The organism is Photobacterium sagamiensis (assembly GCF_050337085.1).
GTDB lineage: Bacteria > Pseudomonadota > Gammaproteobacteria > Enterobacterales > Vibrionaceae > Photobacterium > Photobacterium sagamiensis.
In genome coordinates this window covers 173,015-230,685 of record NZ_JAKJSP010000011.1, presented here as the reverse complement: position 1 = coordinate 230,685, position 57,671 = coordinate 173,015, and the positions used below count along the sequence as shown (strand labels likewise).

46 protein-coding genes, 3 tRNA genes and 2 pseudogenes (2 of these 51 running past the window's edge) are annotated in these 57,671 nt (G+C 41.6%); 32 read left to right on the top strand and 19 right to left on the bottom strand.

Features of this window, described 5'->3' with window-relative positions; translation table 11 throughout:
- The 9 genes from L4D76_RS02060 to L4D76_RS02020 all read left to right on the top strand — a co-directional run.
- A protein-coding gene (locus tag L4D76_RS02060) for a sugar kinase (protein ID WP_428439330.1) crosses the window boundary here: on the top strand, positions 1–240 show its 3' end. Its footprint begins 660 nt before the window's first position; 240 of the gene's 900 nt are visible here — the last part of the coding sequence; the start codon falls outside the window, past its left edge; its stop codon occupies positions 238–240.
- A 211-nt stretch (positions 241–451) separates the two neighbouring features.
- A tRNA-Cys gene (locus tag L4D76_RS02055) sits at positions 452–525 on the top strand.
- Positions 526–544: 19 nt separating this feature from the next.
- Positions 545–620: transfer RNA gene (locus L4D76_RS02050), tRNA-Gly, on the top strand.
- Between the two features lie 83 nt (positions 621–703).
- Positions 704–790, top strand: a tRNA-Leu gene (locus L4D76_RS02045).
- A gap of 267 nt (positions 791–1,057) precedes the next feature.
- Complete coding sequence (locus tag L4D76_RS02040; RefSeq protein ID WP_107282882.1) at positions 1,058–1,261, top strand: hypothetical protein; 204 nt, start codon at positions 1,058–1,060, stop codon at positions 1,259–1,261.
- Between the two features lie 3 nt (positions 1,262–1,264).
- Positions 1,265–1,639, top strand: a complete 375-nt coding sequence (locus L4D76_RS02035) for a hypothetical protein (RefSeq protein WP_428439261.1) — start codon at positions 1,265–1,267, stop codon at positions 1,637–1,639.
- 275 nt (positions 1,640–1,914) lie between these two features.
- Complete coding sequence (locus L4D76_RS02030) at positions 1,915–2,520, top strand: class I SAM-dependent methyltransferase (protein WP_428439260.1); 606 nt, start codon at positions 1,915–1,917, stop codon at positions 2,518–2,520.
- 215 nt (positions 2,521–2,735) lie between these two features.
- Positions 2,736–8,609, top strand: coding sequence for an amino acid adenylation domain-containing protein (locus tag L4D76_RS02025; protein WP_428439259.1), 5,874 nt, complete (start codon positions 2,736–2,738; stop codon positions 8,607–8,609).
- A 287-nt stretch (positions 8,610–8,896) separates the two neighbouring features.
- Positions 8,897–9,670, top strand: coding sequence for a tRNA(His) guanylyltransferase Thg1 family protein (locus L4D76_RS02020; protein WP_428439258.1), 774 nt, complete (start codon positions 8,897–8,899; stop codon positions 9,668–9,670).
- 158 nt (positions 9,671–9,828) lie between these two features.
- On the opposite strand, the gene L4D76_RS02015 is transcribed toward L4D76_RS02020, so the two are convergent.
- Positions 9,829–10,431 (bottom strand): hypothetical protein, encoded by a 603-nt coding sequence (locus L4D76_RS02015; protein WP_428439257.1) that lies wholly within the window; start codon positions 10,429–10,431, stop codon positions 9,829–9,831.
- 585 nt (positions 10,432–11,016) lie between these two features.
- Between L4D76_RS02015 and L4D76_RS02010 the strand changes: the two genes are divergently transcribed.
- Positions 11,017–11,649 carry a TetR/AcrR family transcriptional regulator gene (locus tag L4D76_RS02010; RefSeq protein WP_428439256.1) on the top strand — a complete coding sequence of 211 codons (633 nt, stop codon included), beginning with the start codon at positions 11,017–11,019 and terminating at the stop codon, positions 11,647–11,649.
- A 175-nt stretch (positions 11,650–11,824) separates the two neighbouring features.
- Here L4D76_RS02010 and argF read toward each other — a convergent pair whose 3' ends face one another.
- Positions 11,825–12,880: an ornithine carbamoyltransferase gene (gene argF, locus L4D76_RS02005; RefSeq protein WP_428439255.1), complete on the bottom strand. Its 1,056-nt coding sequence runs from the start codon at positions 12,878–12,880 to the stop codon at positions 11,825–11,827.
- A gap of 263 nt (positions 12,881–13,143) precedes the next feature.
- Between argF and aguA the strand changes: the two genes are divergently transcribed.
- Together aguA and L4D76_RS01995 are read left to right on the top strand one after the other, a co-directional pair.
- Positions 13,144–14,238: an agmatine deiminase gene (gene aguA, locus L4D76_RS02000; RefSeq protein ID WP_428439254.1), complete on the top strand. Its 1,095-nt coding sequence runs from the start codon at positions 13,144–13,146 to the stop codon at positions 14,236–14,238.
- 88 nt (positions 14,239–14,326) lie between these two features.
- On the top strand, positions 14,327–15,727 hold the full coding sequence (locus L4D76_RS01995; protein WP_428439253.1) for an APC family permease: 1,401 nt from the start codon (positions 14,327–14,329) through the stop codon (positions 15,725–15,727).
- 97 nt (positions 15,728–15,824) lie between these two features.
- Here the strand turns inward: L4D76_RS01995 and L4D76_RS01990 are convergent, their stop codons facing one another.
- From L4D76_RS01990 to xapA, 5 genes are all read right to left on the bottom strand, one after another.
- Entirely contained in the window at positions 15,825–16,067 is a 243-nt protein-coding gene (locus L4D76_RS01990) for an RNA recognition motif domain-containing protein (RefSeq protein WP_428439252.1), read from the bottom strand.
- Between the two features lie 210 nt (positions 16,068–16,277).
- Positions 16,278–17,183 (bottom strand): DMT family transporter, encoded by a 906-nt coding sequence (locus L4D76_RS01985; RefSeq protein WP_428439251.1) that lies wholly within the window; start codon positions 17,181–17,183, stop codon positions 16,278–16,280.
- Between the two features lie 120 nt (positions 17,184–17,303).
- Complete coding sequence (gene deoC / locus L4D76_RS01980; RefSeq protein ID WP_428439250.1) at positions 17,304–18,077, bottom strand: deoxyribose-phosphate aldolase; 774 nt, start codon at positions 18,075–18,077, stop codon at positions 17,304–17,306.
- 85 nt (positions 18,078–18,162) lie between these two features.
- Entirely contained in the window at positions 18,163–19,428 is a 1,266-nt protein-coding gene (locus tag L4D76_RS01975) for a NupC/NupG family nucleoside CNT transporter (RefSeq protein ID WP_428439329.1), read from the bottom strand.
- A gap of 22 nt (positions 19,429–19,450) precedes the next feature.
- The gene (gene xapA / locus L4D76_RS01970; RefSeq protein ID WP_428439249.1) at positions 19,451–20,275 is read right to left on the bottom strand and encodes a xanthosine phosphorylase; all 825 of its coding nucleotides are present in this window, start codon (positions 20,273–20,275) and stop codon (positions 19,451–19,453) included.
- A 284-nt stretch (positions 20,276–20,559) separates the two neighbouring features.
- On the opposite strand from xapA, the gene L4D76_RS01965 reads away from it, so the two are divergent.
- The gene (locus L4D76_RS01965) at positions 20,560–21,471 is read left to right on the top strand and encodes a LysR family transcriptional regulator (protein ID WP_428439248.1); all 912 of its coding nucleotides are present in this window, start codon (positions 20,560–20,562) and stop codon (positions 21,469–21,471) included.
- Between the two features lie 194 nt (positions 21,472–21,665).
- Complete coding sequence (locus L4D76_RS01960; RefSeq protein WP_428439247.1) at positions 21,666–22,328, top strand: DNA-methyltransferase; 663 nt, start codon at positions 21,666–21,668, stop codon at positions 22,326–22,328.
- Positions 22,329–22,707: 379 nt separating this feature from the next.
- On the opposite strand, the gene L4D76_RS01955 is transcribed toward L4D76_RS01960, so the two are convergent.
- On the bottom strand, positions 22,708–24,498 hold the full coding sequence (locus L4D76_RS01955; protein WP_428439246.1) for a Na/Pi cotransporter family protein: 1,791 nt from the start codon (positions 24,496–24,498) through the stop codon (positions 22,708–22,710).
- Positions 24,499–24,994: 496 nt separating this feature from the next.
- Between L4D76_RS01955 and L4D76_RS01950 the strand changes: the two genes are divergently transcribed.
- From L4D76_RS01950 to L4D76_RS01925, 6 genes are all read left to right on the top strand, one after another.
- Positions 24,995–26,464, top strand: coding sequence for a multiheme c-type cytochrome (locus L4D76_RS01950; RefSeq protein WP_428439245.1), 1,470 nt, complete (start codon positions 24,995–24,997; stop codon positions 26,462–26,464).
- Positions 26,465–26,513: 49 nt separating this feature from the next.
- A complete protein-coding gene (locus L4D76_RS01945; protein ID WP_428439244.1) occupies positions 26,514–27,074 on the top strand; it encodes a NapC/NirT family cytochrome c in 561 nt (186 codons plus the stop codon).
- Positions 27,075–27,246: 172 nt separating this feature from the next.
- On the top strand, positions 27,247–28,011 hold the full coding sequence (locus tag L4D76_RS01940; protein ID WP_428439243.1) for a 5-oxoprolinase subunit PxpA: 765 nt from the start codon (positions 27,247–27,249) through the stop codon (positions 28,009–28,011).
- Positions 28,008–28,706 carry a 5-oxoprolinase subunit PxpB gene (gene pxpB, locus L4D76_RS01935; RefSeq protein WP_428439242.1) on the top strand — a complete coding sequence of 233 codons (699 nt, stop codon included), beginning with the start codon at positions 28,008–28,010 and terminating at the stop codon, positions 28,704–28,706. Before L4D76_RS01940 ends, pxpB begins: the two co-directional genes overlap by 4 nt.
- A gap of 11 nt (positions 28,707–28,717) precedes the next feature.
- Entirely contained in the window at positions 28,718–29,647 is a 930-nt protein-coding gene (locus L4D76_RS01930; RefSeq protein WP_428439328.1) for a 5-oxoprolinase subunit C family protein, read from the top strand.
- A 19-nt stretch (positions 29,648–29,666) separates the two neighbouring features.
- Positions 29,667–29,918: a hypothetical protein gene (locus L4D76_RS01925; protein WP_428439241.1), complete on the top strand. Its 252-nt coding sequence runs from the start codon at positions 29,667–29,669 to the stop codon at positions 29,916–29,918.
- A 9-nt stretch (positions 29,919–29,927) separates the two neighbouring features.
- Here L4D76_RS01925 and L4D76_RS01920 read toward each other — a convergent pair whose 3' ends face one another.
- Entirely contained in the window at positions 29,928–30,695 is a 768-nt protein-coding gene (locus L4D76_RS01920) for a DUF3108 domain-containing protein (RefSeq protein WP_428439240.1), read from the bottom strand.
- 542 nt (positions 30,696–31,237) lie between these two features.
- Between L4D76_RS01920 and L4D76_RS01915 the strand changes: the two genes are divergently transcribed.
- Together L4D76_RS01915 and L4D76_RS01910 are read left to right on the top strand one after the other, a co-directional pair.
- Entirely contained in the window at positions 31,238–31,456 is a 219-nt protein-coding gene (locus tag L4D76_RS01915; RefSeq protein WP_428439239.1) for a hypothetical protein, read from the top strand.
- Positions 31,457–31,592: 136 nt separating this feature from the next.
- Positions 31,593–32,066 carry a DUF2947 domain-containing protein gene (locus tag L4D76_RS01910; RefSeq protein WP_428439238.1) on the top strand — a complete coding sequence of 158 codons (474 nt, stop codon included), beginning with the start codon at positions 31,593–31,595 and terminating at the stop codon, positions 32,064–32,066.
- Between the two features lie 122 nt (positions 32,067–32,188).
- Here the strand turns inward: L4D76_RS01910 and L4D76_RS01905 are convergent, their stop codons facing one another.
- Positions 32,189–33,025 carry a pirin family protein gene (locus tag L4D76_RS01905; protein ID WP_428439237.1) on the bottom strand — a complete coding sequence of 279 codons (837 nt, stop codon included), beginning with the start codon at positions 33,023–33,025 and terminating at the stop codon, positions 32,189–32,191.
- A 426-nt stretch (positions 33,026–33,451) separates the two neighbouring features.
- On the opposite strand from L4D76_RS01905, the gene L4D76_RS01900 reads away from it, so the two are divergent.
- Positions 33,452–34,858, top strand: a complete 1,407-nt coding sequence (locus L4D76_RS01900) for a bifunctional NUDIX hydrolase/phosphatase PAP2 family protein (protein WP_428439236.1) — start codon at positions 33,452–33,454, stop codon at positions 34,856–34,858.
- A gap of 58 nt (positions 34,859–34,916) precedes the next feature.
- Here L4D76_RS01900 and L4D76_RS01895 read toward each other — a convergent pair whose 3' ends face one another.
- The gene (locus L4D76_RS01895) at positions 34,917–36,626 is read right to left on the bottom strand and encodes an ABC transporter substrate binding protein (protein WP_428439235.1); all 1,710 of its coding nucleotides are present in this window, start codon (positions 36,624–36,626) and stop codon (positions 34,917–34,919) included.
- Positions 36,627–37,162: 536 nt separating this feature from the next.
- Between L4D76_RS01895 and L4D76_RS01890 the strand changes: the two genes are divergently transcribed.
- Entirely contained in the window at positions 37,163–38,395 is a 1,233-nt protein-coding gene (locus L4D76_RS01890) for an EAL and HDOD domain-containing protein (protein ID WP_428439234.1), read from the top strand.
- Positions 38,396–38,605: 210 nt separating this feature from the next.
- Here the strand turns inward: L4D76_RS01890 and L4D76_RS01885 are convergent, their stop codons facing one another.
- A complete protein-coding gene (locus tag L4D76_RS01885) occupies positions 38,606–39,094 on the bottom strand; it encodes a hypothetical protein (protein ID WP_428439233.1) in 489 nt (162 codons plus the stop codon).
- Positions 39,095–39,438: 344 nt separating this feature from the next.
- Positions 39,439–40,800 carry a glycerol-3-phosphate transporter gene (gene glpT / locus L4D76_RS01880; protein WP_428439232.1) on the bottom strand — a complete coding sequence of 454 codons (1,362 nt, stop codon included), beginning with the start codon at positions 40,798–40,800 and terminating at the stop codon, positions 39,439–39,441.
- A gap of 1,515 nt (positions 40,801–42,315) precedes the next feature.
- On the opposite strand from glpT, the pseudogene L4D76_RS01875 reads away from it, so the two are divergent.
- The 6 genes and pseudogenes from L4D76_RS01875 to L4D76_RS01850 all read left to right on the top strand — a co-directional run.
- Positions 42,316–42,507, top strand: a pseudogene (locus L4D76_RS01875) (ISL3 family transposase); the annotation flags it as partial.
- 320 nt (positions 42,508–42,827) lie between these two features.
- Positions 42,828–43,568 carry a replication initiation protein RepE gene (repE, locus tag L4D76_RS01870; RefSeq protein ID WP_428439231.1) on the top strand — a complete coding sequence of 247 codons (741 nt, stop codon included), beginning with the start codon at positions 42,828–42,830 and terminating at the stop codon, positions 43,566–43,568.
- Between the two features lie 250 nt (positions 43,569–43,818).
- Complete coding sequence (locus tag L4D76_RS01865) at positions 43,819–45,303, top strand: ABC transporter substrate-binding protein (RefSeq protein WP_428439230.1); 1,485 nt, start codon at positions 43,819–43,821, stop codon at positions 45,301–45,303.
- A gap of 154 nt (positions 45,304–45,457) precedes the next feature.
- Positions 45,458–46,411 (top strand): ABC transporter permease, encoded by a 954-nt coding sequence (locus L4D76_RS01860; RefSeq protein ID WP_428439229.1) that lies wholly within the window; start codon positions 45,458–45,460, stop codon positions 46,409–46,411.
- A gap of 2 nt (positions 46,412–46,413) precedes the next feature.
- A complete protein-coding gene (locus L4D76_RS01855) occupies positions 46,414–47,274 on the top strand; it encodes an ABC transporter permease (RefSeq protein WP_428439228.1) in 861 nt (286 codons plus the stop codon).
- Positions 47,275–47,284: 10 nt separating this feature from the next.
- Positions 47,285–48,961, top strand: coding sequence for an ABC transporter ATP-binding protein (locus tag L4D76_RS01850; RefSeq protein WP_428439227.1), 1,677 nt, complete (start codon positions 47,285–47,287; stop codon positions 48,959–48,961).
- Between the two features lie 667 nt (positions 48,962–49,628).
- On the opposite strand, the gene L4D76_RS01845 is transcribed toward L4D76_RS01850, so the two are convergent.
- Both L4D76_RS01845 and L4D76_RS01840 read right to left on the bottom strand, forming a co-directional pair.
- Positions 49,629–50,132: a hypothetical protein gene (locus L4D76_RS01845; protein ID WP_428439226.1), complete on the bottom strand. Its 504-nt coding sequence runs from the start codon at positions 50,130–50,132 to the stop codon at positions 49,629–49,631.
- Positions 50,133–50,378: 246 nt separating this feature from the next.
- A pseudogene (locus L4D76_RS01840) lies at positions 50,379–50,462 on the bottom strand (IS6 family transposase); the annotation flags it as partial.
- Positions 50,463–51,190: 728 nt separating this feature from the next.
- Here L4D76_RS01840 and L4D76_RS01835 point away from each other — a divergent pair.
- Positions 51,191–51,532: a thiamine-binding protein gene (locus tag L4D76_RS01835; RefSeq protein WP_428439225.1), complete on the top strand. Its 342-nt coding sequence runs from the start codon at positions 51,191–51,193 to the stop codon at positions 51,530–51,532.
- Positions 51,533–52,205: 673 nt separating this feature from the next.
- Here L4D76_RS01835 and L4D76_RS01830 read toward each other — a convergent pair.
- From L4D76_RS01830 to L4D76_RS01815, 4 genes are all read right to left on the bottom strand, one after another.
- On the bottom strand, positions 52,206–52,412 hold the full coding sequence (locus tag L4D76_RS01830) for a cold-shock protein (RefSeq protein WP_428439224.1): 207 nt from the start codon (positions 52,410–52,412) through the stop codon (positions 52,206–52,208).
- A 218-nt stretch (positions 52,413–52,630) separates the two neighbouring features.
- Positions 52,631–53,164, bottom strand: a complete 534-nt coding sequence (locus tag L4D76_RS01825) for a hypothetical protein (protein ID WP_428439223.1) — start codon at positions 53,162–53,164, stop codon at positions 52,631–52,633.
- 596 nt (positions 53,165–53,760) lie between these two features.
- Positions 53,761–54,210 carry an SMI1/KNR4 family protein gene (locus L4D76_RS01820; protein ID WP_428439222.1) on the bottom strand — a complete coding sequence of 150 codons (450 nt, stop codon included), beginning with the start codon at positions 54,208–54,210 and terminating at the stop codon, positions 53,761–53,763.
- An 84-nt stretch (positions 54,211–54,294) separates the two neighbouring features.
- Entirely contained in the window at positions 54,295–55,632 is a 1,338-nt protein-coding gene (locus L4D76_RS01815) for an ApeA N-terminal domain 1-containing protein (RefSeq protein ID WP_428439221.1), read from the bottom strand.
- Positions 55,633–56,375: 743 nt separating this feature from the next.
- Here L4D76_RS01815 and L4D76_RS01810 point away from each other — a divergent pair.
- On the top strand, positions 56,376–57,671 hold the 5' portion of the coding sequence (locus L4D76_RS01810) for an SNIPE associated domain-containing protein (RefSeq protein WP_428439220.1). The gene runs 117 nt beyond the window's last position; 1,296 of the gene's 1,413 nt are visible here — the first part of the coding sequence; the start codon lies at positions 56,376–56,378; the stop codon falls past the right edge of the window.

Below are 57,671 nucleotides of genomic sequence, written 5' to 3'. Positions count from 1 at the left end.
AAGGTTGTCACTGATTTGCAAAGTGAAGCCCCTGAAACCTATTATGTGGCAACAAATAAAGTCGACGCTGTGGTTGATACCTCTGCGGCTGGCGATTCTTTTGCAGCGGGTTACCTAGCCAGTCGTTTAAGTGGTGAATCCGCAACGTCATCAGCAGAATTAGGCCACCATCTGGCCTCGATTGTAATCCAATATACCGGGGCGATTATCCCGCCAGAAGCAATGAAAGACATTATGTAAGAGGGCATGAGTTACGCGTCTAACCACTGTTTGATTTATAGTCGCTTTATCCATCTCTTTGTCATTTTGTGTATAAAATCAGCAAACAAACATAATTACACTATTTTGATGTTGACTCATGCAGAGCAATCCGTAGAATGCACCCCATACCGCAACGGGGAGACTTGTTAAGCGGTTGCAATCGAAAGATTGCTTACTTCTACGAAGTAATGGCGCGTTGGCAGAGTGGCTATGCAGCGGATTGCAAATCCGTGTACCTCGGTTCGACTCCGGGACGCGCCTCCATTCTCTTTGAGAATAAAATGCGACACTAGCTCAGCTGGTAGAGCGCAACCTTGCCAAGGTTGAGGTCACGAGTTCGAACCTCGTGTGTCGCTCCAAATATTGCAATGTCGAGATTGTTTATATTAACAAACTTCGACATTGAAAGATGGTGTCTAACCATCGCAATCAAGAATTGCGTGCCCTGGTGGTGGAATTGGTAGACACAAGGGATTTAAAATCCCTCGGCGTTCGCGCTGTGCCGGTTCAAGTCCGGCCCGGGGCACCATCTAAATAAGAAAGGCTTACCGAAAGGTAAGCCTTTTTTACATCTAACGATATATATCTAAGCCTCCTTAATAACCTTGGGCAGTCTGAGTTTATACACGCTCAACGCTAGCCAATTCTATTTCCTCGAATCCATTCATATCCTGACAACATCATCGAACTCTGCCAAATGAAGGGCGACCATGATGTAATTGGCTGAAAAAGCCGCGCATTATGCCATTGCATACTATTCTTAATTCTTGAACCCCTTCCCTTCAAGGAGAACATCATGGCTGATATTGAGAAAGACACAACAAACTGGCCAGATCTCGCCGGTGCCCTCTATGACAAACTCACCGAACGTCATGCAGAATTAACGTATGATTTTGATAATGTAGAAATTAGTGTCCCAAGTGGTGCTGGTGAAAAAGCGCCGCATTCGACCTGGAAGTTCAATGGTACCATTAGTATTCGAGGCCGGAATCTGGATTAACTGATGCGGTTTGACGTTCAGGGTGAAATGGATATAGAGGTGAATGGCGAACCCATTCACCTTTCTGCATGTGCTAGCAGGTTTGAACTTATTTTGCCCACATTGAGTGCGTTAGCTACTCTCGCCCGGGCTTTTCCTCACCTCCCCATAGCATCAGGCAGACTGGCAACGATCCGCCAGGCCATGTCATTTTGTGATCACGTCACCATCAAGGTGGAGGATATGACGGTCATGACCATTAATCGGCGAGAAGGCCGTCGTTATTTTTCTTTAACCCGTAATCAGGTCGCGTTTGAAAATAAGAAACTGTGGCTCAAAGACAGTTACAAACTGATCAGGCACTACTTCAGGCAACCGGGATTGCCGAAGACCGAGTAATGGCCTTATAGCAATTCTCATAATTACCAGCCGATAATGCTATCTCACCGAATCAAGTTAACAAATTAAAGAAGACTCAGATCTGATAGAGAAGGGTGTTAAAAAAACATCAAGATCATCAACTTTATCCTAGAGACAGAGCTCCTATGTGTATTTATTAGGAACGTAAATACATGAATTGACTCGCAAAAAACACAGCTATTGAATAAATAATCAATAATTTGTGCATAATTGTTGTTTGTATTGGCAGCTGCGCATAAGGAATGGAGCATAAAATGCGGATTAAAGAGTTTATTAGTACGTTATTAGGTATTAGAGCTTTTCAACCTGAGCAGGGAGTCTGGGAAAATCAATATCAAAATAACCAATGGCAACATCTTCACCAATTAGGTGAACTTGCTCACTACAATGTTATTCGTGGTTATATTAATCATTTTAAACCCAATGCGGACATTTTGGATGTAGGTTGTGGTGAAGGGGTACTTCAACGAGAGTTAAGTTCATCAGACTACAATTATTATATGGGAATTGATTTTTCTGATACCGCAATAAAAAATGCTTGTGCCAGAAGCCAGAATGAAAAGACTTTCTTCGAACAAGCGGATGCTCATGCCTACCAGCCTGACAGAAAATATGATTGCATTGTTTTTTGTGAAAGCCTCAACTGCATTAATGACCCAGAAAAATTAGTTGCGCGGTTGGAAGCCTATCTGAAGCCCGATGGGATAGTGATAGTGTCGCTATTTAAGCAACTTTGGATTGATAAAATCATGTGGCGAAAAGTGCAGAAAAATTTTCAGATCATCGATAAAACCCAAGTGATAAATAGCAAAGGTAGTGCATGGCAGTGCAAGGTACTAAAGCCAATCGATAACCGTTAATACCAACAGGGCAACACTTCTCGAAGTGAATTTTTAGTGCATCAACCTTGGGTGATGCACGAGTGTGCTTGTTTAAAAGAAAACAGTTTATGTCTATTACGGTTGTTTTTATCGGTATCCAGAAAAATGACATGAATTAAAGTTGCATACTATTTGTATTGGGGGATCCGAATAGAGCATTCCCTACCAAGATAGAAAAAGGAAAGGATGCGCAGGTGAATACAACGGTAACAGTTGATAAAGATGAATTTGATGTAGATGCGACGCTATTTATATTCCATCCGGCCCAAGAAAGTGTCTATTTTGAACAGCAGCTCCACCCAGATAGCCCAATGTATAATATTGGTGGTTATCAGGTTATAGATCATCTTTATGATATTCCCATACTGCAACGATCCTGGCGCTGTCTTTGCGAGAAACTTGATTCGCTACGGTTAAATATCGTATTGAGCAGTAATTCGGCTCCTCGCCAGTATGTTGATCCAACATCATTAAAGCCGGTTTTGCTTGAATATCTCGATTTTTCAGATTCGGCTACTGCTCATGATGATGCACAGACATGGATGCAGCATCATTTTGATACGCCGATGGATTATCTAAATGGTGAACGGCACCAAATTGCGCTGTTAAAAATAGCACCTCAAAAGTACTACCTTTTTACCCGGTTTCATCATCTCTTTATTGATGGCTTGGGTCTTTATCGCTTATATGAAAGGCTTCATCAAGTTTATCACTCCATTCGTTGCGGTGAGTCTCTGTCTTGGTTAGATAACTTGCCACAATACCAGGAGCAGGTGATAAATATGTGCGAGTATTTAAACTCTTTTCGTTATCAGAAGGATAAAGCCTACTGGCAGAACTTGCTAACAGGCAATGATGTTACTCGTCTGCCACGTTATTATCACCATTGTGGCAGTAGAGAATACCGGAATGAGTTTTCTGTTTCTTTAGCTGATCGGTTACACCGGTATTGTGAACAAAAAAGTGTTAGCTTGTTGGCTTTACTGACCTCGGTAACGAGCATCTATTTTGGTCAAATATTAGAAAAGAACGAAATACTATTAGGCACAGCGGTTCACGGAAGGCCGAATAAAAAAAGCCGACAGATCGTGGGTATGTTTTCCAATATTATACCTGTGTTATGTAACGTATCGGTTGATATGGCTTTTGTCGATTTCGTTAATCAGGTTAGTACTGAGCTCAAACAGGGATTTCGTCATAGCCGTTTTCCGGCTAGTCACATTGCACGTCTATCTGATAATGAAGCTGGGCATTTATCAGATATTCATGTTTTATTTGAGCAGTTTAAAGACGAGCCTCTAGTCAAGGGCGCTGACTCTGAGTCTATTCATCACATGGAAATTATTCCAATTAGCAGTCAGCATGATACGCAGCCGCTGCAAATTAGGTTAATTGATTACCAGAGTAACCAGAAATTAGCATTAAGAGTTAGCTATTCAAAACGTTACTTTGATAAGAGTGAAATAACGCGGTTAACGGATCGACTGATCAATATGCTCCAAATCGCCATTCAGGATGAGACGGTATTGGTCGGAGATTTACCACTTCTGCTTGACTCTGAAATTGATTCTCAGCTAAAGAGTAACCAGCAAGTTGATCTTGCCTATCCGCAGAGCCAAACACTTCACCGGTTGTTTGAGGCCCAGGCTGAAAAAATGCCAGACAGTGTTGCCCTTTTGTTTGAAGATCAGCAGTTAACTTATGGTGAATTAAATGAGAAGGCCAATCAACTGGCTCAGGCTATCAGGCTGGAGTATCAAAATCTCCGAGAGGAGCCATTAAAAACCGATACTTTGATAGCCCTCTATCTTGATCGCAGTTTGGAGATGGTGGTTACTATTTTAGCTGTGCTTAAAGCGGGAGCTGCTTACCTGCCGATTGATCCTAAAGCACCGCAAGAACGCACGCAGTTTATGCTGCAAGATGCCCAGGCGGCAATTATTTTGACTCAGCAGCACCGGCTGAGTGCACTCGATTGTATCATTAGTCCGCTGAATTTTGCGCCGATACTCATGCCGGTAGATGTCGATGAGGCGACTGCCGGTTTTTCCTCTGAAAATTTGATGTTAGGCAATAAATCTACAGATCTCGCGTATGTGATCTATACCTCCGGTACCACGGGTAAGCCTAAGGGGGTACTGCAACCGCATCAGAATGTGACCCGTTTGTTTGCTACCACCGAGAGTGACTTCCAATTTAATGCGAATGATGTCTGGGTGCTATACCATGCCTACACATTTGATTTTAGTGTATGGGAGTTATGGGGAGCCTTACTGAATGGCGGCGCGTTGGTGATTCCGACCACGGAATCGACTAAGGACTTTTCTCTTTTTATTGGTCTATGTCAGCAGTATCAAGTAACGGTACTCAATCAGACTCCCGCTGCATTTTATTCACTTGCCAATCAGGTAGTAAACAATAATCAATTATGGCCAGATTTACGCTATGTCATTTTTGGCGGTGACAAGCTCAATCTGGCACAGCTGAAACCTTGGTGGGATAAGTATGGAGACCAATGTCCCCGTCTTATTAATATGTACGGCATTACCGAGACAACGGTGCATGTCACCTTTAAAGCCCTCAGCTTAAGTGATGCCCACAGCACTTCACATATAGGGCGTGTACTCAATGATATGCAGGGTTTGATTCTGAATACAGAGTTGAAACCTGTTCCTATTGGTACGTCCGGTGAGCTCTATATTGGCGGTGCAGGTTTAGCTCGAGGTTATCTGAATCGTCCCGACCTAACGGCAGAGCGTTTTATTAATAATCCTTTTGCCAGCAAACTTGACCGGGCAAGAGGCTATAACCGGCTCTATAAAACCGGTGATCTGGTCCGCAGGCTGCCAGATGGAAATCTGGAGTATTTAGGTCGAAATGATTTTCAGGTGAAAATCCGAGGCTACCGGATTGAACTGGGGGAAATTGAAACGGCCTTGGTTGCTTTGAAGCCAGTGAAGCAGGCGGTTGTTATTGACCGCGTGCGTGATGGAAATAAATATCTGGCTGCTTATATTGTGCCTGAAGCTGCAGGTGCGTTTAATCCAGAGCAATTACAAGATGCTCTGTTGTTAACGCTTCCCGATTATATGATCCCGGCGACCTTTACTTGCATGGAACATGTGCCGCTGACAACCAATGGAAAGGTAGACCGACTGCGTTTACCAGAGCCTGAGTTTATTAATACCGATAGCTATCTGGCACCACGCACCGCATTGGAGCGGAAGTTATGTCGTATCTGGCAAAAAGTATTGGGACTGCCGAAAGTCGGGATTCAGGATAATTTTTTCCGTATAGGAGGAGACTCGATTGTGAGCATTGAGCTTATTTCTCTGATGCGCAGAGAAGGGCTGAATGTACAAGTGAAAGAGATTTTTAAGGCTCCGACAGTGGCACAGCTGGCTCTTAGACTTAACAATGGTAAATCAGACGATAAGGTGATTGCTGAGCAAGGGTTATTAACGGGAGAGTTTAATTTATTGCCGATTCAGCAGCGATTTTTTAACAAGAAACTGGCTAATCCCCATCATTGGAATCAGGCCTTTTTTATCAATATTCCGGATAACGTCACTGCCACAGAGCTCACAGAGGTCGTTAGTCAGTTAATTTTGCAACATGATATGTTGCGCTGCCGGTTTCATCACCACAAGGTTGGTATTCGCCAGCGGTATTTTTCTCAGATGAGTGATGTAAATGTAACGCTGCAGAAAATAAATATTGCATCAATGAGTGATTCTGAGTTGAGCGATAAACTGAGTTCGATGCAAAGTGGCTTTGATTATTCAAAGGGGCCTTTGTGGCAGGTTGCTCACCTGACCGGGTATCGTGATGGTTCGGCAAGATTATGGTTTGCCTTTCATCACCTTATTATTGATGTTGTCTCTTGGCGTATTCTTGCTGACGATATACATCACTTATTGACCGGCGGCGAATTGGATCTTAAAACAAGCAGTTACCGTCAATGGGTAAAGGCCGTCTCTGACTATGCCGAAAAACATAATCACGAAGCTTCTTACTGGCAATCTATACAGGAAAACCAGGTTTTACTACCTTCAAATCTGAACAGTCAAACGTATCACTTCTCGCTAACGGCAAGCCTGACTGATTCCCTGCTGCGAGAGGCAAATTTTGGGTATGAAACTGAAATCAATGACTTATTGTTAAGTGCATTAGCGATTGCGCTTAGTCAGTTGTTTGATTCTCCGGTTAATCACATTACGCTTGAAGCCCATGGCAGAGAGAGTATAGATCCATCTCTGGATGTCACCCGTACTCTGGGGTGGTTTACCACCACGTATCCTGTGCGCCTGGTAAATAAAGGAGATATAGCGGAGACCATTACTCATATCAAGCAGATGTTAAGGGATATTCCCAATAAGGGATTAGGTTATGGTGCCCTATGGCAGAATGGCGATTTAGCTGCTATTTCTCTACCTGAAATTAGCTTTAACTACTTTGGACAATTTGATAATCATGATGAATCGCCGGGGTCTGCAAATTGGCAAATAAGCTCGCAAGGGGGCGGTTGCACGATAGCCCAAGAAAACGATGATCGGTTGCTGCTCGATATTAATGGTGTTGTTACCGAGGGGAAGCTTCAATTCAATGTTAAATCGCGCTTGGCTGTAGATAAGAGTAAGAGCCTGATTGAATTTTTTGAGCTGGCGTTAACCGAGATTATTGAAAATGCGAAATCTCAAGCTCTAAATAAAACCGCGATGACAGAAACAAATTCTGCGTCTTTGGCAGAGTATGCATTGCCCGGTAATCGTCAGTGGTACTTTCAACGTAGTAAGGATCTGGAGCGGTGGGGGCCTTGTGTACTTTTTGAATTTGATGACAGTGGTAATTATACTCACAGTATGGAGCAAGCCATTGCGGCTGTTATCGTACATCACGAAGGTCTGCGGATTAATATTATTGGTGATGGCAATGAAAGAAAAGAGCAGATTAAAGCGAACGATAGCTTCGATTGCTTCTGCTATCAAGACTTTTCAGCTATTGCTGAAGATACGTTAGAGAGCAAGATTGCTGAGTTTAGAAATAGCATCAACTTTTCTCAATCGTTAATTCGGTTTCTTTATTGCGACATGGGTAAGGAAAGAAAAGATAAACTCTATATTGTCATTCATCATCTGGTGATGGACCGCTATTCAATATCAGTTTTTTTACGAGATCTATTAGCCGCATTTGATGCGAGTGAAAAAGAACATAACATTGAGCTAACACGTGTCGGATCAACGTTCAGTGACTGGTGCAAAGAGAGCCAGTATTGGCTGAATAGTGAGACGGCTGAAACATGCTTGCAATTTTGGAGCAAAAAGAGGCAACAGCGCGTAACTCCCTTGCCAACCGATTATGAATTCAGTCATGCTCTAAATAGTATTGGTACACGTAGGTCATTTAATAAAAATGTGAGTATTGAACTGACTAATCAACTAAAGAAAAACGCAAATGAAAATGGATTTAATGAATTTTATTTCATTATTACGGCTATCGCAAAAGTGATATCCAACTGGGTTGGTGGTGGTCAGATTTGTTATGAAGAGGTACTAACTGGTAGAGATCATTATGATAACTTAGATTTGTCCGGGACGGTTGGTTGGCTAAACGATTACCTTCCTATTTTTGTTAATCCTGACAATGGCAAACATGGTATAGAGTTAGTGCAATCGGTACGCGAGGCTGTGCTGGAGTGTAAGGAATACAGTATAGGTTTTAACGATCTAAAGTATAAAGCGAGCCATATACAAAGCAGATATGATATCTCTGATCTGTTTTGTCCTGAAATTGATATTAACTATATTCCGGAATCCTTGGCTATCAGCAATAACGTGCATGAGCATAACAAACTCAACCTTGTCAGATACGATGAGATGCTCGGTGATGAGCGGGAAGCAATACACAAACTATCGTGCACAGTATTTTTTAATGAGGGCGCGCTGGTATTTTCTTGGGAGTATGGTGATGAAATCTATAAATTTGAAACGGTCGAACAGCTTTCAGATGCTTGTATTGCTGAGTTAGCTCAGTTAACAGAAGCTTGCGAATCGTGTGACTTTAGCTAAAAAAACTGCTGAAAATCACCGCTACAATAACTGAGCAGAGAGTTTCGTCATTCCAGATCTGTGTTATTCACTAAGGTGCTTAACGTTGATATTTCTTATCTGATCAGCAATGGGATGGCAGACTTCGAGAGCTTCAATTGTATCCTTGTATTAGGAATTTCATTATTGTGACACCTGATTGATAAGGGACTTATAATAAACTTACGTTGTTTTGTATTCGGAAGACTTTGATCGTTTTTGTTAGGTAACCATGAACGATGATGAATTCACTGTCGAAGAGTGGGAAGATGAAGTTCAATGAATTAGATGAAAAAATGCGGGTATACGAAACGGCGCACGATCATTGTGTCTTACCGGAAATGCACATCATTACTCGACTGGATGGACGCTGTTTTACCACGTTGACTAAGGATAAGCATAAGTTTGATGCTCCCTATGATCCTAAATTCAGAGATATGATGCTTGAAACGGTAAAGCACTTGATGCAATGCGGTTTCAAAGTACTTTATGGATATACTTACAGCGATGAAATATCACTGCTTCTTGATGTGAATGATAATACTTTTGAAAGGAAAGAGCGGAAGTTGAACTCCGTTCTGGCAGGAGAGGCAAGCGCAAAATTTAGTCTTTTATTGGGAGCTCTAGGGGTCTTTGATTGTCGGGTTTGCCAACTGCCGAATAGAGAGCTCGTTATCGATTATTTCCGATGGAGAAGCGAAGATGCCTATAGAAACTCATTGAATGCGTATTGTTATTGGACACTCAGGAAGGAAGGCGCATCACCCAAATACTCAGCGGCAACTTTTATTAAAATGTCAGCAGCAGAGAAGACTGAATTTCTTCTTAAAAAAGGAATTAACTTTAATGAGCTTCCAAGCTGGCAAAAACGAGGTATGGGTATTCATTGGGAGTCTTATGAAAAAAAGGCAATCAATCCGATAACAGGTGAGTCCGTGAAGGCCAATAGAAAACGATTGAAGGTTGACCTAGAATTACCGGTAAAAGATCACTACAGCGATTTTATTGGCAATGTGCTTTTAAAAACAAACAGAGATGCATGATAAAGTGAACGGTGATTATTGTGGTCGTTAATTTTATTATAGCAGTCCGCCACAGAGAAATTATTTGGCCTAGTTCAGATAGCAAACCCTAGAAATTAGAATTGGATAATGAATGCGCGCAGAAAAGAGGCTACTGTAAGTAGCCACAGCCTGCTTGTTCACGTTTTATTCTTATCCTTCTTACTCTTTTCCTTTGCTCCATTTTTATTGTTTTGTGCCACTTTTTTATTATCTGTTAATTTTGTTTTTTGAATAGCTTTTTCCTTCTTTGCCACCTTAAACGCTTTTGTTTCTTCATTGGTGGATGGGCTGGCCAATAATCTATTCAAAGCATCAGTGTCACCATATTTAATTACCTTCTTGAGATCCTTAAACTCTTTAGAACCGGGCTTATAGCCCAACTCCTTGGCCAGCAATCCCATACCTTCACCTTCCCCTGGATGCAAACCGCCTTGGATTTCATAGTTAGCCTGTATCGATTCACAATTGGTGCCGGATCCACATTCGGCGTAGGTATCATATTGCTGTTTAGACAAATTGAAGAGCCTGATCCATTTATCGGCATCGCTCAGGCTATCATCTTCTATCACTTTGTCAGCTTGTGAGTTTAAATTATTTGATGAATTTAAATTGAACGTTTCTCGCCATTCATCCCAGGATTGTTGCTTGAAATCGATTGTTTCTTTTTCATCGGCTATGGCGGTAAATGCAACCCCAGATATGGCGAGCAGTATAGCGCAGGATACAGGTCTTATTTTCATCAACTTCCCTCTTGTTGTTCTTATGGAGACTGCAATTCCGTTGATGTAAGTGTAGTCAAAACAACAAGTAAATAGCGAAATTTACATTCTGATCACTGGAGCATAAACAGAGGTCGCAACGACAAAAGGGTAGAATGCTTAAGTAGTACAGGCGCTCAACCTCATCACACCGACATTTCGCCCATTTCCTTAGCGTCGTCGACGGGCTGAGACTCGACAATAACGTCAGCGCTGGTATCTGGTTATGGGCATCGGCTCGGAAATTGGGCTAGAAGAATGCTGGGCTAGGTACTAACTGTTTATCGTTTGGGCACCGAATATTACCCAAAGTGACGCAAGAAGCAGCGTCACTTTCCGTTCATTCTCGCTGATCCGTCTTTGAATCATATTTCAAGGTACTTGAAGCCATCGCATGTTGAGTAAGGGAGCTCGATCTATAGTGGTGGCTTATCATGGATAAATACGTTTTGGTGCGGGGATATTACTGTTATATTGATTAATAGAATCGTGACTATGTAGATCGTGGCGGTTACGAAAAACATTTAGAGTACTTATTATTTAAGTTTATAAAATTATTAAGGATGAATGGTGAAGGAAACTCGATGTGAAAAAATCAATAAAATCAAAGCCGCTTTCATTCGAGTAGGTGATCGTAAAGAGCTTCCTGATATTTCTATGTATGATGTTGCTCATGAAGCAAAAATGTCACCATCTACGGTTTATCATTATTATCCTAATATGAGTGCGCTTATTCTAGATTATCTGGACGATATATTTGATGATTTTACAGAGGTAGTTCGAACCTGTACCGAATCACATCATATAACGCACTGGAAAGATATAAACAGATTTATTCAGAACTCTTTATCCGATTATTGTGATAAAAATAACATTGTGATGAAAATACTGTACACACATCACGCTTATTACGAAGTACGATCTTCTATCGTTGAAAAAGACAATGTATTGGGTGAAGAGATCGAAAAAGTTTATACCGCCTATTTTGAGTTACCTAAACTACCAAAAACACACAATGTGTTTGTGATCGCCTTAGAGGCAAGTGATAGCGTTTACTTCTCTCGAAATATGGGGTTAGAAAGTACATCTATTAGTGCTGAATCAATTATTGTTGCTGAATCTTATCTATCTCACTACCTGCCAGATTACTTACCAAGAGTTCCTTCCGTGCATGATGGATCCCTGATAACCGCCAGGTGAGTTTTGAGAAAGCCTGCAAGTTCAGTGTTTGGCGGTTTCTGGGATGACGGACTTCGACTGTTTTAATCAATCATCTTCACTGTGTTTAGCTACTAGTTGTTAGTTAAAAGAATGAAGGGTATTCAATCAAAGAATACCCCCAATAGCTCCCATTTTACTTATGGGACTCAGGTGATTATTTACGTCTTGTATCTAGAAATTGTCTTAACTGTCCTTCGGTATATTGGCGAAGGGATTCATTTGCGTCGCGTAAACGTGGATAAAGTAACCAGGCTAATAAGCCGCGTTGAGTGTGTAAGCGGTTTTCAGCTTCTTGAAAAACGATAGAACGGGTTGGGTGATCCATGACTTCACTAGTAATTTCAATATCTCGGTTAGCAGGCAGGCAATGTAGCGCTTTACAGTGTGCCGGTGCTCTGTTTAGCATGTCCATATTGAGTTGATACCTTGGCATAAACGCTTCCATTCGATCTGTTTCTTCATCTTCATAACCGTAATAGGTCCATACGTCTGGGATAATAAAGTCAGCATCTTTAATCGCATCGTCGACATCATCGGTAACGACTAAGGTTCCGCCTGTAATAGCCATTTTATTATTTATCTTCTGTTGTTCCTGCTCAGACATTGAGTAACGTGTTGGTGAAGCGACAGTGTATCGCAAGCCAAGGGTGGCACACATGTGCCCCGTCTCTTTACTCATAATGCCTGTGTCTTCCCGAGAATCACCAACAAAAACAACATGGATGTCTTCCAATTTTTTACCTTCAGGTAAATGCTCTGTCATGGTAAAGAAATCACAGATACCTTGTGTTGGGTGATTATAGTAAGTCATGGCATTAAACAATGGGATTGTAGAGTGTTCTGCTAGATTCAGCAGCGTTGTATGCTCCTTACTTCTGTACATAATACCGTGACACATACTAGATAGGATTTTGGCGGTATCTTTAATCGCTTCGTGTGAGCCAAAGTGAATTTCTCCAGGTTTTAGATATAAAGCGTGTCCACCAAGATCAGTCATTGCCGTTTCAAACGAAACTCGAGTACGAGTAGAAGGCTCTTCAAAAATCATCGCTAATGAAGCACCTTTTAAGATCTGCGGAACTGCTCCTTGCATATCCGCTTCTTTTAGCATGCGGATAGTTTCAAATACATCCAGCATCTCCTGTTTTTGTAGATCAATCGTATCCAGTAAGTGTGTTACTTCACCGGTTGTTCTTGTATTGGCATGCATATCGGATTCCTTAAATTATTTTTTATGTGCAAGTTCTGAAGTTCAAAAAAATAATAAATAGGAAATGAAAGAGAAAATCATGGGTGTTTCAAATATCGACTTTTCGGGAGCTAAAAGAGGACAATTTGTGAATTAGTACACACAAGAATCACCGTCTTTTCAAGGAGGATCGATAAGTGATACTGGTCATAGTTTAGCAAGGTTTCAGCTGATTAAGTATAGGGGTAAATAATTGAAAAAGACTTAATGGTGAAAGGTGAAATATGTCTAAAAAACTTAAAACAACCCCATTAACGGATAATTTCAGAATGCCGGGTGAGCATGAATCACAGGAAGCGATTTGGATCGCCTGGCCTGAAAGAACGGATAGTTGGCAGTGGGGAGCCAAACTGGCTCAAACGGCATTTGTAGAAGTCGCATGTGCCATCGCGGAAGAAACGCCGGTAAACATGATTGTTTCAGCCGGACAGTATGAAAATGCCAGACAGCAGCTTCCATCTCATATTCGTGTGGTCGAGATGACCACCAATGATTCTTGGATGCGTGATATGGGGCCTACCTATGTGATCAATACGTTCGGTGAGCGCCGAGGGGTTGACTGGCAATTTAACGCTTGGGGAGGGTTGCTTGATGGTTTGTATTTTCCTTGGGACGCAGATGATGCGATTGCTAGAAAAGTGTGTGAATTCCACGGGGATGATTTATATCGAGCGCCATTTGTGCTTGAGGGAGGATCCATTCACGTTGACGGAGAAGCAACGGCTTTTACAACAGAAGAGTGTCTTTTGCATTCGAGCCGAAATCCTGAGCTTAGCAAGGAACAGATAGAAGAGCATTTAAAGGAATATTTAAATGTCGAAAAAGTAATCTGGTTACCAAATGGATTATATAACGATATTGATACCAATGGTCATGTCGATAATCTGATACATATTGCCAGACCCGGGGAAGTGATATTGTCCTGGACGGATGATGAAAACGATCCCCAATATGATATATCTCGTCAAGCGCTCGATGTACTTGAGTCTGTTACTGATGCCAAAGGCCGCAGGTTAGAAATTCACAAGCTACCGATACCGGGGCCTCTCTATATCACGGAAGATGAATCTGATGGCTTTGATAGTTGCGAAGGAATGGATCGCTGCGCCGGAGTCAGACTGGCTGGCAGTTATGCGAATTTCCTTATTACGAATAACAGAATTATTTATCCGTTATTAGATGAATCTAAAGATGAGTTTGTTAAAGAAAAACTAAAGGAGATATTTCCACAACACACAATAGTGGGGGTTAATGCGAGAAATATTTTATTAGGTGGAGGGAACATCCACTGTATTACACAACAAATTCCCGCGATCTAAATGGTTGTGTTGTTAACTAAAACTTGTCATGGTGCTTTGTCGTATGGTTAATCATTCAAAGCACCCCAAATAAGCCAAGGAGCTTGTTATGGTTATAGAAAACAAGGCGAAATTAGGGCTTGTGAGTATTATACTCTTTGTCCTGTCGGGGTTGATCGGTATTGACGGATTAGCCCCTGCTGCAGCTGTCGGGCCTTCTGTTTTTGGTTGGTGGGCAGTTGTTATCTTACTTTTTGTTATTCCATATGTTTTTATTGTGTGCGAACTAGGCTCAGCGTTTCCCGGTGAAGGGGGAATTTACGAATGGACATATCGCGGGCTAGGCGCGAAAAATGCCGCTCGGGTAAGTTGGTATTACTGGATTAACGTTCCCTTCTGGATCCCATCTGTATACCTTATTTGTTCCGGTATGATAGCAGAGCTGTTTTTTCCTGATATGAGCACGTGGGCGATGATTGCAATTGCCATTGTTTTAGTATGGTTAACCGTTTTCACCGCCAATGCTTCATTGAATATGGGAACGATGATTAATGCTTTGGGTGGTTTGTCAAAAGTGGCGATCATTATTGCCTTCGCAGTGGGGGGATATATGCTTATTGCCGATCAGGGAGGTGTGGTCAATGAGCTGACCCTGGAAAGCATGAAGCCTTCGATGGAAGCATCGTTTATGTATGCGCCAACATTAATATATATGTTTGTTGGTGTGGAAACGATTGCCTGTATGGGATCTAACATTCGTAATCCTCAGAGAAATTTACCTCTTGGAATACTCATAGCCGTAAGCATTATTGTTGTGTTGTATTGGGTCGCGACATCAACAATGATTAGTGCACTTCCACTAGAAGAGTTATCTCTGGTTGGGGGGATTGTTCAAACATTCAATGTACTTTTTGGTAATAGCGGTGTCGGTCAGTTCATTACAATGTGCCTATCTCTGTTAGCGATTGTTGGTTTATTTACTTATATTATCCCTTGGGTTATGGCCTCGTCCCGTGCAGCAGCTGAAGCGGCAAGTAACGGTGAAATGCCCGCAGTATTTGCAAAAAAGAATAAGCACGGTTCGCCCTATGGGGCAAATATGATGACTGGTTATGTTGCGACGTTGGCGCTTATTGTATATGGCTTCATGGCAGGAAGTGCTGATGAGTTATTCTGGTCATTGTTCTCTTTTGCAAACTTCCTACTATTTATAACCTATTTCTTTTTCTTTGCTACATTTATAAAATTGAGACAGAAAGAACCAGATGTACATCGTCCATTTAAAGTGCCAGGTGGTAATAGAATGGCGGTTTTAGTTGCGATTCTACCTTCCATTATTCTGTTCTTTGGTTGTTTGCTTTTTGTATTCCCTGACATTTTACTGGGCAGTATCGACTGGGATTACTCATCTCCCACATTCATTGCAATTGTTATTGCTTTGGTACTCATCGAGTATAGTCTTATTAAAATGAGTAGTAATAAAGAAGCCATTCCTGAGGAATTAAATTAAAGGGTGATAAATTAATTAGTGTTCGATAACTAACTGTTCAGCAGAGAAAAAAGGCCAGATGCAATGATGCCCTGGCCTTAAGTAACTAGCGAGTATGTTACTTATACTCAGCTTCTTTTACTCGAATTTTGCTTTTCGCTATGCTAGTACCGTTAAGAGCAGAAACTGCAGTATTCGCTTCATCGTCTTCAGGCATTTCAACGAAAGCAAATCCCTTAGATTTTCCCGTTTCCTGGTCTAATACCAGGTTACAAGATCCAACTGTACCGTGAGCTTCAAAGATAGCCTTTAGTTCAGCTTCAGTTGTTGTGCGTGCAAGGTTTCGAACTAATAGTTTCATGGGTAGCCGTCTTCTTAGAAAGTGAATGTAGTGTACTTTGCGACGGATTATCACAGAACAAGTGAGGTAAACCAAGCAGTGACTACCTTAGTTCGCCTCACTGGATGAAATATCTGCAGCGTTCTCATTAACACATATGAACCATCGTACTATAAAGATAAGCAGACGGCAGAGTAAGAGGGGGCCGATACCCCCTCAGTCAGAACTTGATTAAGCGCAGATCTTGACGCTAACGGGTGATGAAGAACGGATCATTACAGCCATCGCCAGAATAACGGCGACCACACCATAACTGACTTGTGACCACGATTCGACATGACCGTTAGCATGATTGACCATCAGTACCATGACTGGGATCAGGTAGGTATAAGCAGAAACCTGTACTGGAGTTAGAGCAACACATGCTTGCTGGAATAAAAAGAAGCTCAGTGCAGTCGCGAAGACGGCCAGATAAGCTATGCCCAACCAGACTTCAGAGGAAATTGCACTCCAATCCGTTGCCAGCAATGTTGTGCCAGTACCGAGTGTCAAAACTGCGGTGGCACAAATGAGCGTCCAGCATGTCATAGAAATAAAAGATTCGCCTCGATATAACGCTTTTGCGGCGATGGGGTTCAGTGCCATCGCAAAACAACCAAACAGGTAAATCTTATTTGATGAAGTCAGCGATATCGACGCCACTGCAGATAAATCACCGCGAAAGATAATTAATCCAGCCCCCAGCATTCCGCCCATTAGCGCAAATGAAATGCTAAGCGATGTACTGCGTTTAAATACAATGGTTGCCAAAATTGCACTCATCAGTGGTACCGTGGTGTATAGCGCACTGGTATCCAATGCGCTGGTATCACGCAGGGCAATAAACATTGTGACAAAGTATGTTAGCGAAGGTAGGCAGATCAGGGTATAGCGTCCTAAACCCTTTAAGGTCGGCAATCGAAATTGGCCTTTACTAACTAGCAAAGCAATAAACAATAAACTGGCCAGTAAATAACGCATCCAGGTTACGACCAGCGGGTTAAGTTCTGCAGTAATGTAGCTGCCTATGGGGAAAGACAGGCTGATGAGCGCAGTGAATGCCAGTAGCTTCAAGTGCGCCAAATAGTTTGGTTTCATGTCAATATACTTAATGGTTCAAGCAGGGGAAGTCGATGGTTTACTCAGAGATAACTAGTAGCCAACAAGAAAAAGAAGCCACTATAAAGAAATTAGGCATTAATACAATGGCTCGTTTCATTAATAGACTCCTTCCGCTGTTGCTGTTTCTTCGCCTAGCGTGGTGAGTAAGTCAGCTAAGAGGCTGGATGCGCCAAAGCGATAATGTTTACTGGTTACCCATTCGGCCCCTAGAATACGGTTTGCTGTCTCTATGTACAATTTAGCCTCTTCAGTCGTCTTCACGCCGCCAGCCGCTTTAAATCCAACACGATCTTTTACGCCCATTTCATTGATGGTGGTTAACATAATCTCAGAAGCTTCAAGAGTGGCGTTAACACGGACTTTACCGGTTGAGGTTTTGATAAAATCGGCACCGGCTTCAATAGATATTTCTGTTGCGCGACGGATGTAGTCTTCAGTTTTAAGTTCACCTGACTCGATGATCACTTTAAGAGGGATAACACCACACAGTTGTTTACAGCGACGAACAAGCTCAAAACCAATCTTGCTATTACCTGCCATCAACGCACGATAAGGGAATACAACATCAACTTCATCGGCACCGTAGGCGATGGCAGCTTTGGTTTCCGTCAGTGCAATGTCGATATCATCATTGCCGTGGGGGAAGTTAACCACGGTAGCAATTTTAATCTTTCCGGTGCCTTGCTTGTTGAGCTGTTTACGTGCAATGGGAACAAACCGAGGGTAAACACAAACGGCAGCTGTGTTTCCGAACGAAGTGTTCGCTTTTTTACATAATTCAATTACTGTTTCATCACTATCATTATCGTTGAGTGTTGTAAGATCCATTAATTTAATTGCTTGAATAGCAACATGAGATAAATCATTCATGATTGATCGCCTTTATTTAAGAGGTAATTTTGTATTTGAAAAGAGAGGAGGTATAAAAGGGGCCTAAGCCCCTAGGAAAAATAGCTTACATTGCTAGTGAGATGAAAATTCCCGCTATAGCGGCACTCATTAGATTCGAGCAGCTTGCGGCGATCAGTGTTCTCACACCATACTTGGCAATGAAATCAACACGAGATGGGCAAAGTGTACCTAAGCCACCGATTAAGATCCCCATTGATGCTAAGTTAGCAAACCCACAAAGTGCAAAGCTGATGATTACTTTTGATTTATATTCAAGTAGATGCAAACCAGCGGCAGCAACAGTTTCAGCATCTTTTAGGTATGGAGATAAATCACTGTAGGCAACAAACTCATTGACGATGATTTTCTTACCTATCATTGAACCAGCAATGTAAATATCTGCTGCGGGTACACCAAGTAAGAAAGCTAATGGTGAGAATAGCCAACCAAGAATGATCTCAAGCGATAGCTCCATGCCGACTAAACCGCTTGCACCACCTAAGATAGTATTGACTAATGTGACCAGGCCAATCATTGCAATTAACATCGCCCCAATTGCTGCAGCAAGCTTTAATCCACTTGCAGCTCCTTCACCTGCGGCTGCTAGCACATTCTCAGGCTTATCACCGTCAAAATGAGTATTATGATCGATGGTATATGTCGTCTTTGTTGTCTCAGGTATGATCAATTTGGCAAATAATACACCGCCAGGGGCTGCCATAAATGATGCCGCAAGGAGATATTGCATATCTACCCCCATCATGGCATAACCGGCTAAAACCGTACCTGATACTGATGCCATACCGCCACACATTACGGCAAAGAATTCAGAATCACTCATCTTTGGCATGTATGGCTTAACAACCAGCGGCGCTTCGCTCTGTCCGACAAAAACGTTTGATACTGCAGACATGGATTCCGTCTGAGATGTTCCCAGAATTTTCGCCATCCCCCCACCAATGATGCGAATGACGTATTGCATAACACCTAAGTAATACAGTACCGAGATTAGTGCTGAAAAGAAGACCACCAGAGGGAGAACATTCAGTGCAAACACAAAACCGATGCCATCAACAGAGAAATTAACCAAATTGCCGAAGAGAAAATGAATCCCAGCTTTACCGCTATCTAATACCGCATGTACGCCATTTGACATTGCGTTCAATACGCTACGACCTGCTGGAACATACAGTACAAATGCTCCTATCATCATTTGTAACGCAAGCGCTGCCCCAACAGTGCGGAACTTAATTGCTTTACGGTTGGTTGACGCCGCAACGCCGATCCCAACCAATGTAGCCATTCCTAAAAAACCAACAGCAAACATAATTACTCCTTTAAACTATATTTGGTTAATAGTGTGATTTCATGAATGCTTTAATGAGTTTGATAAAGTCAGCTTCGGCTAATTTGGCACATTTAAGCGTTTGAGCATGGGATAGTTCGACATCTCCAAGACCTTCTGCCATGTTGGTGATCGCACAGATTGCAAGTACTGGCAGGCTACAATGTGCTGCAGCAATCACTTCAGGGACAACCGACATTCCGACAACATCACCGCCGATAATTTGCATCATGCGAATTTCTGCGGCGGTTTCGAAATTTGGACCTGTGTATGAAACAAACACTCCTTGGTTGGTCGTGACCCCTTCAGTTTCTGCCACGGCAAAGGCTTCTGCGCGCAAGCTCTTATCATAAGCATTGGCCAGGCTAAAGAAACGAGGACCATATTCGTCATCATTTTTACCGGTCATTGGTGATTCCGGCATGGTGTTAATATGGTCATGGAAGATAACCAGAGAGCCAACATCGATACGTTCAGGGCGTAATGAACCAGCCGCATTGGTCACTAACAGGAAATCACAACCCAGCTTTTTGAAGGTACGAACAGGCGTTGTCATGACTTTCATGCTTTGATGTTCGTAATAGTGACCTCGACCTTTCATACATACCACTTCAATGCCATTCATTGTGCCGAGTACCAGCTCACCAGAATGACCTTCAACGGTGCTCACTGGGAAACCATCGAGTTCTTCATAAGGTATTGTGATTTTATCTTCCATTTCATCAGCTAAGATACCGAGCCCAGACCCCAAAATGAATGCGGCTTTAGGCTGAAAACCAGGCTTACGCTCTAAAATCGTTGCAAGGGCATTTTTAACAGGATCGTTTTTCATTTCTCTACGCCTTTTATTATGTTTCACGGTTAGGGCTTTACTTTACTACCCACTTCATCCTGAAAAAATCGCTATAAATAGCATGTTCGTTAGTAAAAAAAGCATGATGAAAATACCTGTAATGCGAGATTGATCATTGAACTTAGAAAACACGAGAGAAAGATGTTAAGTGAATCACGTTGATAGGATATCGAACATGCAAAAATAACAAGAAAATGAATGAGTCTATGATTCTGGTTATTTCAGATGGTCAGAGATGACATTGACGAGCATAGAAGGTAGTGATGAAGAGTTTTGTTTCCGAGGGGCGTATTACATTAAAAATGTTACGTTATTTTTATGAGGTCGCTAAAGTTGAGCACTTTGGACAAGCGGCAAAGGTACTGAATATTACCAAGTCACCACTCAGTGCAAAGATAAAAGAGCTAGAAGACATACTTGGTCACGAATTGTTTACCAGAGACTCCAGAAATGTTGAATTAACAAAGGTTGGTAATCAACTCAGAAATGAATGCACTCGTCTATTCGAAATGATCGATAATTCACTGAACAGTGTAATAAAATCTGGTCGAGAGCAAAAAAACATAATTAATATTGGTTTAGTCAGCTCTGTCTTTTATGCTGGATTTGGAAGTGCTTTGAAGAGGTTTAAAAAGCAGTATCCTAACTATCATTTCAACTTCATAGAGCTGGCACCAAAACAGCAAAAGAAAAGTTTGTTAGATAAAAGTATTGATGTAGGTCTTTCACGCTCTGCTGATTCATTCAATATACATCCTTTATCATCAGAGATTGTATTTAAGGAAAATATGTGTGTTGCGGTATCGGATGAGCATCAATTCAAGGACCGAAAGCTAGTCTCTATTTCAGAACTTGAGAATGAAGAGTTTGTTTTTCTGGATACTTGCAATTCAGCATCAGCTGAAATGTTTATCAATACTTGTCTGGCTGAAGGTTACCATCCAAGAATCGTTCAAGAAGTGATTGAGCCTAGTACGATAATGGCAGTCGTTGCTACCAGTGATCTTATCTCCATTGTGCCAACAAGCTTTAGCCACAATAAATGGGACAATGTCAGGTTTATTCGATTAAAAGAGAATTTGCCAGCAGATTTGTGTGCTCTCTATGACCGAAGAAATAACTCGCCCATCGTATCTCACTTCATTGAGATGATTAGAAGTCAATTTTCTCAGTAAGCATATAAACAACTATCTATGAGGCATGCCGACAAGAGGTATGCCGACCATGAACAGCATGTGTTCTATCCATATCCCGAAAGATTTGGTATAACGCCAGACAATCCAAATGGTACTTAGGGCTATTGCAGTGAGTGCCGGGCGGAACAACCTGTATGGTTTTTCCGTATTATGTCAGCAATTTTAGGTTTTTAATGCAGTTATATAAACAAGATGCTGTTGAATGGTTGTCTACACTCCCGGATGGGAGTGTGGATTTATTCATCACAGATCCACCCTACGAATCACTGGAAAAACATAGATCGATTGGTACAACGACACGCCTGAAAGTGAGTAAGGGGTCGAGTAATCAGTGGTTTACAATCTTTCCAAACGAAAGGTTCGAAGAATTTCTGGCACAGGTTTACAGGGTTTTAAAGAAGAATAGTCATTTCTATTTATTCTGTGACCAGGAAACAATGTTTTATATAAAGCCAATAGCAGAGCAACTCGGCTTTAAGTTCTGGAAGCCCATTGTCTGGGACAAAGTCGCCATCGGCATGGGCTATCACTATAGAGCAAGGTATGAGTTCATTCTCTTCTTTGAAAAAGGGAAAAGAAAACTCAACAACCTTGGCATTCCCGATGTGTTAGAGCACAAAAGAGTATATCGGGGTTATCCAACGGAGAAACCGGTCGCTTTGATCGAAACGCTGATTGAACAAAGCAGCTCTGTGGGTGATGTCGTCGTTGATCCGTTTTTTGGTTCGGGAGCGACATTGATTGCTTCAAGTAATTTAAAACGGACAGCTTGGGGCAGTGATGTTTCTGACGATGCTCACGAGTACCTTAGGCAGCGTCTTATAAAAATTGCATAAACACTCTGATAGGTAATTCAGCATGGTTAGCCCCCCTGCACCTGAATACCTAGTACCTTGACTCATTAATTATGATTGATTGAACAGATTAGTTTTTTTTATCGATGAAGCCAAACCGTCGTCATCCTCGAAATCGCTTAATGCTGATCTTTCATTATCGATTGGATTTACAGTAGCGATTATCGGGGATCCTCAGTCTACTGAACCTTCCGTGTATGATGGATCCCTGATAACCGCCAGGTGAGTTTTGAGAAAGCCTGTAAGTTCAGTGTTCGGCGGTTTCTGGGATGACGGAGTTCGACTGTTTTAATCAATCATCTTCACTGTGTTTAAGTACAAGTTAAGCAGGGTCTTGGTTATAATTGCCCATTAGCTTGGTTTATACCCGCACTTCAGGCGGAACCACTTTTTGGGCGATACGTTTTAGAAAAGTATAAATTCGCTTAAAGCTCTCCAGGATCGTCATTTCCATGCGCACAGCTTCGATCTGGTCCTTACTTATTTTTGCCAGATCTTTGCTTTGAATATCCATAGCCTGCTTGATAAGGCTGTCTATCTCCTGTTTCATATTAATTACGTCATTGGCAGCATTTTGATCATCGTTTTTGACTGCTTGTATCGTTGCTACAACGGCATCAATAAGTTGCTCGCCAAGTTTAGAATGGAGATGTTTCATGGTGTCGCTGGGTTGAATGTTCTCATCAATAGCACGGTAGGTCAGATTGGTAAGGTCATATTCAATCACATCACCAATACTCTCAAATTCATCGGCAGTGATCATTGCTCGTTCTATATCGGCACTTTCTTGTTCCGTAAGGGGCTGCTGGCGTAGTGAAGCAAGATAACGTAGCACGTCACTTTCGAGTATATCGATTTTATCGTCCATTTCCCGGACTTTCTCTAATTTGTTACGGTCGCGGTTTAATGCACCTAAGCGAAACTCGATTAGCATACGATGAACGATTTCTCCCATGCGAGCAATTTCGAGCTGTACTCGTTGCAGGGCCAAGGCTGGAGTCTCGATAAGTGAATCGTCCAGGTATTTGGGGCGAATGATTTCTTTTTCGAACTCTTTTTTATGTGGTATCAGCCATATGACAAGTTTTGCCAGATAATTGGTAAAACTAATGAATATCATTGTGTTGACTATGTTGAAGAGGGTATGGGCATTGGCAATCTGACGCGGGACTTCTGCGGCCAGTCGTGTAGCGCCTTCCAGTTCGGGATGAATTGGTGAGATATTTACCACCCATCCAGATAACATTGAAACGAAAGGCAGCCAGATGATGACGCCGCCAACGTTGAAAAGCAGGTGTACACATGCGGCACGCAGTGCTTCCCGTGATTTACCAAGTGCGGCCAGCAGGGCGGTGATACAGGTGCCAATATTTGAGCCGAAAGCCAGGAGAATACCGGCTTCTAGGCTAATTAACCCTTGGCCGGCCATGGTGATGACGATAGCAGTTGCGGCTGATGAGGATTGTACCAGAGCGGTAAACAGGGCACCGGCCAGGATGGCGAGTATAGGCCGAACCATCATGTTCATCAGATCGAGAAAAGGCTCATAGTTACGAAGTGGATACATCGCATCGCCCATCAGTCCCATGCCGAAAAAAATCATCCCGAGGCCCATTAACATGCTGCCGTAGTGTTTAATACGCTCTTGCTTGGCAGTAAATAACATGAGAAAGCCAAAGGCGATCATCCAAAGGGCGGCTTCTTGGATTTTGAAAGCGACAATCTGGGCGGTGATGGTGGTGCCGATATTGGCTCCCATTATAATGCCAATGGACTGAGCCATGGTCATCATGCCTGCCGAGACGAATCCCACCACGAGAACAGTAGTGATAGATGATGACTGAACAACCGCGGTGACAAATGCCCCCGTCAAAGCACCGGTAAACCGGTTGCGGGTTAACTTAGCCAGTAGATTTTTCATTTGATCGCCGAGCGCTGACTTTAGGGCATCGGACATCTGATCCATACCAAAAAGAAACATGGCCAGGCCGCCAAACAATCCCATGGACATTTCCCCCCAGCTAATTGATCCGGAGGTTTCTTCACTGGCGAAAGTTGTAGTGGCGAATAACAGGAAGAAGCTAGCCCATAGCAGAACAGATATATTGGGAAATAGCTTGATAATATTGGTGAGAAAGCGATTTCTGTTCAAGGGCAGTTCCTCCGGAGTATTTTGATTTTTTGGAGAACTCTTGCTCTGTAATAATAGCTTAATAATAGAACGTTGCTGCTTCGATAGGATGTGGATGTATGTGAAAGTGTTGGATTTTATCCTAAAACGCCGTGTGTACAGTGTGGTTATTGGCGGAACAAAGAGGCTATGTTTATTCCAGTGTATTTAAAGCAATTACGCTGACAGTGCATTCAAGTTTAGACGCGGAGTCAGCATTAAGCGCATTGAAAGAGTTTAAGTCAACAGGCTCTGAAATCTAGCGACTAAAAGTATCGAGCAGCCGTTAAGACTTCTCCTCACGAATTGAAACACCTTGAAATTAAGATTGTGGTTAAAAAATACACACTGTTCTCAAATTTCCATAAAAATCATGTGGAAATGCCTCCTTCATCTACACTTGACTTTGTAAATATTAAGTTACATTTCGTAAGATTATGTAACAAAGAATGAGCAGTGTGAGTAAATGAGGTTCGTTATGGACAATGGATTATTGGCTGTACGATGCTTGTGTTTTGCCTTTGCGGCTATGATTTGCACGGTATTATTATCGTGGCCGACGACGGTTAGTGCTGAACCCAAAGCATTGATTATGAAACCCTTTGAACAATTAAGTGATGAAAGTAAGGAGTGTGCTGCCTGTCATAAAGAAAAAAACCCATCCATTTACGCCCAGTGGGGGCGTTCTAAGCACTATGGTGCCAATGTCGGTTGCTATGAATGCCATAAGGCAGATCCCGGTGATAAAGATCTGATCACGCATGAAGGTGTTGATATTTCAGTGATTGTTTCACCCAAAGATTGTAGCCAATGCCACAATCAGGAAGTCGATCAGTTCTCGAAGAGCCATCATGCCAAAGCTGGGCAAATTATCGGATCGTTAGATAACTTCCTTGCCGAAGTGGTTGAAGGCGCTTTAACCATGAATGGCCAGTCACCTGTCGCAGTGAATGGTTGCTGGCAGTGCCATGGTTCAGAAGTCAAAGTGCTGGAAAATGGTGATCTGGATCCGACCACTTGGCCAAATACCGGTATCGGTCGAATCAACCCTGATGGTTCGGTGGGGGCTTGTACAGCATGCCACCAGCGACATGAGTTCGACATGGTGCAGGCTCGTCGTCCGGAAGCGTGCGGTAAATGCCACCTTGGCCCTGATCATCCGCAAAAAGAAGTCTATGAAGAGTCGAAGCATGGCATTAACTTCTATGCGCATGTTGATCGCATGAATTTGGATTCTTCAAAATGGATTGCTGGTGAAGATTATGATGCTGCGCCAACGTGTGCCACTTGCCATATGTCGGCTACCCGTGAATTAGCCGTGACTCATGATGTAGGCGATCGTATTTCGTGGACATTGCGCCCGGCGATTTCTGAGAAGATCGATGCGAAAGATCTGGCATCCGGTAAAGAAACCAAATCGTGGGAAGCGCGTCGTGCTGATATGCAAAACGTATGTCAGTCGTGTCATACCAAGTCGATGATCGATAATTTCTATATTCAGTTTGATTCCTTGGTTGAGCTTTATAATGAAAAGTTTGCCCGTCCGGGTAAAACATTAATGGCGACGCTGAAGAAGGAAGGGATGCTGACTGAAACCGGCTTTGATGAAGAGATTGAGTGGACCTGGTTCTACCTCTGGCATCATGAAGGTCGCCGGGCTCGTCACGGTGCAGCAATGCAGGCACCTGACTATGTGCAGTGGCATGGTATGTACGAAGTCGCTGAACGCTTCTATATCGAGATGGTACCTCAGTATCTAGAAACGGTTGAGAAGGCTGAGCACAATGGTAATGCTGAAGGCGCGAAACGTGCTCGCCAGGTGTTGCAGGATATTCTCGACAAGCCTGAACATGCCTGGTTCAGCGGTAAAGAACCTGAGTCAGTGAAAAAGGCACGGAAAGAAGCCCAAGCAGCCTTTAAAGCCCGCTATTTAGGTGAAAGCAAGTAATTATCCGGGGAGGTCGGCGCAAGCTGACCTGACTCCTAAGTGAGGAACGATGGGAGATGAATTAACTCGGACGCAACGCTTGTGGCGATGGCTGAAAAAACCGCTGCTGCTGGGTATACCAATTGGTATCTTCTTAGCACTGTTGGCGGTGGGAGCGTTTCAGGGTGTGATGGTTGCGTCCAATCAAAATGCATTCTGTTTTAGCTGCCACCTCAGCATGGATACCATCGTACAGGAATACAAGGCATCCCCGCATTACCGGAGTGATGATGAAGTACTTGCGACCTGTGCAGATTGCCATGTACCCCATGGGTTTATCGATAAGATGAAGGTGAAAATTGCTGCGACAGCAGACATCTATCATATGATGGTGGGTACGATTAATAAGGAGAATTTCGAGCAGCACCGACCCAGACTGGCGAAAATGGTGTGGGAAGATATGTTAGCCAATGATTCTGAAGCTTGTCGGTCTTGCCATGTCGACGATAAATTCGATTTGAGCAAGCAGCCCCAGCGAGCAAGGCTGAATCATGAACAGATGGAGAGTCGTGGTGAAACTTGTATTAATTGTCATACAGGGATTGCCCATAAACGGATTACTTTGGAATAAAGGAGCTGTTGACTAAAAGGGCTGCGCCAGGTGCGCAGCCTTTTTATTATGGGTGAAGGGGGTTACCAGCAGTTTGGTTGCGTGCTGTGGTGAATGAATATACTGTTATATTATGCCGATTGGTATTAAGCACTGGCAAAAACGGTTTTACATTTACAAGCAGGGAATTGCGATGAAATTAAACTGTGACATGGGTGAAAGCTATGGGCCCTGGGACATGGGGAATGACAAGGTGGTCATGCCATGGATCGATATGGCGAACATCGCTTGTGGCTTTCATGCATCCGATCCCGACATTATGGCTCAGACCGTCGAGTGGGCCCTTGCACATGGCGTCTTGATAGGCGCTCATCCCGGTTATGACGATAAAGTGGGCTTTGGGCGTCGTAGTATTCCTCATTCATTATCTTCGATTACTCAGCTGGTGGCTTATCAGGCCGGTGCATTGAACGGGATTTGCCAGTTGCAAGGCAGCCAGATTGCTTATGTGAAGCCTCACGGTGCGTTGTATAACGATATGATGGCTGATCAAGCAATATTTGAAGCGGTTGTGAAAGCCATTGCGGGTTTAAATTACGGCATTCACGGGGGACTGCCTGCAGTACAGGAGTCAGCCATTAAACTCATGATCCTGGCGAAGGCAGATACTTCTAGATATAAAGCGACGGCGGAGCACTACCAGGTTGAGTTGTTGTTAGAGGCTTTTGCGGATCGTGCCTACGATGCTAACGGCTTGCTGGTACCAAGATCACAACCCAATTCGGTTTATCATGATCCTGAACAGATAAAGCAACAAGTGATCCTGCTTAATCGGGGTTTTGTCATAACAGCTGATGGCGATAAGTTGTCACTCAAAGCCGATACCGTGTGTGTGCATGGTGATAATGATGAATCAATCGCTATGATTGCTTCCCTGCATAAGGTGCTGAATCCATGATCAGGATTGAGCCTGTATCTGAAACTTGCCTGATGATCTATTTCGGCGATCAGATAGATCCCCGGCTTACTCTGCGTATTGCCCAAGTTTCCCATGCGATTGAACAAGGTTTTCCCGATCAGGTTATCGAAGTCATTCCCTCTTATACGTCGATTTTGATCCAGTATCATCCGCTTAAGATCAGTTTCAATACGCTACAATCGCAAATCGAAAGCTGGATCGTGCAACAAGATCATCGGCCACCAGTGAGATCGGGCAAAACGATCACCCTGCCTGTTTATTATGAGCCGGAGGTCGGTCCTGATTTGTTATCTGTCGCGGAGTGCCATGGTTTAACGCCTCGGCAAGTTATTGAGCGCCATAGCCAGCAAAGCTATACCGTGTGTGCGATAGGTTTTGCACCGGGGTTTGCGTTTCTGGCATCGGTTGATACCGCCATTGCAACGGCAAGACATAAAGAGCCACGGGTGAACATTCCCGCTGGCAGTGTGGGTATTGCCGATCGGCAAACGGCGGTCTATCCCGATGATTCTCCCGGAGGCTGGCAAATTATCGGTAACTGTCCATTGTCTCTGTTTTCACCCACGGCCAGCCCTATGACACCATTTGAAGTTGGCGATATGGTTCAGTTTGAATCCATAGACAGAAATGCATTTTTACAGCAGGGAGGGGTCATTTGGCCGCACTGGAAGTAATTCGTGCAGGCATGCTGACGCTGCTACAAGATATCGGGCGGTTAGGTGTCGCACAGCAAGGGTTAAGTCAGGGTGGGGCGGTAGATCTGCATGCCTACTGCTGGGCAAATTACTTGCTCGGCAATGAGATGGTCTGTTCACAGCTTGAAATTACGCTGGGTCAAGCCAGTTTTAGAGCTGACAGCGATCTATTTTGTGCCATTGCCGGGGCAGACTTAGGAGCGACCTTGGATGATCAGCCCATTGCTCCCTGGCAGAGCTTTCATGTGCAAAAAGGACAGACTCTGGCATTCGGTTACCCGAAAGCAGGACTGAGGGCCTACCTGGCTGTGGGTGGTGGTTTTCAAATCCCCCCAGTGCTCGGCAGCGTATCTGCGGTGGTAAGAAATAAAATGGGAGGGTTACGATCAGGACAGCCTCTGGAGGTTGGTGATAAGCTGTCGGTTGCCTCGATGGAGACGTTACAGCAAGCCCAGCAACAACGGTGTGCCCGACACAGCGGGCAGAGCATCCCACCTCGTTATATCCCTGATTACAATACGCCTCTGCAGCTCCGGGTGATTGAGTCTTATCAACATGCTTTGTTTAGCGCGGAAGAGAAAGATCGTATTTATCAGAACGCTTATAAGCTGACTCAGCACAGTGATCGCATGGGGTGCCGGTTAGAAGGACCGGCTGTTGCAACTCAGCTCGATGGTATTGTCTCTGAAGGAATTGCTTATGGGGCGATCCAGATCCCAGCCAACGGGCAGCCGATTATATTGCTCAATGATCGCCAGACATTAGGTGGCTATCCTAAACTCGGCTGTGTCGCGAGGGTGGATATGCCTAAATTAGCGCAGGCAATGCCCGGTAAAGAGATACAGTTTTTGAGAGGTGATTTAGATACACTGGTACAAGAGTGGCAGCAGTTTTCTCGATTTTTTGGTTTACCCTTTTAGTTAAGGTTTGGGAGTTGAAGTGGCAAAGCCAAATAAAAAAGGCCCGACTAAAACCGTCGATGTTTTGTGCGCAGGGTGTAAAACACCGTTATTTAAATACCGTAAGGGGGGGAAAGGTTCGCTGGTGAAGTGTTTCAAAGAGCGGATCTCCAAAGATTTCACGACAGAGCCTTGTGTTTGTCCGAACTGTCACGCTCTTTTTGCCAGAGACACATTAGTTCGTGGAACACCTGCGTATAAGATGATTGGTGGTAAAGTGATCGCAAAATAAGCGGTTATTTCAACCAGATGGGCTCAACGTCGTCGTCGTGGCTGTTAGTGGTTTGGCTGGTGGGCATTGTATTTTTTTTCGCACCAGTGTCGCTTTCAGATCGAGGATTTTTCGTTTATAAGTCGCTCTGACTAACTGATAGTCAACACTGGGTGCAAACCAGAGTACCACTTTGCGATCGCTTTTCTTTATTTGTTCGACACGAATGGTGTTAACGCGGCCGAAATTGGTGTTGATGGTTTCTTGTCCTTTCACCGCAAAGTAATAGTGATTCACTTCATCAGCCTCTTGTAGCATGAAATCAAAGGCTTGATCGCCATTTATTAAATGGAAGCGCATCTGACTACCGATGGCATCGCCATCAAGTAGTGGCATATTATTATCAAAAAATGTCAGGGTTTTACCATCATTCAAGACGGAAGAACGACGACCATTGTCACTGAATTTAGCGGAAATGTTTCCTGCCATGATCCCTGAGATCATTCGGTCAAACGACTGAGTCAAAAACGTGTTTTTTTCTGACGACCACGCTACTTTTGATTGCTGTTTCAATGTGGATTTTGTGACCAGAACATCGACTTTACTGTAGGTATAGATGTCAACGTTGCCATCATTCCAGTTCAGGTTTCGCTCGAACATGCCAATTTTATGGTTATGAAAATAGACGTTATAAGTCAGTGTCTTATTGCATTGGTGGTATTGGGCAGGCAAAGCAGCATACAGCAATGATGAAAAGCTGCTGAGCAAGACAGAGATACATAAAATTAAACTTTTCACCGTACCTCCGAGTAATTATGAGCTTAGGGGGGTATAAGTAAACGGTAGCAGTGACTGTGGGTTAGTGCAAAAGTCGATGAAATGATCTGTTAATCATAACCCATAGAATGGGAGTTAGTCTTTTTTTGGTGTGTTCTTGCCCATTAAAAAGTAAAAAATACGCAATAAAATCTATAATAAAGAGACAAAAAATTATCTCTGCAGCGAATAATGGCTTAAGGTGCATGTATATGAATATTTACCATCTTGTATATTGAACACTCACTATTATCAAAGACAATTGTTATATAATCGTGAGTGGATAAAAAAAATTCAATTAATATGCATTTATCGTTATTAGTATTATAAATCAGTATGATACGCAGTGGTATTGTTCGCGAAAAATTTAGCGGTTCCTTTATTTTAGAAGTAAGAGTTTGTTTCTCTTAGACTTCGTGAAAATCTGCCATACCTCATTTAGATGACATTTTAGTGTCGGTGATTTGACGATTTAAAAACGGACTCCTATTTTTATTGAGGTTTAACTGAGAGAGGAACTGGCAATGAAGAAAATGAACTCGGCATATCGATTAAGAATCATCAAAGAAGTAGCAACAAGAAGGCGTCTGACAGCACAAGATGATCCGATGGCTAATCATATCTCTCAGTTGATCGATTCTCATTCCGGAGGAGACTCCCATACTGAACCACTGAATTTTAGCGGCAGCCATTATGATGAACGCATTGGTGGTTGGGTCAGTAATTTTTGGGACATGAAATAACCAGAGGTGGTGGGCGAGATACTAGAGCAGAGCCTAGGATCTCGCTACTCGACCGTCCATTGTTTTTTCACCGATCACTGGAACAAAACCGACGACTAAGGTACATTGCTTCGTCAATGTTTTGTTAGGTCGACGAATGAACTACGTAGAGTTAGAACAGTATTCTCGCAAGTGGATTTTCACCCACGCTTCAATGCCTGTTGAAGCAGATGATTTAGAACAAATTAAACCTTTCACTCAAGCGCGTTCGTCTCAAATCTGGTGTGAACATATCAGTAGTCAAAGCCCTGATGCCGATCACTTTGACAAAGGTGATTGGGCCCACGTTGACAAAATCTGGTCAGAATCCATTGACTGGCAGAATGCCTGGGACAGTGACGACATTGATTTACCCCCGGAGCTACTCGAATTTATCGATTGGGAAGATAATACTACGGTATTTTTCTGCTACGAAAAATACAATGTGATTGAGACTAAGTGGGGAGTCTTTAAGCGCAATTGGAAAAATTTCCTTTTCTTTGATGATGGCCCAATTCTGATTGGCCGCAAAAAGAAACAGGCGTTGTGGTTTAATTCCAATGGCACGTTTAAGTGTGGTAATCGCGCTTAATTATTTATGCATTCTGCTAATGTACCGGTAGAAGTTTAATGTATATGTAAACAACAGCTCTGATACCTATCGTACCCTGAGGGTTCTGAAAAAGGTTTAGGGCTATTTTTTCATACCTGAGTTTATCGACAGGTTTTAACTGTGTTCATCAGTTCGTCAATTTTGTTTTTTCCAATAACAAGATTTTTCTTAGATGAATGCACTGAGGCACCTGAACTAATTAAAGGTTGGTTCAGAGGTTCACCTAGCACAACAAATAATCGTGTGCCTGTATTCCCGGTTTTTATTTGTATAGGCTGTGATGATGTTTCCAATATACCCATTTGACAAGGATGGAGTTGATTTCCACTGATGTAAGCAATGCCAGAACGAAGATAAATAAAGCCTGAGGTTTGGTTTCTATCCGGTTGGTAACACCAGACACCATAAGGTGCAATAATGATATCGAGATAAGTCATTTCGATACTGTAGTGAACAGGGCTTTGTGCGCCGCTATAGGAGCCGATCAATACCTTGGTGGTTGAGTCTGTCTCTTCGACTAAGGGGAGCCTGCTGGTCGTGTAGTTTGCACTTGAAGCATCATCCATTTCCCCTTTATCTGCAGGTAGGGCGGTCCAGAGTTGGAAAGTTTCAACATTGCCATTTTGTGGTGTGATGGTGTCTTTATGAATAATACCGCCACCAGTGGTCATCACATGAATATCTCCCCCTTGCAATGTGGCCTGGCAACCTGATGAGTCGATGTGTTTGAGGTTGCCGGCAACGGGGTAACTCACGGTATCGACACCGGAATGGCCATGATAATCCAGCCCTACAGGCTGTAAGGCCCCCTTGGTTTCAAAGTGGTCCCATAGCACAAACGGATCTATCTCTGAGATATTGTCTCTGTTGATGAAGGCGGTCATTGCCCCTGCCTTCAATCCGTAGCGGATTTTTATTATCTTTCTTGTGCTATTCATAATCTAACCGAGGAATGTTCAACAGTTAAATCATAGACCTTACGCTGGAAATAGACCAAGCTTTGTCTATGCTCAAACTACTTCAAGATGCATGATTCAGAGCTTCCTCTGGGAATTCAATTCAAGCGAAATGTGTGGGGAAATTCTTGCTGAACACTGCATATTGAAGTGGTTAGGGTATATAGATTTGCGAATGGTAATTGGCAGGAATATATCAATAAATCATGATGGCACTTGTTCGTATTAAGCTTGAGTCTGTTCAGAATGACGCTTGGTATAAAGAGCTGTTAGAATTGAAACAGGATCTCTGTTTTTCAAGGTTAATTTGTGTCATTAAAAGCTAGGTGTTTATTTCGGATATGGCTTTCTCTATTCTCTCTCTGTTTTGTGTTTCCTGTATTGGGCAATACAAGTTCATCAGAAGCCATGTCATCAAACAAAACCGTCATTCCCGATGATATCGTGGGTGCTGTTTGTGTCATCCGCCATGCTGATAAAATAGTTATGCTGTCAGAAGTTATCACTCAGAAATTATCCCTGCCCGGAGGGTATATTGATTCTGGTGATACACCGGAACAAGCAGCTGCTCGAGAGGCATTGGAAGAAACCGGTTTAGTCGTCTCAGTCGATAAGTTATTGCAGTATCGTGGCCGCGCTGCAATTTATAGCTGCCAGTCTGACACTCCGATACTGGTGTCTTCCCAAACGGATCTAACTGGTTTTCCGATTGTCGCATCTTGGTTTTCAGAACATTTTGGGAAAGAGGTAAAACGTGTTTATCTGATCAATCCGAATGAGGTGGCAGCCAAAGACTATCGCTACCCGAATGACACTGAATTATTGGCCAAATGGCTAGAACAAACACCAGAAAGTGATATTGAGATCTATGCTGATTTAAGTGACCGTGTCAGTTCACTCCATCGTACAGAGTTGATCCTTATTCGAAATTTTCAGCAATGGATAAAATCCTGGCCGGAATCGGCTCAGTTGTTCTTTGATGGCGCGATGTCAGTTCTGAATCTACCAGGGGAAGCTGTTTTTATTTTGGTTCTGATTTCTTTGGTGGTTGGGTTCTTTGGTCCGGTTGCCATGCTTCAACTGGCAGCGATGCTGATAAGTGTCACATTGGTTGCTTCACTGATAAAGCATGGGATCAGCTCGCCTCGGCCTTCTTATATTATCCCTGAATTACAGCAGGTTAGCGTCTATGGTTTCGGTTTCCCGAGCGGGCACACATTAATGGCGACGGTGTTGTGGGGGATGTTGTGGATTTTTTGCAAAGATCGAATGCCTGAAGGCGAGCAAGGACACCGTCTCAAGGGGTTAATGATCCCATTATTTACTTTGCTTGTTTTAGGACAAGCTATAGCACGCGTCTGGTATGGGGCACATTTTATCAGCGATATTATTGCCAGCTTAGTGCTAGGCATTATCATGCTGACGCTTTTTGTGAAGTGGAAAAAAGCCACAACATATTCACTCGTGCAAAGTATCAAGAATAAATGGTTCTGGTTGGTGACGACCATCGTCGTTGGTTTGATCACTAGTATTACTCATAACCCGGTTCATGTGGATCTGTTTGCGATATTGCTGGGCATTTTCCTCAGTACCGAATGGTTGCTGAAGAAGCCATTGACGGTTTCGCTCGCTAGTCGGTGTATGATCAGTGTGGTTGCATGTTTAGGGGCTGTAGCCATCGTTTACACCATTGATATATTTGCAGAGCGTTCAACGGTGAGCCTGATAGTACTCACGCTGCGTTCGGTTGGAACGCTGTTAGCTACCATTTGGCTGGTGGCAGGAATGTCTTTGTTCACAAAAAAACTGGCTTAAAAAACAGTCTAGTCAGGCGGCGATTCCAGGCAAGTAACACAGCCTGGAATCACCGTATTTATCCCACAACAACTTGATTTCTGCCATTGTTCTTTGCGGTATATAACGCCTTGTCGGCTCTTTGCAATATCGACTCGAAAGAATCGCCTTTGATAAAATTGGCCACACCAATGCTGGCGGTAATTGTGCTAACACTGCTGACGCTTATCTGACTGATGTTCACCCTTAACCTTTGGCAAACCGCAGAGGAAAATTCGAGATTGGTACCGGGTAAAACAATTAAAAATTCTTCCCCTCCCCACCGATAAACTCTATCGTTGGGCCTGAGTGTTTCTTTTAGCACTTTACTAACGGCACATAACACTTCATCTCCTGTCTGATGACCAAAGGTATCATTAATCTGCTTGAATAAATCAATATCTAAAATCGCCACAGCTAAAGGGTGATAATCGACATTGTAACGTTGAATATGGGCCACTACCTCGCTGGACGCCGCGCGACGATTGGGCAGGCCGGTTAGAACGTCGGTGTAGGCAAGTGATTGCAATATTTGTGATGCTGCTTTTAGTTCCTTATTGCGCTCGTCCAGAGCTTTTGTCCGTAGCTGTACGGTTGATTCCAGTTTTTGGTTGAACAGGCGAAGTTTTTCTTGAGCGGCAATACGTCGATTTATGTTAACTATCAGCACCGAAATAATGACGATCAGGAAGATAACGAAAGCGATAGTGCTGTTTATTAAGGTGGTATGTTGCTCATACAGAGACACGGGTCTGTCAATCACGATGCTATCCGACGGCAAACGGTTCAAATCGATATCAAAACGTTTTAATTGGTTATAGTCAAAAACCGGCGAATAATTGGCTTTGTCCTGGATTTCGATGTTACTCAAAGGGACGCCATCTAAAATTTTCAGAGCTATTTGGGCCGCATTCTGTCCATGAGAATAGGGATCATTCATCATGCCCCCTATGACCCCATTGCCTATCATGATTGATCCCCACATACCGTATACAGGCACCTTGCTACGACGAGTTAAAATGGGTAAGTGATGTTCAAACGAGAAATAGTTCCCTAACTTATCTTTGTGAATGGCCAGCATGAGAAAAACGGTGTCAGAACCAACGCTTTCTGCTTTTTGGAAGAGTTCGTCAATCGAGAACTGATCCCAGATCTCCAGGGTGATTTGTTTTTTGCTCGGATCATCTTGCCATTGTGACTTGATCTGTTGGGCTCGCTCCACCATGCGTAACCCTAAACCGGTTGTATCGCCCAGCATGACGATCTGTCGGGTAGCTGGTTGAAGTTGTAATATAAGGTCAAGATTACCTTCGATCTCCATTCCTTCTTGAATACCAGTGATATTGTTTCTGTCTTTTAATGTTTCAGGCGCAAAAACATTAATACCGCAGAATACAATGGGTTTGCCGGGAAACAGTTTTTCTCCGTGTTCGATCATAAAATTGTAAGCATGATCGTCGCTTGTAATGATAATGTCAGGCTCGTATTGCTGGTATTTGTATAGCAGGAGATTGATCAATTTGGTGGTGTACACGAGATCGTCGACAAACCGCCTTTCATCCATATATTCGATATGAAGGTTTTCAGCGTGGATGGAAGCAGTCAGTACGTCCTGAACGCCTCGCGTAAGTTCAGCTGTCCACTGGTATTGGGGATGGTAAGAATTTATAAGAAGTACGGTAGATTCATCTTTCGCAAGCGTCAGAAATGGCGTAAGCCACAATAGAAAGAACAATAATTTTGCTGCCATATTGCCTTTCCCCTTATCTAAACAACAATATATAAACTATTAATAAGTATAGGGGGCGTAGGCGAACCAGAAGTGTGTTATTTCACCCGATTGAATGCGAATACCCTCATACATATTATCTTGGCAAAAATATTTCTATCTATAGGGTATAATTTATGCAAAGGGCCGGATCTTTGTAATAAACATAACTTCATTCGTACTTAATAATTATCTTCAACGATCTAACCTCGCTGATATTGAATAAGATTCGTCTGTAAATTTAGATGTTGATGTCTATAAATGTTTGCACTTTTTGTATGTCGCTCGATTTTATATGAATCCGTATGTATATAATCTTATCGAAGCTTGCAACATTGAAAAGGTGGGTGATACTTCTTGGGCGGATTTTTATGGAGAATAAAGGGTAACTGCTATCAGTGTGAGCAACAGTTACTGAAAACAGTATTACTTTCGGTTATGATTAGTGTCGTTTTGGATCAGGAAGTAATTAATCATTTCCTGATTTTGAGAGTAAATACACTAGATTGAGTAAAGGAATGCAACAAGCTTTTATTAGACAAACTGTATATAACAGTAGAAAAGTGGTAGTGGCTTATCAGGTCAGTTTTATCAATGAAACAGCACCTTCTAACCACTGCATTCCTGTAAGTATATTTAATAACAAATGTGACCCCACAAAGTTACAGCAGCTATTAATTAATATTGGAATAGATAACTTATCTGATAGCAGACCCGTTATTGTCATGTTTGATCGAAAAACATTGGCTCATTTAGTGGGTTTTTATTTACCAGTAAAGTCTTTGGCAATTGAGATTTCACCGAATGAACAATTGGATGCTGAATTACTTCGCCTTATAGTTAAATGCAAAAATAAAGGCTTCACGATAATCATGGGGGCGGCTGTTTTACTTAGCGACCACAGTGATTTCTTGAAGTTGGTCAATTCCGTTAGAATCGATATTGATAATAATACTAACAATGAATTGGACGGAATTCTTAGTAAGCCATTACCGGAAAATAAACGGTATATTTTTGATAATGTACCTTCTTGTGAGGCGTATACAGAGTTAAATAAGCTATACAATGCACCCTTCTTCAAAGGAAACATCTTTTCAGTACCTGATATGCCGAGGGAAGAGAAAGATAAATTCAGTGACAGTATATTAGTAAAAGCAGCAAGTCATGTAATGAAAGACGGTTTTTGTTATAAACAACTTACTCAAGTTCTTGAGCAAGATACTAAATTAACTCATCAGTTGATATTGAACCTAAACTCTATCTTATATGGCAGAGACAATAAGATTAACTCCATAAAGCAAGCGATTTGCTTTATGGGAGAAAATAACATGCGCAAGTTTGTTGCCTTGATGGCAACAAAAAGTTTTATTGTAAAAGCTGATATACAAGAGTTGTATCTTCAAGCAACAATAAGAGGCCGCTTCTGTGAGCTACTTGCCATTAAAAAGGAAAAAAGCAACGCATTTGTTGATAAGGTTTTTATCGTTGGGTTGTTTTCTAAGCTTCCTGATATTCTTGGCATTGATATGGCTGAGGCCGTTGAACTACTTCGAATTAATAATATTGTAAAGGAAACCCTGCTGGGAAAACAGACAATATTGAAGCTCTACTATGACATTGCCTTAAGTTATGAAAATATGGAATTGGAGCAATTGGTTTCTTTAGCAAAAAAAATTGGCCTCAGTGTTACACATGTTTCTGGTTTATATCAACGGGCACTGATTGATGCAAAAAATGATAAATATTTTTAATTAATTCTCGTCATCGCTGTTGGTAGAAATTTTCTAAGCGTTGTCAGAAAATTTAGTTGTGGTCAAATAATAGACATACGGGTGTAACTAGACAAAGTTGCACCTCAGATGTTAGAGCCCAGCAGCGCTCTGCTTTCTTGATTAATCAGGCGCTTACCTCTATCGTCTAAATTGCTGGAGTATATTATCTGGGGGCTGTTATATAGTTTCTCAGGCGGCGATCAACTGTAATTGCTTATGTCTAAGTTTTTTAAGCAGTTCAGAGAGTAACATTAATTCTAATTCACCATGAAGATCTGACTGTGATGTACCGTCGATTAGCGTTGTAACCATATCAATAACGTTACTGATCAGCACGACATTCTTCGCGTCCCAATACCATCTCGGCGATTCTTGTACTAAACAAATCAAAGCGTCTCGGCTTGATAGAATATTTAAAAACTCAACGAAGCACTGGGTAGAGTACGGTTGAGTGTCAGGAAAATAAATCATCAGATCTAATAGCCATTGCTCAGGTTTTGTTTTCGCCATGGCAAAAAACTCAGACCATTGTGACGTTTGCTCAATCCTTTTTAATAAATCAGTCGGGGAATCGAAATTGCTAGGTGATACGGTTTCAACTTGTACATGCCCATTACCATCAGCGTGGTATATCTCATACGGTAAATCTCGCTGCGCTAATGCTTGTACGGGATCCATTTTATTAACTCCAGAAAAGGCTAAGTAGCCTTGTATTATACGTTAATCTGAAAAATGTTTGTTGAAGTTGACGACTATTCGCGGATTTTATCCTTATCGTACGTACAATTTCCAGGTATTGCCCTGATTTCAGCTTGTGGATTGTCGGCATGACTATCTCCTCATGTGTTCAAATTGTGCTTAGTCTCTTTTCACTATTTGAATTGATATTCAAATAATGTTGGTCGTTTTAGTATGACCAGGTTATTTGATCATCCAGGAACAGTATTAATTTCTGAATATTGTCTACAGAAAAAGGCTGCAACTTGCAGCCTTTTATTTGTAGGGTAAATCAGGTTAACAATTTATGCTGTAGCCGCTTCTGCTTCTTTTTTCTTATGTATCGCTTTTTCGCCAATAAATGCGTAACCAAGGCAAATAATAGAAGCGACACAAGAACCGACCAGAACCATAAAGCCGCCATCCCAACCGAAATGGTCAACGGTGTAGCCAAGGACTGCGTTAGCAGCAACCGCACCGCCCAGGTAACCGAACAGACCGGTCAGACCTGCCGCTGTACCTGCTGCCTTTTTAGGTGCAAGTTCAAGTGCATACAAACCAATTAGCATGACAGGACCGTAAATCAGGAAGCCGATAGCAATCAATGCAGCCATATCTACACCAGGGTTGCCCGCTGGGTTGAACCAGTAAACAAGAACGGCAATCGTTACCAGAACCATGAACAAGATACCTGCCGGAGCACGACGGCCTTTGAACAATTTATCTGAAATCCAACCGCAAAGCAGGGTGCCTGGAATACCTGCCCACTCATAAAGGAAATAAGCCCAAGAAGAGCCGTCTACCGTAAAGCCTTTTGCTTCTTTTAGATAAACGGGAGCCCAATCCAAGACGCCGTAACGGATCATGTAAACAAAGGCGTTAGCAACAGCGATAGACCAAAGTAGCTTATTGTTCAGCACATACTTGAAGAAAATTTCCTTCGCAGTCATTTCTTTCTCATGTGCTTCATTGTAGTCATCTGGATAATCGTTTTTGTATTCTTCGATTGGAGGTAAGCCGCAAGATTGAGGCGTATCACGCAGAGTGATCCAAACGAAGATAGCAACTAATACAGCAAAGAACGCGGGTACATAAAATGCGGTATGCCAATCATCATTAAACGCCCATAAGCCAAGCAAGAACATAGGGCCGATCAAACCGCCACCGACATTATGGGCAACGTTCCAAACCGAAACTAACTCACCACGTTCTTTTTTAGACCACCAGTGGACCATGGTTCTGCCACAAGCCGGCCATCCCATACCCTGGAACCAACCATTTAGGAACAACAGAATGAACATTGCAGTAATGCTGCCTGTTGCCCAAGGCATAAAGCCAAAGCTGAACATGATCAATGCCGACATCAACAACCCGGCAGTTAAGAAATAACGCGGGTTGGAACGGTCAGACACACTGCCCATCAGAAACTTGGATAGGCCGTAAGAAATTGATACTGCAGATAAAGCAACACCAAGGTCACCACGACTAAAACCTTGTTCAATTAAAAAGGGCATTGCCAAACTGAAGTTCTTACGAACAAGGTAGTAACCAGCATAACCAAAGAAAATACTAAAGAACAACTGCCATCTTAATTGCTTATAAGTGGAATCAATTCGATCCGCGGGTAAAGGAGCAATATGCTCTTTCGGCTTGAAAATACCAAACATTTATAACCTCTATACGTCAAAGTAACAATGATTCAAAAGAACCATTTAGTAGCGCCTGATTTTCGTTCGAGCAAAAATCGAAGGGCGATATTGCTCGTTTGTGAACTTTTTTTCTGTGATGTGGCTCAAAAAATCATTTTGTTAATAACAAAACAACAAAATTCGCGTGACAAAAAATGGACTTGTTATCATAGCGTTGCGCGCGTGCATGGTGTGTAGCTTGCGTGTTGTTTTGGTTGGGCTGGATGATGCGGAAAAGTGTTATTGGCGTGAGTCGCCGTGCAAAAAAAAGCGGTCTAAGGAAAAAGAGGAACTTAAGTTTGACCACGGCGGTAACAGTTGCGCAACAACTGCAGTTTTGCTGTGATTTTTTGATGGGTGGATTTTTGTCTTAACGGGTAAGGGACACTGATATACCAACATGGATTGTCGGCATGACTATCTCCCATGTGCTCAAATTGTGCTGAGCACACTGCATGTCAGAGTATGAGACAGAAACGCCATAGTCGTATCACCCAGTTAAGCATTCCACTTATCCCGCGTTTGTAACGTGCATTCCTATGCAAATCCCACCTAACCAACTGCTTTGTTTCATGCAAATAGTGATGTAAAGTGAATGCAACCCACTTATTTCATAGCATGAGGCCAGTCGTCGTAGGATACGGCAGTGATACTGGAGAAGGAGAGCAATGTTACCCGCACTGACATATCAGTTGAGCCTGGGTCTTTTGATCACACCGGTTACTACCAGATTATCTCTAACACGCCGTAGTACTCTGCGTTAGTTTCTGAGTTGATAACTCAGACTAAGTTAAGAATGTGCAGGCGTGTTTGTCAACACATCACTAATAACAGTTAGAAAATTATCAATCTAGTCTCTTTTCTCTTCGTTATTTCTCATATACCAAATTAAGTTCTTCTTCGTGATTACTGGCCATGACTGATACAAATCAGTGGCTTGAAGTCTTTGTGAGGTTTATTGAATGCATATATGACATAGGGGAGGTTGTAAGCGTTTGGGATCACTCCCCCACGCAACGATTGCAGATGCTCAAGAAAGGGCAAATGACAAACGCGGAGGGAATGACTCCTTTGGAGCGCCTTAGAACTATTACTTCATTTGGGCTAGCTCGGATTACCTTAAATACATCAAAGTTTGCTAATCCGCTGATAAAAGTATGTATCTTGGATGTGAACTTTTACATTCCCAGCAATCAAGCTTTACCTCGTTTTCTTTGATTACTCTACTCTTGGCTTACAAAATTTGATTAACATTGAGAATGACAAATATATGGACATTTTTTTATTAAGCAGTGCCTCTTTCTTTGTTAGAAATCGGAAGCAACACCATCACAATTCAGCGTAAAAGTGTGCTGTTAACTCAACAGCCACATTTTTAATTCCTATAAGCTCCGATATTCCGAAATGCGAGTAGTGCTTTTAAAGCAAAAATAAGTAGCTACCTCATTGTTTATACGTAACATTTCCCTAATTCTTTCATTAAACACAGGAGACAAATATGGTATCTGTAATTACGCGAAATACCGACTGACCAGTGCCCGAATAGAAGCGGGTAATGTGTCAATTGGCATGATCCGCAAGTGAGCACGTAGCATTAAGGACACAGGTTATTTCAAATTGAAGATACGACAGACATCAGTACCAGAGATATATTCGATCTTCTACCCAAAAATAAAGCCCACATAACCGGAGAAGAACCATTTCCTAATGTCGATATATGCTGAATCAAAGGTTACTGGCATTAAGCAGAGATCTCGTTAAGGGTGTTGTCCGTTATTGATGGAGCACATCAGAATAATGATGGAAAAGTAATGTCTACAGGAGAAGTTAAGGATCATCATGAAAAAATCCGTGAGATGATAAAAACATTATCCAGGAGCAATAATTTTTGCGACAGAATCATTTCTATGCTCAACATGTTAATAATCATATGAACCGATTGTGATACAGTTCAAACAATGTTATTGTCGTGACACAATTTTTCCTTGTCACGGATTGACTTCAATATGTCAGCGTTAGCAAAAAAATCAGATATTGTTATTCACCAAGCTAACGCATTAACCTCCGCAGCATACAATCTTACCCGTAATGAAAAACGATTTGTTTACATAGCACTTGATAACATCATAAATAAACGTATTCAGTGCAATGAATTTGGTCAATACCCTGTCGAAATCAATCACGCTGAGTATGCATCGACATTTGAAGATGACAGCAAAAATATTAGTCAGGATATATTGAAGGTAACGGCTTCTCTGAATAAGAAAGAGGTTATTTTTTACCAGCCAGAAGAGGATGACAAAAAAAATGCCTTGGATGCCATTTCATGGACCACAAAACGTTCTTATCGAGCTAAGCTAGGAGCGACGACGGTATTCTTTAATGCTGAACTGGTGAATATCATTACCAAGGTAGATACGAATTTTACCCGATTTCTCATGGGAGAAGCTGGCAGACTTACTAGTCCTTACGCGATGAGACTTTACGAGTCATTACGACAATGGCCCGATCAGCAATCGATCACGCTTGAAGTGGATTGGATGATAGAACGCTATGAACTTCCTGAATCATATCGACGAATGAGTGATTTTCGCCGCCGCTTTTTAAAACCTGCGGTCAGGGAAATAAATGAGCATACGAGCATAACGATTGATTACGAGGAAGTTGCAGATAAAACACGATCTAACCGTATTGCAGCGATCACATTTAATTATTCACACCGTAAGGAAAAGGCAACTCACTCTTAAGTATGCTGTGACGACATAGAAAGGCCGGGGTAATAAATGCGATTGCCCTATCAGAACAAATTGAATAAATTCAAGCAGCATTTGGGTTTGTTGTCCATTTAATGTTTTGATATAGAGGAATAATTTCCTTTAAAAGGACAATGAAAACAGTAAAAGTGGTGATGATTAAAAGGAAATTTCGTCATTCTCACTCAAAACTAGATGGAATTTTTTATTTTAAATACTTAGGATAGAACAGGATAATTATCTAATGGTTTTAAAAAAGTTAATATATAAAAGCTTATTTGTTACATGCTTATTTGCCTCATTTGCGGATGCGACAACACTTCGAACTCCGCATCAGTTGGAATGGAGGGGACAGGAGTCTCTTGATCCAATTTCATCGACACGCTTTTATTACCCGGTACAAATGTTATATAACCGCCTAGTTCGACAAGATAAATCAGGCGCGCCATCACCTGAACTGGCAACCAAATGGACATCCAATGAAACAGCAACTGAATGGGTATTTGATTTACGCGAAAATGTAAAATTTCATAATGGTAAAGAACTTACTTCAGCCGACGTTGTGGCGACAATAAACAGAATTCTTGATACTAAACGAGATGCACCAGCCAGAGCGGTACTTTCAATAATACAAGACGTAAAAGCCTTAAATGATTATAAGGTTCAGTTTACTCTCAATAAAGCGCATTCTGATCTCCCTATTCTATTAATGGATTATCGAGTAAAAATATTACCCGAAAATGTTGATCTAGATAAGTCTCTTATCGGTATAGGAACAGGGCCATTTAAGCTCAAGAATCTTAATGTCGAAGGAACAACAAACCTTATCGCCAATAATGAATACTGGGAAGGAAAACCAAAACTTGACGGTATTGATTTAATCGCTATTGCTGATGATTCAGCTAGAGTTCAGGCCCTTTTAGCCCGACAAATCGACTGGATTGGTTGGTCTGGAGTGACATCTCAACAACTGCCTTTATTTCAATATAACAGCATGTTTAAAATCGATTCTATTTCAACCGGTGATTGGCGTGGGATTATATTTAAAAATGATGTCGCACCATTTACCGATCCAAAAGTACGTAAAGCACTGCGAATTGTGACTGACCGAGCAGAAATGGCCAGACTTGTACTTGGAGAAGATGGGGGGGCAACCACCTGTGATACTCCGGTATGGAAAGGCGATCAATATAGAATGGATTTAGAGTGTAAACAAGATATTGAAGGCGCTAAAAAACTATTAGCAGAGGCTGGATTTCCTGATGGTCTTGATATCGATCTTTACACCAGTAATACTGATACCTATTTTCGACCTTTAGTTGAAATATATCAACGACAAGCTGCAAAAGCCAATATTCGCATTCATATAAAAATGACACCTTCTGATAGTTATTGGAATGATGTTTGGATGAAAAGGTCTGCATTTACAACGCTTTGGGGACAACGTCCAGCCGATCAGGTGCTAAATGAAGTCTATCGCAGCACAGCCCAATGGAATGAATCCACTTGGAATAATAAAGACTATGATCAATTATTAGATGACGCTCGTCTAACTTTAGATTTTAATTCTCGTAAAAAACTTTATATCGATGCTCAAAAAATGTTGTGGGAAGAAGGTGGTAGTTTAATCCCATTCCACTTGCGAAATCATAGAGTCATGATGAAAAATATAAATATTCCTGCTGTGGAAGATTTTTCGATTCGATGGGATCTTGTCACAAAAGAATAATTTTCAAACAGAAAAATACAGTTGTAAAAAACTGTTTAGTTTGAATGAAATAAAAGTAGAACTAAAAATTCTACTTTTATTTATTTTTGCTTAATTAGAAGTTTCAACGTACATATTATATGTGTTTATACCTTTTAATATAATGAGGACCTTCATGTTTACCATGATTTATAAACGCCTTCTCACTGCAATGTTTTCTCTTTTTATTGTTGGAGTTCTGGTGTTTTTTGTTACTGAATCGTTACCTGGCGACTTTTGTACTAGTTATCTAGGCCAAAATGCAACCGGAACTCGATTAGAACAATGTCGTATTGACAATAATTTAAATTCCCCTTTAATTGAACGTTTTTCACTTTGGTCTGAAAATATTGTTAATGGCAATTTGGGAACATCATTAAAACGTCAAAGACCCGTTAGCGACGTACTTATTCCTCGATTAGAAAACACCTTAATTCTTGGTGGAATAGCGGCCTCGATAGGGATCCCAATAGCCATTCTTCTTGGATGCATCGCAGGCCTTAGAGCAAATAAAAAATCAGATCACTTTATATCAATAGCTTCTCTTTTCACCATGACGGTTCCTGAATTTGTAACTGCTACCCTATTAACGCTTGTATTTAGCATCTGGCTACCATGGTTTCCAGCCGTTACTTTAATCGGAGAGAATGCTTCCTTTTCTGAATTGCTGCCTAACTTAGTATTACCTGCAATTACACTGTCTATGGTAATGATTGCTCACATATTACGCATGGTTCGCTCATGTATGATTACCGTGATGAATTCAAGCTATATTAAAATGTCTCGCTTAAAAGGCATCCCTTATTGGCATATTGTTTTTTACCATGCTCTTCCAAATGCCCTTCTTCCGGCTATCAACATTATCGCTCTCACTATTGCTTGGTTGCTTGGTGGTGTTGTTATTATTGAACAAGTGTTTAACTACCCAGGCATTGGTAGCCTTATGATTTCAGCCATTTACGATAGAGATCTCCCTGTTGTTCAAGGTGTCGCCATCGTTTTAGCGGTCATTTATATTTTGGTTAACCTTTGTGCAGATCTTCTAACCTGTATTCTTAACCCCAAACTTCGCACACAGCAAGGATATTAAAAATGAGTAAGACTAAATTGTTAATGGAGTATTTTAAACAACTTAGCTCAACTCCATCAGCTAAAGTTGGTTTAATCTTATTCATTTCCCATATTTTGTTAGCTTGCTTTGCTACCTATATCATTCCCTATGACTATGGACAAACCGATAGCTTTAATATACTTAAAGGTCCAAGTATTGAACACTGGCTAGGAACAGACCAGTTAGGAAGAGATATATTAAGCCGAACAATTATGGGGGGCAGAGCTGCCCTATTCATTACCTTTGCGGGTAGTTTTATCGCCATACTATGGGGGAGCTGCTTAGGGATTTTTACCGGATTTGTAGGCGGACGTTTTGATGAAATAGTGATGCGTTTTATAGATGCTTTATTATCAATCCCTTGGATCCTATTTTTGCTTCTGATCATCAGTGTTCTAGGACAGAGTGATACGACGTTAATTTTAACATTAGGCTTTTTCTATGGCATTGCGGTAATAAGAGTTGTCAGGGGAGCCACCCTTGACATCATTACTCATGACTATATTTTAGCCGCACGCCTACGTGGAGAGCGAACAAGCGCCATCATCAGATATGAGATCTTGCCTAATATTATGAATGTAATCTTAGTTGATGGAGCTATGCGTTGGTCATGGATGTTACTTATTTTCAGCTCTTTATCTTTCTTAGGCTTTGGCGTCAATCCTCCAACGCCTGATTGGGGGCTAATGATCGCGGATACTCGAGGGTTTATGTCTGTCGCTCCTTGGGCAACTCTTGCGCCGTTAATCGCTTTAAGCTCACTTATTTTTTCAATCAATATTACTTCAGACGCCTTATCAAAAGTGGCTGGTATAAGTCATGATAACAGCTCACCGGTATAAGGAAAAAGAGATGAATCGTATAATCGAAGTTTCAAATTTAAATTTGGGATACGTAAATAAATCAGGTGATTTCTGTCATATTCTCAATAATGTCAATCTTCAAGTTAACCCCAAAGACATTATAGGCCTTGTGGGAGAATCAGGCTCAGGGAAAAGCACACTAGCCCTTTCTCTAATGGGATACACAAATGACGATTGTATGGTTAAATCTGGAACCATCAATTTTTATAATAAAGACATCTTGCAACTATCAACACTAGAGTTAGCAGAAATAAGAGGTAGCCAAATAGCATTAATACCTCAAAATGCAGGACAATCATTGACCCCAACAATGAAAGTGGGTCGGCAAATACAAGAAGTATTACAGTTTCATAGTAATATTGACAAAGAAAATTATAAATCTAAAGTCATTGAGCTATTAAACGACGTTAAATTGCCAAATCCTGAGCAAATTTTTTATCGCTACCCGCACCAACTTTCAGGAGGCCAGCAGCAAAGAGTCGCAATAGCAATGGCTCTAGCAGTCAAACCTAAACTACTAATTTTAGATGAACCAACTACAGGCCTTGATGCCACAACTCAAGTCCATATTCTGGATTTACTAAAAGCATTAATAAATAAACATAACGTTTCAATGGTTTTTGTAAGCCATGATTTTGGGGCGGTTTCTCGACTTTGTAATAAAGTGTGCGTTATGTATAAAGGCGAGATAGTAGAACACGGTGACATCAGGAAAGTGTTACTAGAACCTGAACATACGTACACTCAGACATTACTAAAAGCTGTTCCTGTTATTGGGAAAAAACAAGAAAAAAACGTTTCAATAATAAAAGAAAATAAGGTGCAAAAAGAAACAAGCATCTCGTTAAAGCAACTGAAAATATCCTATCACCGTAAAACGTTATGGGAATCAATAACTAGAAAACCAGAGCCAGAAGCCACAGTAGACAATATAAACCTAACATTAAAGAAAGGTGAAACACTGGCCTTGATTGGTGAGTCTGGTAGTGGAAAATCAACAATTCTTAAAACCATTGCAGGATTAAACAAAGCCAAAGGTGGAAAGATAACATTCAATGGAAAGCCATTAGAGATACTTGAAAGACGGACTAAAGAACAAAAAAAACAAATCCAGATGATATTTCAAAACCCGGATGCATCGTTAAATCCAAAGCAAACGATTTTGCAAATTTTATCTAAGCCATTACAACTCTATTTTGATATGAATAGCTCTCAGTGCCATGAGAGAGCAAAAGAGCTATTAGTACAAGTACATCTAAATCCAGACTATCTGTATAGAAATCCAACCATGCTTTCTGGTGGCGAAAAACAACGGGTCGCAATAGCAAGAGCCTTTGCCTCGGAGCCAGAGTTATTGCTTTGTGATGAGATAACCTCGGCTTTAGACGTAACCGTTCAAGATACAGTATTAAAATTGCTAAAAGAGCTGCAATTAAAATTTAATACCAGTTATATCTTTATCGCTCATGATTTAGCCATTGTGGAATCAATCGCAGATCAAATTGCCATACTTAACAAAGGTCGAATTTGTGAAGTAGGACCAACAAAGTCAGTATTTGCCAATCCTAGTCATCCATACACAGAAACCTTATTAAACTCAGTTCTAAAACCAGAACCAGAGCCAGAACTAGAAACAAAAGTAGAACCTGAACTGAGATACGCATAGAGATTGTTTTTTAATCGGTATAACTGCCTATCCTACAATTGGATAGGTAGATTATGAATAAGAAAGGACTTGAAGATTTGTGCATTTATGGTGCTTAAGAATGTAAAACGAATTATTGATTTTCTATGGCTGGAATGAAAGATAAGTAAAGTATCTCAAATTCACATCAAAGCGCCGACACTTAATCTATCACGTAAGGCGTAGGGGCGATTGCGAGATAGAAATCGGCACTTCGTGTTCCGTGTGCTTTGGATAAGTAGAGCGATAGCCCTAACAAGATTTAGGGCAAAAGTGAGTCAGAGCAATCGACCTCGTACCACATGGCTATTCATCATCACTCGTTGAACCAGTGCCACTGATTTTGCTCGGAACTGGGGAATGCGAGCTAAAGTCAGGGCCGTATCAACAGATAAATAGTGCGAAGGGCCTAAGGCACTATGCCCCTTAATGAGTTAAGTTGCACTTGGCATATAGTCACTTTTCAAGAGATTTTTTACGAGGCAAATTGTCTCACTTCACGCCCCCATGCGTGTTGGAGCTTTTGACGAGTTAGGGAGCTCTGTCCATCTACACTTTCCGTAAAAGTCCCGGCGTACCTGGGCTGTCTGGTTGAATTTGCCGTCTTTCAGGTAATAAAAAGCCCATACAGTGATGGGCTCGGATGGCTTTACTCGAACATGTCATTTATCAGGGAGCTTAATTGATTAGCCGCGGCAAGCAAGTTGCCATGAGATTTTTCCGTAACATAATCTTTATCTGCCATCTCCCTGATTGCGGCTCTCATGCTGGTCTCTATGTGATCTAATACTTCTCCATCTCCCCCTCGTTGTTGAAGTTGAAATCTTGATATTTTAATCGCATTAGTCATGTTTATTATTTCCGGATCTTTCTCAATTTTCTTTTCGCCAACAGATAGCACTAAGAACTCAAGAAGGTTCTTTTCTAGACAGATTGAAGTGTCATAAATAAATTGGTGATTAATTTGCCATCGCCATGTTTTTAATGCTTGATACCCAAAGTAGGCCGCACCAGCTGTACCAAACCCAGAAGCTATTCCTGCACAGTCTTTGATGAATTCCCATAACGGAAGGTTAGGAGCAGAGGTTGCTTGTCCAGCATTGAATACAACATAAAGCAGTGCTATGTATATTACGACTTTTATTCTATCCATATTTAATGAACCATCTTTTAATACCAGGAAAAGTGAAGTTTAATCAGGAGATTATAATCATTTGCTGTTGAATAACTTAAACTTTTCTATTCCTATTACTACGGTAGTTCTGTAACACACCAGTTAAGCGATAAATGTTCATGCATAACAGTGTCGCCACCTTTGCCCTTCGTCCTGAATTTTCCGTAGAAGGGCATTGTTGCAAATAATCAGATAAGGCAGATCTAGTCAGTCATTGGCTTAAAATTACGAGTAAATCACCTCAACATTGAATAAACGATTCATAAAGGCGGATCTCTCCCGCACAATGGTTTTACGTTCATCATGACGTCATCATTAAAGATCTATTTTCGGAATAATTAAATCAACCTATCGAAAAAGCTAAATTAAGCGCTTAAAACGATCAATCGGTATCAACGATTGTTATTTCAACATTATTCCAAAATGAGGTGACATTTAGGTGTACCATGCCGTCTGTGACGCATAGGTTATGAATTTAGAGTATCTATGTGGCTGTCACCTCAGAATTAATACCTAACATTAGTCAAATGGATGGACGAATAACCGTGTATATTTCATGACAAAAAACAATGATGACAGGGTAACTATAATAAGCGGATTTCCATTGCTGGATAAACTTATCTAGCTCGCTAACGCCCTCATTGTGAGTTGCAGGAACGCCAAATATCAGACTATTTTGATTGACCTGTTCTATCTCGCTTCGGGACAGAACCAAGTTAGAGTATTTGCGTGGGCTTAGTGGGTTCGGATTAGGGATTGTAGGTTAAACCAAGTCCGCTATCACTGAATGAGGCGAACTTGGTCAAAGATCTCGATTAAGTCATTTGGCTCGCTTCACGGGAAAGAGCGAGCGTCACGTTACTCCTGTACAGCATTCTCTGACAGCTAAGCGGCTTGCGTTAGGCGTCCTTGCTTGAGTTCCTTGTTAGCTGTGTTCTCTCCAGAGAAAAACAACAATATATGCTTAGAAGAATGTTGCAAACTGATTAAGATGCCATTATAAGTCAACCATTCAACACCACATAAAGTAAATGAAAATGACAAAGCCAAGCCAAGTAGAAAAAGATGTTTTCGTAGCATTTCAGGTCATACCTCGCCTAAAAGAAGGAAACAACTTTGAAGCAGTGGATAAAGCCATTGAAGTTGTCAAAGCTGCTAATGTTCCGTTTCAAGTTGGTGCAATGGAAACGACAATGAAAGGTGAGCTTAATCAGCTTCTTGATATCGTAAAAGATGCACAACAGGCTTGCTATGATGCTGGGGCTTTAGAAGTGATTACCAACATTAAAATTCACAGCAAGACCTCTGAAGCAACCGACACATTTTGTACTTATCATCGCGGCGTAACACCTGCTAACCACATGTTTGTAGATAAGTAATTTCGCACTCTCTAATTCTACCTATTATATTGCCGTTTCAAGCTAATGTAGCTTTGAAACGGCACTAGCTCCAAAACCACCAAGTCTTGAGCAACGCTTGCTACTGGGAGAAGCGAACGTTGCTGACACTTAGCAACCCTCTTCACCCACGCATAAGCTCTGGTATCGAAAACCAGCATTAACAGCCTGTGAATGAGTTTAAGCTCTAAATGATAATGGGGCAAAACCGAGCCAGAAGTGGCTTCACACTCTGTAGAAATAGAGTGTTAGGTCTATGGCACTTTGTGCTCCACAGCAAGGTAGAACCACTTGATGCAGATCGTGATTTCAAGGTTTATTCACGAAGCGAACTGTAACGCTTTACGCTCCGTAGCTTGATGTCACCGCTGTCGATTTCTTGAGGCGTTAGCATGCCAGTTCTATTAGCTGCCGAACCACAACAACATTTACAAGATTAAAAAATCAGTCACACACCAGAAGCCAGATCTGAAAGGTGGTGATAGGGAATTTCTCTATGGGCACGCCCCTGCTCAACACCATACAAACTGATGTGAGTAATGAGTTTCTCGGGTTTGTAGGCTTTCTAGAGAGGGTGGCGCGAGTAGGGGCTGAGGGGGTAAGGCTCTCAGCCACCCGATAAAGTGTGGCCACTTGTCCGTGTTAATTTATGAAGTCAAACTGGAACAACATTGGTAGCACATGGCCCCTTTTGGCCTTGTGCTACTTCAAATTCAACTGCCTGTCCGTCATTAAGCGTTGCGTATTCTCCGCCACTATTAATTTCTGAATGGTGTACAAATAGGTCTTTACCGCCATCATCTGGCGTAATGAAACCAAAACCTTTGTCTGCATTGAACCACTTTACTGTACCTTTAGTCATACTTGTCTCTTTAGTTTAATTGTGTTGATTGATCGCAGTGTTCTACATTCGCATTATAGCTGTTAAAAACTGCTCAACGTGAAATACACAAATATTGCTGATTTACACACCAATGCCTAAGTTAATGCGCGGCTAATCGCAGTTGCTGATTGAACACCGTAATAACAAAAACCAATTCATACTAAAACCGCCGAATGTAATGCATCACCTTGATTGCTTTATACAAAATTCAGTGCTAATGAGTATATAACTAAACTAAACGGAAGATAAAAATCAGTAAGGATACGCCCTCGAAATAAGAAAGATAGTTGGATTGGAATACTTTGCCACTTAAAGATGCTTTGAGGGGCTTTTATTAGTTTATAACTTTGTTCTTGCCCACGATTAGTAGGAAACTCAACATTGACTTCATAGCAACCGTTTATAACAGTGGTTCTAGCAACATTAGTATAAGTATATGTCCCTGATATAAGTGTTACGCCTTTAGGCAGTGATTTGAATATGTAATTAGTGAGTATTCTGTCTAACCTTAACGACACAGCCTTTTGATACTGACTTCGCAATGCTGAGTATGCACCATCAGTGTGAAAATACTGGTAGAAGCGCCAAACAAAATACGCTTGAGCTATTAATATTAGATCAAATAACACATCTGGATTTTTTACTCTTACTGAAGCACCAAATAATTTGAGTTCTTCACCAAACGTTACCCCACCCAAATGAATTAGAATAATCGCAAGAGTGACTAACAAAAGGTGCCGCCTTTGCCTGATTGTAGATTCACTCATTTGCAGAGTATCTGAATTCAAGTTCTCCCTCCTATTTTGTACCAACGCCTACAATAAGGTGTGCCAACACAGAACCAGCCAAGCGCACCGAACTTCAAACCAGAAATGCCGAGTGTAAGGCATCACCTTGATTGTTTTGTGTACGCCCAGCATGGGCATGAACTAATGAGGTGAAAGTCCTCTGTAGGAAAATCACCATTTAACATTCAACTTGTTGATATTAAATGTTAACTACTAGTAAATGGCAAGGGCTTTTCCGCGAGGAACGGTCTGAAGGAAGCCGCTAGCAAAACTGCGATCTGATGAACAAGAACATCATATGAGGCGTAGGTCAGAGGCGAGTTGGCACAAGACAACGAAGCCAAGTGATTTAATGACCACCGTAAATGATGCAGTTGCGCAGTGAAAGTCCATGTCCTTATCTGGAGAGATCTGCTTAACATGCGATCGTTAACCTACCCAGCGTGGTCGCTGGTTCAATAGATCTGGCTGTGCGGATCCGCATGCAGGGTGTTGTGGGGGCTGAGGGTTAGAGACCCTCGGCTACCCGATTAGCTGTTTTAAAGTTCATTGAACTCCTCTAGCCAACCGACGAAAGAATTAGAGACTTTTTTAACGGTACACAAATCGTGATTAAAAAACCATACGGGTAAATCTATTTGCTTACTTACGCAATCTGTAAGTTTGAAACAAAACATATTTCCCTTACAGTCAGATGCAAACAAAATATGCCCTTTCGGCATTCCACTCATTTCATAGAGCTTTGATAGAGAATGAACATCTTCTAGGCTCAAGAAATCTTGTACTTCAGAAATGTCGGAATTTAAATCACAGATTTTAGTTAACACATTTGGAGTGTGAACCAAACCATATGTAGATATCAAATACTTATATGAGTCAGGTAAAAAAGCATTTAATTTTGATTCAAGCTCTGCAATATCATGATTATTTATTGGAACCATGGAGTTTTTACTACTCCAGTTTTTTACGAATAAATCAATGCTATTCATTTAGCGATACTCCAAGACAGCTAACGCCTTGCTCACCGGATAATTGGGAGCGCAGCGAGTAATTTTTCCGAGTGCAGCAACTTGTTAACTGCGGACTTCCGGAATAAGTTTATTTTGATATTCATGGGTGACTTCTTGAGTAACTCCAAGTTTCTCCAATAAATGCGACACAACAACCAACTTCAGTATCCGACTGACATTAACATAGTCATTGATATCAAGTATTTTAATCAATTTTTTTGGTCTACCTACATGAGCTAGTTCATTTCTAAGATCACTGATATTCTTTCCTATGCCCTCACTATTGTGAGCTAGGAAAATATTTTTGATAGCTGTTTTTAACTTTTCTGAACCATATTTGTTTATAGGCCCTTCATACTTATCAGATGTCGGCATATCCAAGTCTTTTGCTACAGCCTCGATATTTGTTGCAAATAGTACAACGTCACTGTACGCAGAATGAAGAGTTCTATAATTTGTTTCATACTGGAAAGTGGTTGATAAAACGCGATAACTTTCGTATAGCTCAAGCCAAGTAGAAATTGCTTTTGATAGATCTATCTTCTTCCTATTTATCGGCATGAAAAAATGTGAGGGATTACTTTTCGCTAAATCAACAGTTCTTGACTCAAGGTGAATGCTTGATAATAAGGTTATAGGATTTTTTGCTTCAGCACTTGGATAGACCTTTACTTCATCTGGGAACGTTGGTCGATCCATAAATATTGAGAATAATGACGATATTTTATTTATATCTAAACAGATTTCATTAATTGTCTTAGATGTATCAGAAGAGTATTTAAATAGAAACTCTAAAGACTTTCTAAGCAGGAAGGATTCATTTGGAAAATCAACTTTTACCTTATCAAAAGCTAAAGAAAGCGCATTCAGTGCTTCCTCATCATTGGTCATTATTAAGTTCGTTAATGTATTAGTAACATCATTAGCTAATGCTCGATTCTCAAGCTCTATACTCCAGCCACTTCCCTCAATTTTTTCTAACGTACCATCTTTATACGAAACACTATTTAAATGCCCCTGTGGATAAAAAAATTCTTGCATGTGGTGAAATGTAAATCTTGAATGATCGAATTCTTTATCGGGTTTAACAAAATCGCCCATTACCAAATGAGAGAAACCATGAGTGCCATGTTTTGTAACTACTGCACCGAATCGTTGACCTCCACCATTGAAATTGAACGGTCCAATTAGGGTACACTTTTTCCCATTACTCAAAATACCCATCAAGCTATTGCATTCAGATGGCACGTCTGTATCAGCAATATTGTATTCTAGTCTCAAACCTTTTTCAGGTGAGTATTGGATCTTCGCTGAGAACCTTGACGAATATGTTTCCTCTTGATGGAAAAACTCACCAAAGAATTCATGCTCTTCAAACGCACTATAGATATCTTGAGACATTCTCGGTTCCTTACGAGCAGTTAACATTTTATTCAACGAACCCAGTTCGTAAATATCCTGTTTATCGATGGATATACGAATGAAATATGCGATCTGAGTTCGTGTATCTCACCATTTCCGTGTTGGGGGCAAGCTTGATGACACGGAGAAAATGGCTGAAAACGCCACGCTACCGCTCTAGGCACAAAGCCCACCAATGTCTTCAAAAGTAGGCGATCTTATCATCGCGTGCATAGGTTTTATTGGGGTAGCTCAAGATTATGTGAACCCAGGTGTAATATGTAGTACAAATCGAAGTTTGCGACTTTGAAAGCGGGTGATGTTTCCGGGACGGATTTATGAAAAGGAGGACGGACTGCTGTTGTCAGAGACACGCCCCCTGCCTACGAACCCGATAAACCCTACAAACTGAATCTGCCTGGGAGTTTCTCGGGTTTGTAGGGCTGTTGGAGGGAAGGGCGAGTGTATAAATAGTTAACGATACATTGGGAATTGGCAGTGCTGGTATTCAGGGAATGGGGTAACGCAGTTTCCGTGATTCTGTACTTTAATTAGCGTAAAACCCAGATCAGTCTTACAGCTGAATATGTGTCCCATGTTGCATACATTGGCGTCTAGAAATGCATAATTGGATCACTAACAAGAAATGGCTGCATTTGTGTTTTTAAGTATTGAATCATAAAGCTGTGCGTTTTTTTAACTAACTGCTTCTCACTTATTTTTTCCATGAGGAACAAAGGAATATGACTGAAATTCCACAGATAGAGCTTGCCTTGAAAGTGGTTATCTTAGTGTCAGTGCTTCTGGGGTTTGTAGCGATTGGCTTATTCAAAAAAATTAGAGCGCTATCTAAAGATAAGACCAAATTAGAAGAGCAATTTAAAGACGTAATAGACATTGAGAAAGAATGTGAGGCGGTAAGAAACCAACTTCAAGAAGACAAGGAAAACTTACTATCCGAACAGAAAACACTGGAAAATGCCATCAGCAAGACCAAAAGCGACTATAGCGAGAAAAAGTCTATCTACGACAAGTTGGTTCGCCAAGTAGCTATCTACAACGATGAAATTCAACTGGTGGAATTAGGTTTTTACGAGCCTCAGTTCCCTTTTGATTCTTCAGAGCGATATAAGCAGGCAATCAAGGAATGCAAAGACGAGCAGAAGGTATTTGCTAGGTGCAAAACCAAATATGGCGCAATTCACTGCTACAAGGAATGGACTGTAGAAGGTTCACGCGCTGAAGGACGGAAAATGACTAATCGCAGTATTCGCCTAACGGCACGAGCCTTTAATAATGAATGTGATGCCGCAATTGCCAATTGTAGATGGAACAATGTAAATAAAATGGCAGAGCGTATAAAAAAAGCATTCGATGTTATTAATGACCTTAACGAACCAAATGTGATCGTGATTTCACAAAAGTATCTTAATCTAAAAATCAAAGAACTGTATCTGACTTACGAATATCATGATAAGAAGCAGAAAGAAAAAGAGGAACAGGCAGAGATACGTGCGCAAATGCGTGAAGAAGCCAAACGAGAGGCTGAGTTGAATAAAGCTCAGGAAGAGGCTGCAAAGGAAGAGAAGCGTTACTCTAAGGCGCTAGAGAAGGCCAGAGCGGAAGCAAAGACAGCGTCTGGGGTGAAACTTGCAGTACTGGAAGAGCAGATTACTCAGCTACAGCAGGAGTTAGGGGAAGCAGAAGCCAAAAAGGAACGTGCTAAGTCTATGGCAGAGCAAACTAGACAAGGGCACGTCTACATTATTTCCAATATTGGCTCATTCGGTGATCACGTCTATAAGATTGGTATGACTCGACGCCTAGAGCCAATGGACCGCGTAAAAGAACTTGGTGATGCTTCAGTACCATTTACATTCGATGTACACGCTATGATTCATACAGATGATGCTCCGGCGCTTGAGAAGGCGCTTCATGCTAAATTTGATAGTAAACGCTTGAATTTAGTAAACAGGCGAAAAGAGTTTTTCAATGTCACGTTAGGTGAAATAAAAGATGTTGTGTATGACCACCTTGAT

What these genes read in the sequence shown, in the direction of transcription:
- L4D76_RS02040 (WP_107282882.1), top strand. Translation starts at nt 1,058, where the DNA reads ATGGCTGATATTGAGAAAGACACAACAAACTGGCCAGATCTCGCCGGT.
- L4D76_RS02035 (WP_428439261.1), top strand. Translation starts at nt 1,265, where the DNA reads ATGCGGTTTGACGTTCAGGGTGAAATGGATATAGAGGTGAATGGCGAA.
- L4D76_RS02030 (WP_428439260.1), top strand. Translation starts at nt 1,915, where the DNA reads ATGCGGATTAAAGAGTTTATTAGTACGTTATTAGGTATTAGAGCTTTT.
- L4D76_RS02020 (WP_428439258.1), top strand. Translation starts at nt 8,897, where the DNA reads ATGAAGTTCAATGAATTAGATGAAAAAATGCGGGTATACGAAACGGCG.
- L4D76_RS02015 (WP_428439257.1), bottom strand. Translation starts at nt 10,431, where the DNA reads ATGAAAATAAGACCTGTATCCTGCGCTATACTGCTCGCCATATCTGGG.
- L4D76_RS02010 (WP_428439256.1), top strand. Translation starts at nt 11,017, where the DNA reads ATGGTGAAGGAAACTCGATGTGAAAAAATCAATAAAATCAAAGCCGCT.
- argF (WP_428439255.1), bottom strand. Translation starts at nt 12,880, where the DNA reads ATGCATGCCAATACAAGAACAACCGGTGAAGTAACACACTTACTGGAT.
- aguA (WP_428439254.1), top strand. Translation starts at nt 13,144, where the DNA reads ATGTCTAAAAAACTTAAAACAACCCCATTAACGGATAATTTCAGAATG.
- L4D76_RS01995 (WP_428439253.1), top strand. Translation starts at nt 14,327, where the DNA reads ATGGTTATAGAAAACAAGGCGAAATTAGGGCTTGTGAGTATTATACTC.
- L4D76_RS01990 (WP_428439252.1), bottom strand. Translation starts at nt 16,067, where the DNA reads ATGAAACTATTAGTTCGAAACCTTGCACGCACAACAACTGAAGCTGAA.
- L4D76_RS01985 (WP_428439251.1), bottom strand. Translation starts at nt 17,183, where the DNA reads ATGAAACCAAACTATTTGGCGCACTTGAAGCTACTGGCATTCACTGCG.
- deoC (WP_428439250.1), bottom strand. Translation starts at nt 18,077, where the DNA reads ATGAATGATTTATCTCATGTTGCTATTCAAGCAATTAAATTAATGGAT.
- xapA (WP_428439249.1), bottom strand. Translation starts at nt 20,275, where the DNA reads ATGAAAAACGATCCTGTTAAAAATGCCCTTGCAACGATTTTAGAGCGT.
- L4D76_RS01965 (WP_428439248.1), top strand. Translation starts at nt 20,560, where the DNA reads ATGAAGAGTTTTGTTTCCGAGGGGCGTATTACATTAAAAATGTTACGT.
- L4D76_RS01960 (WP_428439247.1), top strand. Translation starts at nt 21,666, where the DNA reads ATGCAGTTATATAAACAAGATGCTGTTGAATGGTTGTCTACACTCCCG.
- L4D76_RS01950 (WP_428439245.1), top strand. Translation starts at nt 24,995, where the DNA reads ATGGACAATGGATTATTGGCTGTACGATGCTTGTGTTTTGCCTTTGCG.
- L4D76_RS01945 (WP_428439244.1), top strand. Translation starts at nt 26,514, where the DNA reads ATGGGAGATGAATTAACTCGGACGCAACGCTTGTGGCGATGGCTGAAA.
- L4D76_RS01940 (WP_428439243.1), top strand. Translation starts at nt 27,247, where the DNA reads ATGAAATTAAACTGTGACATGGGTGAAAGCTATGGGCCCTGGGACATG.
- pxpB (WP_428439242.1), top strand. Translation starts at nt 28,008, where the DNA reads ATGATCAGGATTGAGCCTGTATCTGAAACTTGCCTGATGATCTATTTC.
- L4D76_RS01930 (WP_428439328.1), top strand. Translation starts at nt 28,718, where the DNA reads ATGCTGACGCTGCTACAAGATATCGGGCGGTTAGGTGTCGCACAGCAA.
- L4D76_RS01915 (WP_428439239.1), top strand. Translation starts at nt 31,238, where the DNA reads ATGAAGAAAATGAACTCGGCATATCGATTAAGAATCATCAAAGAAGTA.
- L4D76_RS01910 (WP_428439238.1), top strand. Translation starts at nt 31,593, where the DNA reads ATGAACTACGTAGAGTTAGAACAGTATTCTCGCAAGTGGATTTTCACC.
- L4D76_RS01905 (WP_428439237.1), bottom strand. Translation starts at nt 33,025, where the DNA reads ATGAATAGCACAAGAAAGATAATAAAAATCCGCTACGGATTGAAGGCA.
- L4D76_RS01900 (WP_428439236.1), top strand. Translation starts at nt 33,452, where the DNA reads ATGTCATCAAACAAAACCGTCATTCCCGATGATATCGTGGGTGCTGTT.
- L4D76_RS01895 (WP_428439235.1), bottom strand. Translation starts at nt 36,626, where the DNA reads ATGGCAGCAAAATTATTGTTCTTTCTATTGTGGCTTACGCCATTTCTG.
- L4D76_RS01890 (WP_428439234.1), top strand. Translation starts at nt 37,163, where the DNA reads ATGCAACAAGCTTTTATTAGACAAACTGTATATAACAGTAGAAAAGTG.
- L4D76_RS01885 (WP_428439233.1), bottom strand. Translation starts at nt 39,094, where the DNA reads ATGGATCCCGTACAAGCATTAGCGCAGCGAGATTTACCGTATGAGATA.
- glpT (WP_428439232.1), bottom strand. Translation starts at nt 40,800, where the DNA reads ATGTTTGGTATTTTCAAGCCGAAAGAGCATATTGCTCCTTTACCCGCG.
- repE (WP_428439231.1), top strand. Translation starts at nt 42,828, where the DNA reads ATGTCAGCGTTAGCAAAAAAATCAGATATTGTTATTCACCAAGCTAAC.
- L4D76_RS01865 (WP_428439230.1), top strand. Translation starts at nt 43,819, where the DNA reads ATGGTTTTAAAAAAGTTAATATATAAAAGCTTATTTGTTACATGCTTA.
- L4D76_RS01860 (WP_428439229.1), top strand. Translation starts at nt 45,458, where the DNA reads ATGTTTACCATGATTTATAAACGCCTTCTCACTGCAATGTTTTCTCTT.
- L4D76_RS01855 (WP_428439228.1), top strand. Translation starts at nt 46,414, where the DNA reads ATGAGTAAGACTAAATTGTTAATGGAGTATTTTAAACAACTTAGCTCA.
- L4D76_RS01850 (WP_428439227.1), top strand. Translation starts at nt 47,285, where the DNA reads ATGAATCGTATAATCGAAGTTTCAAATTTAAATTTGGGATACGTAAAT.
- L4D76_RS01845 (WP_428439226.1), bottom strand. Translation starts at nt 50,132, where the DNA reads ATGGATAGAATAAAAGTCGTAATATACATAGCACTGCTTTATGTTGTA.
- L4D76_RS01835 (WP_428439225.1), top strand. Translation starts at nt 51,191, where the DNA reads ATGACAAAGCCAAGCCAAGTAGAAAAAGATGTTTTCGTAGCATTTCAG.
- L4D76_RS01830 (WP_428439224.1), bottom strand. Translation starts at nt 52,412, where the DNA reads ATGACTAAAGGTACAGTAAAGTGGTTCAATGCAGACAAAGGTTTTGGT.
- L4D76_RS01820 (WP_428439222.1), bottom strand. Translation starts at nt 54,210, where the DNA reads ATGAATAGCATTGATTTATTCGTAAAAAACTGGAGTAGTAAAAACTCC.
- L4D76_RS01815 (WP_428439221.1), bottom strand. Translation starts at nt 55,632, where the DNA reads ATGTCTCAAGATATCTATAGTGCGTTTGAAGAGCATGAATTCTTTGGT.